The sequence below is a fragment of the Gordonia sp. NPDC003504 genome (assembly GCF_053587995.1).
On the sequence record NZ_JBSFPC010000006.1, the window covers coordinates 1 to 57,671 of the forward strand.

Consider the following 57,671-nt stretch of genomic DNA (forward strand, 5'->3'; position numbering starts at 1 on the left):
TCCTGAGCCAGGATCAAACTCTCCATGAAAAAACACTGAAACACAAAGTTTCAACACAATCTCAGCCAGAGAGACAAAAGAACCTGACCAAAAAAATCCAAAAAACTGGCAAAAAACAAACTCACAAACACCACCCCACAACACGCAGGGCAGCATCAAAAATAAGATTCGTTTCATACCATTCAAAAAAATGGCATCAAACAATCCACCAACACACTATCGAGTTCTCAAAGAACACACACCCACCCGAACTACTCCCAGAGGAAGCAGCCTCGGTGAAGGCTTGGTTCGTGCCCTGTCGGGCGGTTCCCGTCCATCTCCCTGGCACATGACTGTGCTCGAGAAATTTCTCGGGGGCGGTCTGCGCAGGCCCGGTTTCCTCTCCCCTGGTGAGTCCCTCTCGGGCCCTCCGGGGCGGCGCCGCGGCGCGCTGACTCGATATAAGTTACGCACCACCGTGCCGTTTTACAAATCGCCTGGTCAGACGCGTATTTTCAGCACTTCTGAGCCACCAGGACGACGTTCCCCGGCCCTTCGTTGGGAAGAACCGGGGAACCGTACGTGCCAGAGGGCGGCGGGACTAGTCAGCAGTTCCGGAGCATGATGCGGTTGCGGCGGGACCAGAGCTCGTATTGGTGCTGATCACCTTCTCGCCCTGCTTGATCGTGCAGGTGATCGAACCCGAAGCGTCGAAGTCATTGGTCGCTGTTAGGGAGACGAACTTGCCCAGACCACTGATCTGGACGTCCTTCGTCCACGGCAGCGCGGCGTTGGTGTCTTGCGACACGTTCACATCGTTGGTCGTGTAGGTGACGCTGGACGCCTGACCTTCGCCGGTGACCTCGTAGGTGACCGTCACGGTGCGATTCGATTCGTTGTCGATCGACTCAGCCGCTCCTCCGATGAGCGCGACGCATCCGCCGACGAACGCGATGATCACGATGACGACCGCCAGCAGAATCCACGGCCAGATCTTCCGCTTCTTCGGCGGCTGCGGCGGTGGATATCCCTGGCCGGCATAGGGCTGCTGGGGATACGGCTGTCCGCCGCCATACGGTTGGTTCGCGCCAAACGGCTGCCCACCCTGGTATGGCTGCCCCTGTCCATATGGCTCGCCGGCGCCGGGCTGTTGCGGATTGTTGGGATCGGTCACGGGAGTGTTCCTTTCACTCCGGGTCGCATCGTTGCGACTCCGAGGTTCTTACGGCTCATACCGCGCTTCGTGCGACGGCGATGCAACGGCTTCGACATCTGAGCCCGGCGCCCGATGTTCGACTCGACGCCCTCTGTCCAGCTCGAGCGAGTTCGTGGCAGCTCCTTGTGAGGCGGGTCGCTGACCACGACATGTGAGGTTGTCGCATAGTTCCGGTTTGCGTAACCCGCATCACGACAAGTGCATCGCCTTTGGCCTGCGATTTCGTTACTGAACCTCACAGATCTCTCTCGGTGGGTGCGCGCACTTTTCCGCCGGGCGCGGACGTCAGCGGCACAACATGCGGACCTGCCCCCGGTCGGATGATTACCGGCCACGACCAGCGCCAACGCCACAGTCACGTGGGATGATCCGTCCACCAGGACTCGGCCCGAGGAGCGGCGCATGACCGAGAGAAGTCCGAAGGTGACACCCGCACAGGGCGAGGCGTGGGCACGAGCCCTGGCTCCGGTGCTGTTCCCCGGTGAGATCGTCTGGGCCTTCGCGACCGCGAGTCGGTACAACCCGTTCTCCGTCGCCACGGCGATCACCAATGCGCGGGTCATCGGCTTCACCACCTCGGGCGATCCCCTTCAACGCGTCACCAGCGAGGTACGGGCGGATGACATCGTGGGCTTCGACCTGTCGGTCCGGCAGGGCCTGCTGCCATCTCTGGTGGTGACCGCCGGCTTCGGCGAGACCGACTTCGGGAAGTTCCAGCCCGGCGAAGCCGCGTACCTGCACCATGTCCTCACTGAACTAAATCGTCGGGGAACCGATCCGGTGGTGCCGCTGCCGCCGCGACACCGCGTCGACTCCTCAGCCGCCGAGCTCAGTCCTTCTGCGGGGAGTGATGTCGTCGAATCGCCGGACCGTCCAGCGGCGGCGTCGGCGCCTCAGTCCTCTCCCGCGGCCTCGGCGCCGAGTCTCGCGCAGGAGATCGCCCAGCTCGCCGAACTGCATCGGCAGGGAATTCTCGACGACGATGAGTTCCGCGCCGCCAAGCAGGCCGCGATCACCGCGATGGCGAGCCGCGGACGGTCGACGAGCCTGAAGAAGGGTGGATGAGCGCCGATCCGTCCGCGTGCGAGGATCGGCGTTTGATGGAGCAGCGTGAGGCGAGGGGAGCGTCGTGACCGAGTTGAGCCCGAAGGTGAAGCCCAAGCGGGCCGAGAAGTGGTCGGAGAAGCTCGCACCCGTCCTCGGTCCCGGCGAGTTGGTCTGGGCGTTCGTGACCGCCAGCCGCTTCAAGCCGATGTCCGAAGGCACGGCCATCACCAACACCCGAGTCGTCGGTTTCGTGACCTACGGAAAGCCCGACAAGCAGGTCATCTACGAGGTCTCGGCCGCGGACATCGCCTCATTCGAGCTGACCGGCAAGAAGGGCGGGATGCCCCAACTCGTCGTCACCACGCCGGAGGGCGAGGTGAACTTCGGCGGCTTCGACAGCGAGGAAGAGGCCTTCATCCGCCACTACCTCACCTATCTCCAGAGACAGGGAAGCCACCCGGCCGGCAGCGCGCCCGTCGTACGAACCATGCAGGCCCCGGCCATGCCTTCTTCGTTTGCCGTGCCCACAGCTCCGGACCCAACTCCCGCCGCGGACTCATCACACGTCGGTTCGGTTCCGGCTGGTGCGCAGCCGCCGGCAGAGACCGGCTCCGGCATCGCCGACGAGATCGAACGGCTTGCCGGCCTTTATGAGCGGGGTCTGCTCGACGCCGACGAGTTCCGCGCCGCCAAACAGATTGCGCTTGCACATCTTGCACGAGCGAATCGCAGCGTCAGCCTGCAGAAGGGGAGCTGACGCCGACGGCCCCGCGGCGGGCGATCGCCCTCGCATCACCAATGCCACGCATCCGACCCGACGTTGCGGGCGGTGCGTTGCAGCACGCGGATGGTGGTCTCGTAGTCGGCGTCGGAGATTCCTTTCCGCCGCTCGATCTCCAACTCGCCTTGCACCTCGGCCGCATGCCGGAAGCGTTCTGCGCCGGACTCGGTGAGTGTCAACCGCCCGTCGTCGTGTATCCAGCCCTTGGACCGGGCGTCGACGATGGCGTCGCGAATGGCCTGATCGGTGTCGTTGGGTCCGATGATCGTGATCACCTCGTCCACGCCGATCCCGCCGTCGTGCAGCGAGAGTTGGTGCAGAAGCCACCATTCGGGTTGCGACACACCCACCTCGGCGAGCCGGGAACGCGTACGGGTGCGGATCGCCGATCCCACCCGTGCGGACCAGAATCCGATGGGTTGACGACGGGCCGGTTGCATCTGTCGGGTCATACCCGACGACGGTAGGAGTTCAACTTCACTTGAAGTCAAGGTGTGGGCGGCACTACCTGAACCGCCGGTGCGCCGTCACACACGGTGACAGGATGGACCACCATGGACGACGCCACGCTCATGCGGTTGCCCAAGGCCGAGTTACACCTGCACATCGAGGGCGCACTCGAACCGGAGATGGCGTTCACGCTCGCCCATCGCAACGGGGTCACACTCCCCTACGCCGACGTCGACGAACTCCGGCGGGCGCACGCCTTCACCGACCTGCCTCACTTTCTCGACCTGTACTACGCCTGCATGGCGGTCCTGAGAACGGAGGAGGACTTCGCCGACCTGGCGTCGGCGTATCTGCGGACCGCCGCGACGCAGGGTGTCCGGCATGCCGAGATCTTCTTCGACACGCAGGCCCACACATCCCGGGGTGTCCCGTTGTCTGCGGTGATCACCGGGCTGCGCCGGGGCCTCGACGCGGCATCGGCCGAGACCGGCACACACGCCGAGCTGATCGCGTGCTTCCTGCGCGATCGACCGGTCGCCGACGCCCATGCCACCCTCGACGCGCTGGAACCCTACGTCGGCACCATCATCGGCGTCGGCCTGGATTCGGCCGAGGTCGGTTATCCGCCAGGACAATTCGCGGAGGTGTTCACCCGGGCACGGGAGGCCGGCCTGCATGTGGTGGCTCATGCCGGCGAGGAGGGACCGCCGAGTTACATCTGGGAAGCCCTCGACGTTCTCGGCGTCGAACGCGTCGATCACGGGATTCGGTGTATGGAGGACACCGCCCTGGTGCGACGATTGGCTGCCGATCGAACCCCGCTGACCGCGTGTCCGCTGTCGAATGTCCGGCTGCGTGCGGTCGACGATCTGCGCGCACATCCGCTGCCCGCGATGCTCGAGGCGGGACTGATGGTGACCCTCAACTCCGACGACCCGGCCTACTTCGGTGGCTACGTCGCCGACACGTACCGCGAGGTCCAGCATGCCCTCGGAATCGACGACGCGACCCTGATCGGATTGGCGCGCAATTCCTTTCGCGCGTCCTTCATCGAGGATCAGCGTGCGCAGGCCCTCCTCGCGGAGGTGGACGACCCGGGGTGAGATCCGCGGGCCGTCCACCATCGCAACGTGCTACTTGAAGACGTCGAGCTTGCCGAACTTCTCGGCCAGCAGGTAGTACACCGCCAGGCGCGGATTGGACTTGCCGTCCTTCATGCCGGCCAACACGTCGGCGATGGCCTTGTCGAGATCGGCGTCGCTGTCGGTGAGACCGAGCTTCTTCTTGAGGAAGTTCTCCCGCACGGTCTTCAGTTCTGCGGGATCACTCGCCGACACCAGCGCGGCATCTCGATTGCGAAGTGCGAGTGCATAGGTGGATGCCATCTTGTCGATGACGGCGGTATCGGCGTTCGGCGCGTAGGCGAGAACGGTGTCACGGGCATCGGACATCTCGGACCTCCAGTGGTTGAAGTCGAATTGTGTGGCCCCGTTCGCCCACACTACGCGGGTCCGGAGGAAGCTCGTGGCGATTCACCATCCACAGACCTGGTTTCATCCACAGGGTAGGGCCTCGATCGAGCTGCATCGACGCAGGTGAGGAGTGCGCGTCCGTACGCTCGGCGCACACCGATCTCGACCCGGGGGGAACACCATGAGCGACAACGAGTTCGACAGCAGCGAGTTCGACAGCAGCGAGTTCGACACGGCGATCGACGACGCCTGGCGCCGCTATCGCATCGACCTCGCCGACCGATTGCACGACGTGACACCCACGTCGGGTTTCGCGGTGAGCGCCGACCCCGAGGGGACCGCGGCGCAGATTCGCATCGAGATGTCGGCAACCGTGACGCGGCGTATCCAGCTCACGATCCACCCGCTTGACCTGTACCGGGACAGCGGACGATTCCCACGCCAGCTCGAGGCGATGAACTCGCTGGGCTGGCGCCACCAGTTCGACGGTGACTTCATCGCCGAGGGTGACACGCAACGCGCGGACGAACTGGCGGCCCTGATCGTCGTGACGCTGCGTGAAGTCGGCGATGTATTGCATCCGTCGATGCTGTCGCAGCCCGACGAGAAACCGCTCAGCCTGGCCGAACCCCTCATCGAGGTCGGGCAGCGCACCCGGAGTTCGGCCCACCTGCGCGGCCTGGTGGTCGATGCGCTGGAGGCGATCGCCGGGAACGCCCCCGACGTCGACGACCTGGGCGATGTCCATCTCCCGACGCTGCCCGTGCCGACATCGGTGAGCGTCCACGCCGATGCACCGCGCATCGAGCTGTGGGCGCCGCTGAACGATGCCGCCACCCATCCCGACGACGCCGCCACGCTGGTGGCAGCGCACCGGACGTCGAATCCGTACGTCTGTCTCGTCGCCCGCGGAACGCGGATCTACGCCCACCTCCTGCTCGAATCGACGATCTTCCATCGCGAGAATCTCGAATCAGCGCTGGGCAATTGGAATGAGTTCTTGCGCCACGACGCGCAGCGCCTGCTCGTTGCCCTGGATGATGCGGCGCGGCGGCCACCCGAGCGCCGTCGGGTGCGGCGTCACGGCGAGGCTGCGGCGTGATGGGTTGCCGAAGCGTGATGGGTTGCCGAGGGTGTCGGTGCGGTTGTGCACGGGTGCAGCTCGGCCACGCCACTCTGTCGGTGGCATCCCGTACCGTCTTCATCGAACACACGTTCTACGACGACACCTTGGGGGCACGATGACCACATCCGGTTACGACGCACTGGTCGAGCAGGCATGGGAGGAGTTCGCCGCCACGCTGCGTGTGCGTTTCGCCGAGTTGGAACGCGGGCAGTCCATCGAGTTCGCACTCTCCGACGCGACCAAGTGGCGCACCCTCATCGAGGTCACGGTCACCGGGTCGAAACGGGTGCGCGCCGGCATCGGCAGTCCCGCCTTTCAACCCACGCTCCCGATCAACGTCATCGCCAATCGCCTCCGCGAGACCGGTGCGGGCGAATGGAAGAAGATCCGGCACCAGGTCGTGTATGAGGTGGGTCGGCGAACAATCGATGACCTGATCGCGCAGATCATCGCCGCACTCCGCGGCCTGTGGGATTTTCCGCATCCGTCGTTCGTCACGGTCCACGATCCGTTCGGGCCGCGTGACGCACCGGCGTCCCCGCCGGCGGCGGGTACTCCGAAACGCCACCTGAGCAGCGTCCCCGATCTGCCGAGCGCGCAACCGGAACACGGCACGCCGACGCCCACGACAACGCCGGTCCCCTCGACGATGAATGTAGCTGTCCCACAACGACGGCCATCCGGATCACCACCCCGGATCAGCTGATCACCCTTGCCCGGGATGTGCTGTCGGCGTTGGTGCATCGGGAACTCCAGATCGATGACCACGAGATGATCGAACTGCCCTTGACGGACGAGATCGCGTCGCGTGTCGTGGTCTGCGAGGCAGGGCCGCGTCTGGAGTTCGTCGCCACTCTCGGTCACCGGATTCCACCTGCTGCGGTACTCGCGAAGTTGGTCACCGACTACAGCGCGCGGCTCTCGTACGTCACGTTGGTGATCGACAACGGACATCTGTTCGCCCGGTACTCCCTCGAGTGCGCGGTGTTCCACCCCGACAATCTCCGGGCCGCCTGGCAGCTGTGGATGGATCTCGTCAATTCCGTGGGGCGCGAGATCGTGTCGTTGCTGAACGGGGGTGGTCCCGGCACTCACGAGTGCGCCAGCAGCTCGGTGCCCGTCGGCATGCAGACGCTGCTCAGGATCTTCATCGAGGACGGGTTGTCCGCCGAACGCACCGCGCATCTGGTCAGCGGCAAGGTCGATCGGCTCCGCGAGTATGCGGCGGTGTGTGCGGAGATGATCGAGGAGTGGCGGAGGAGGGAGAACGAATCCCGGAATCGTCACGCACCGATGGAGGACGTGCAGTTGTGCGTCACGATGGCCGCCGATCTCACCATCTTCGCGACGGTGCTCGCCGAGGCGATCCTGCTGCTCGAGCGACCGACCGGCTGACCGACCGCCCTAGGCTGGGGTGCATGCATGTGGTCATCTATGGCGCCGGCGCGATCGGCGGGGTCATCGGCGCTCATCTGTTCGCGTCGGGCACGCCGACCACGCTGGTGGCCCGCGGTGCGCATCTGCAGGCGATCCGGGAGAAGGGGCTGATCCTCGACACCGACAGTGGTCTTCTGGTGCAGCCGATCCCGAGCGCGCGCAGTGCCGCCGAGGTCGACTGGACCGACAACGCCGTGGTCCTGGTGTGCGTCAAGAGTCAGCAGACCGCCGCGGCTCTCGACGACCTGCGAGCGCACGCGCCGTCGGATATTCCGATCGTGTCGGCCCAGAACGGGGTGGTCAACGAACCGGCCCTCCTGCGGGTGTTCCCGCGCGTGTACTCGGTGTGCGTCATGCTGCCGGCCTGGCACATGGATCCCGGTGTGGTGGTGCAGGGGTCGTCGGCGGCACCGGGCATCCTCGACGTGGGCTGCTTCCCGGGTGGCACCGACGCCGTCGCCGACGAACTGTCCGAGCGGTTTCGGGCGGCGTCGTTCCCCTCGCGGACCCGACGCGACATCACCGCGTGGAAGTACCGCAAACTGATCACCAATCTGGGCAACGGCGTCGACGCGTGCTACCGCGACGACGGGTACGCTCGTGCCGAACTGACGCGTCGGGCCCGCGCCGAAGGGGAGGCCGTCCTGGCCGCTGCCGGTATCGAGGCGGTCAGCGACGCCACCGACAAAGAGCGGCGCGCCAACCACATTCAGCGTCGTCGCAGCGGTGCCGAGGGCGGCGGCAACTCGACGTGGCAGAGCGTCGAGCGCGGCGACGGCACCAGTGAGATCGACTACCTGTCCGGTGAGATCGTGTTGCTCGGCCGCCTGCACGGGATGCCGACACCGGTCAACGCGCTGGTGCAATCCGAAACCGCTCGCGTGGTGCGCGAACACCTGGCGGCGGAAAGTCTCGATCCGGTCGAAGCGCTGCGCGGGCTCGACTCCGCCGGGTGAGGTGCTCCGTGAATCCGTGAGGATTCTGCTGCGGCAACACCGGATTCGTCGTCGGAGGCCGGTTCGGCGCAAGAGTACTGCCGCCGTTCACCCCACCCTCGACGTGGCGCTGCGCTGCGTTCACCGACGCCCGGCTCACTGGGCGGGTGCGCATCGTCCAACTGGCGAACTTCTACGGTGAGCGCTCGGGTGGGTTGCGCACGGCCGTGGACCGCTGGGGTGCGGGCTACCTCGCCGCCGGACACGAGGTCGTCCTCGTCGTCCCGGGCTCGGCATCCGACGAACAGGTAATGACCTCGGGTGTCGTGAAGATCTCGGTACCGGCACCACGAATCCCGTTCTTCGGCGGCTACCGGCTGGCCTCGGCGCGTCGGGTCGCGGATGTCCTCGAACATCTGCGTCCGGATGCCCTCGAGGTGTCGGATCGGTTGACGCTGCGCGGATTCGGCGCCTGGGCACGCCGCCGCGAGATCCACTCGACGATGGTCTCGCATGAGCGACTGGACCGCCTGCTGTCGCTGTTCCTTCCGTCCACGATCGCCCGATGTGTCGCCGACCGCGCCAACGCCGACACCGCCCGCTCCTACGATTCCGTGGTCTGCACAACCGGTTTCGCGGCCGCCGAGTTCGAGCGCATCGGCGCGGGCAACCTGGTGCGTGCTCCGCTCGGCGTCGACCTCGATCAGTTCGCGCCCCGTCACCTCGACCCGCAGCTCAGTGCCCGCTGGACCGACGGAACCGCGACGCTGCTCACCCATTGCGGACGCCTCTCGGTGGAAAAACGCGCCGACCGATCAGTCACCGCCGTGGGCCGCCTGCATCGCGCCGGGGTACCCGTTCACCTGGTGGTCGCCGGAGACGGACCGATGCGTGGCGCCCTCCAGCATGCGGCGCGGGGACTGCCGGTGACCTTCCTCGGTCACCTCGCCGACCGCGGGCAGGTCGCGGCGCTCCTGGCCAGCACCGATGTCTCGCTGGCACCCGGACCGCACGAGACGTTCTGCCTGTCGGCCCTAGAATCGTTGGCGTCGGGCACACCGGTCGTGGGGTCACGGTCGTCGGCGGTGGCCGGCATGGTCGACGAGTCGTGTGGTGCCCTCGCCGACAATTCCGGTAGCGGGTTCGCAGACGCCATCGAACGGGTCCTCACCATCCCCCGGCATGACCGGGAACGTGCCGCACGCGAACGTGCCACCCGATTCCAGTGGCCCGACTCGGTGACGCGGATGCTCGCGGTGCATGCGGGCGGGGTGTGATCGGCAACGGTCACAGGCCGACGATGCCGTACCCGTGGATCTTGCGGTAGATCGAACTGCGCGACATTCCCAGCGCCTGAGCCGCGCGGACCCGGTTCCCGCCCGCCTCACCGAGGGCCGCGATGATCGCGTCACGCTCGGTGACCTCGATGGGCGTGAGCACGCGACGCGCGGTGGTGCGGCAGAAGCCGGGGAGGTCCTCCGGCTGAATCTCTCCGACCGGGCGCACCCGCACCGCCCACTCGAGCGCGGTGCGCAGCTGAGTCAGGTTCTGCGGCCAGGAGAAGGCGGCCAGCACGCGCAGCGCCTGCGGACTGACCCTGGTGTTGCGTTGTGGTGCAATGCCTTTGAGTATGTCGTCGATCAGGACTTCCAGGTCCGGTCCGCGCAGCCGGAGCGGCGGCAGGTGCACGGCGCGAACGAAGCGGCCTAGCAGATCGGTGTACGGGCCGACCGCGTCGTCATGCAACGTGTCGATGGTCGCACCGACGACGGTCCCTGACCGATCCGCCGCCTCGAGTAGTGTGCGCACGCCGGGCAGCGCCTCGGTGGACAGCCGCTCGAGGTGACGGATCACCATCAGCCCACCCGGCGATGCCGTGACCGCGCGCGTGAGGGTCTCGATGTCATGCGGCGCCTCGGTGTCCACGACGACCACCGGATGTGTGGTGTCGGCGTTCTGGTAGGCCTCGATGAGAATGGACCGGCGCCCCGACCCGGGTTCGCCGATGACGATCGTCGCCTCGCCGTCGGCGAGCGCCCGGGCCACATCCCGATAGGCCGTCACCCACGCGGGACTACGCATCCGGTGTGGCCGCCCGGCACCGGCGTCCGACGGCGCCGCGGGTCCTGCGGTCACCGCACGGTCACCACGGGACGGCGTCACCGTGGTGCGCACCTCGTCGAGCAGCAGCACCACCCCCGCGGAGTCACCGGCGCCGACGTGGGATGCCCGCATCCGGATAAGCCGACCGTTGTCGAGGGTGACCGTGTGAATGGCGTTCTCCTGCTTGGTCATCAGGAACTGTGCGTACTGGCCGATGGTGTTCTGTTCCTCGGGACCGAGTAGTGCCCGGGCCGATTCGTTGACCATCACCGTCTCGCCGACCGCCATCACGGCCTGCCCGGATCGGGCACTCGCCCGCAGGTACAACTCGAACAACGCGCGCGTCGGCTGACTGCGATCGAGCAACAGGTTGCGGCCGATGTCGGCGGCAGCGGACCGTACGAGCGCCTCCACCAGACCGTTCCAGCTCTGCACCAGCGTGCTCACGTCCAGCACCCCGGCGACCCGGCCCGTCATCGGATCCAGGATCGGGGCGCCGGTGCACGCGAACTGCACCAGGGACTGATTGAAGTGCTCGGACCCCACGACGCTGACCGGCGCTCCCACCTCGAACACCGTGCCCACCCCGTTGGTCCCGACACCACTCTCCTCGAAGGAGAAACCCCGATCGAAATCGACGCGGTCGAGGACGCGGCCGACCGCGGCGGAACAGTCGCGGCGCTCCACGATCCGCGCACGCGCATCCGTCAACGCGATGGTCACCGGGACGTCGGACATGTCGTCGGCGAGCCGTTCCAGGACGGGGCGAGCACACCGCGAGAGCCGGGAATCGAAATCGATGTCGTCGTGGTACTTCACCCGATAGCGGTCGGCGTCCAGCCCCGCGGAGCGACTGCGCGCCCAGGAGGCCGCGACCACGTCGCCCACTCCGGCCGCGCCCTCGGGTCCGTACTCCAGGAAGTCTGCGCGAGCGGCTGCGATTCGCAGTTGCTGGTCTCGCGGGTCGGCCACTCGGCTCCTCTCGTCGCGGCCACACACCTCATGTGACACATGCCACACCCGATTATTCCCTCCCGCCGGCCGCTCGACCACCGCCGATCGGACAGGTTGAACGTCCCAATTTGGGACATGGCCGAGGTGTGAGACAGGTCAACCATCGGTGCTCACGTGATCGTTCTCACACTCACTGGAGGAAACAATGGCCGATACGACACTCGACGCGATGGTGATCGGAGCCGGCGTCGCCGGACTGTACGAACTGCATCAACTCCGCGAACAGGGCCTGCGGGTCCGCGCCTACGACACCGCATCCGGTGTGGGTGGCACCTGGTACTGGAACCGCTACCCCGGCGCGAAGTTCGACTCCGAGGCCTACATCTACCAGTACCTCTTCGACGAGGACCTCTACAACGGCTGGAGTTGGAGCCAGCGATTCCCCGGTCAGGCCGAGATCGAGCAGTGGCTCAACTATGTCGCCGACGCACTCGACCTCCGGCGAGACATCTCGTTCAACACCACGATCGAGCGCGCCGAGTTCGACGAGGACACCAACCGATGGACCGTGACCACCGACTCCGGTGAAACCATCGACACCCAGTACCTGATCACCTGCTGCGGGATGCTCTCGGCACCGATGTCCGACATGTTCCCGGGCCAGCAGGACTTCGCGGGACAGATCTTCCACACCGCGCGCTGGCCGCGCGACGGCGTCGACCTCGCCGGCAAACGCGTCGGCGTCATCGGTAACGGTGCCACCGGCATTCAGGTCATTCAGACCATCGCCGACGAGGTGGGGCACCTCGACGTCTTCATCCGCACTCCGCAGTACGCGTTGCCGATGAAGAATCCGAGCTACGGCCCCGACGAGGTCGCCTGGTACAAGTCGCGGTTGCCCGAGTTCCAGCAGAATCTGCCCAACACCTTCACCGGTTTCGAGTACGACTTCACCGACGCGTGGGACGACCTCACCCCCGAGCAGCGCCTGGCCCGGCTCGAGGACGACTACGAGAACGGCTCACTCAAGCTGTGGCTGGCATCGTTCGCCGAGATGTTCTCCGACGAGGAAGTCAGTGAGGAGATCTCGGAGTTCGTGCGGCAGAAGATGCGGGCCCGGCTGCAGGACCCGGAACTCGAGAAACTCCTGATCCCCACCGACTACGGTTTCGGCACCCACCGCGTTCCGCTGGAGACCAACTTCCTCGAGGTCTTCCACCGCGACAACGTCGACGCCGTCCCGGTCAAGAACAACCCGATCACACGGATCGCGCCCGAGGGCATCGTCCTGGCCGACGGCACCGTCTACGAACTCGACGTCATCGTCATGGCGACCGGCTTCGACGCCGGGACCGGCGCCCTGACCCGCATCGACATCCGTGGCCGCGGCGGCCGATCCCTCGCCGAGGACTGGGGCCGCGACATCCGCACCACGATGGGCCTGATGGTGCACGGCTACCCCAACATGCTGACCACCGCGGTGCCGCTCGCACCGTCGGCCGCCCTGTGCAACATGACCACCTGCCTGCAACAGCAGACCGAGTGGATCGCCGACGCCATCGCGTACATGCGCGCCCACGACAAGACCGTCATCGAGCCGACCGAGGAGGGCGAGGAGGCCTGGGTGACACACCACGACGAACTCGCCGACGCCAACCTCATCTCCAAGACCAACTCCTGGTACACCGGCTCCAACGTGCCCGGCAAGCCGCGGCGGGTGTTGTCCTACGTCGGCGGCGTGGGCGCCTACCGGGCCGCCACGCTCGAGGCCGCGGCCGCCGGCTACAAGGGCTTCGCACTGTCCTGATGACCGGCCACACTCCAGGAAACCCACGAAAGGTTCATTGATATGTCCACCACAGCAACAGCTTTCGACAAGGCAGTGTTTCAGCGCGCCGCCGACGGGGTACTCCGGTCCGCGGTCGACGCCGAGCAACCGGTCGCCGGCGTCGTGGCAATGGTCACCGACCGCGACGGCACCGTGTACGAGGGCGCCGCCGGACAGCGCCGGCTCGGCGGCGACGCGGAGATCACCACCGACGACGTGTTCGCGATCTTCTCCACCACCAAGGCCATCACGGCGACCGCCGCGCTCCAACTCGTCGAAGAAGGACTGCTCGACCTCGACCGTCCCGCATCGGATTACGCACCCGAGATCGGCGATCTGCAGGTGATCGAGGGTTTCGACGCCGACGGCGAACCGATCCTGCGGGCCCCGCGGTCCTACCCGACGACACGCCAACTCCTCACCCACACAGGAGGATTTGGCTACGACTTCTTCGACGAGAAGTACGCGCGACTCGCCGGGGAGAAGGGGCAGCCCAGCGTCATCACCGCGTCGAAGGCGGCGCTGACCACGCCTCTGCTGTTCGATCCGGGTGAGCGGTGGCAGTACGGCACCAACATCGACTGGGTCGGTCAGGTGGTGGAACGTCTTCGCGGGCAACGACTCGGCGACGTCTTCGCCGAGCGGATCTTCGGCCCACTCGGCATCGAGAACATGAGCTTCGTCCTGCGCGACGACTTCCGTTCCCGACTCGCCGAGATGCACGCCCGCAACGCCGACGGGTCGCTGACGCCGATGGACTTCGAGCTGCCGTCACCGCCGGAGATCGACTTCGGTGGTCACGGCCTCTACGGCACCGTCGGCGACTACATGAAGTTCATCCGCATGTGGCTCAATGACGGCGCCGGAGAGCACGGCCGGGTGCTGCGCAAGGACACCGTCGAGATGGCCGTGCGCAATCATCTCGGTGATCTGCCGGTGACGATGCTGCCCGGTGTCATCCCCTCACTGTCCAACGATGCCGAATTCTTTCCCGGACAGTCGAAGTCGTGGTCGTTGCCGTTCATGATCAACAACGAGGAGGCTCCGACCGGACGGCCGGCAGGCGCGCTCGGATGGGCGGGGTTGGCGAACCTCTTCTACTGGATCGACCGTGAGAACGGCTATGGCGGATACTGGGCCACCCAGATCCTGCCGTTCGGCGATCCGACGTCGTTCACCAAGTACATGGAGTTCGAGACGGCGTTCTACCGGGCGCTGAAGGGTTGACGCAGCTTCTGTGGTCGCATGATCTCGACGGCATGGGCTCGGACACCAGGTATCCGAGCCCATGCCGTCGCACGCGCGTTCACTCCTGCAGCTTCGCCAACCCCGCGTCGTACCGACCCGCCACCGCGGCGACGACCTCCGGGGTCGCCTGCAGCGCCGCGTTCCATACCACGATCGAGCCGGTGCCGTCGTGGTCGGGGCCCACGGTGATGGTGGACTCGTACGAATCGAGCGGGATGGGGCCGTCGAGGTAGCGGTGGGTGTAGGAGCGGCGCGCGTCGTCGTGCGCGACGATCAGTTCGTGCGCTTGACCTCCATCGTCGAAAGTCGCAGTTCGAACATCATTTTCGACTGCCGTTGCGGCCAGACCCGGAACCCACCGATGTACACCCGCGACGTCGCCGACGATCCCCCAGGCCGCTTCCGCGGGCAGCGGCACCCGGGCCGAGCGCAGGATCTGCGTCGTCGCCGGGCCGTCGCCGGCCATCAGTAGCCGATCGGCGAGCGAGTCGAGTGCGTCGTCGTCGACACCCACCGAATTGAGCCATGCGGCCGAACCGCCGTGGTCGATGTCCAGCCAGGCGAGGAATCGCAGCAGGGTCGCACCGTCCACCCGCAAGGCCTGCGGCGGGTACACCTTGACCGCCTCACCGTAGGTCTCCATCCGGGCCAGACGATCGACCATCAACGGAATGTCCTCGGCGCGAGCCGAGTAGTCGGTGACGATGTCGGTGCGCAGCACTCCGATTGCATCCAGGATCAGCGCCACGGCGACACCGGTGCGGTCCTTGCCCATGGTGCAGTGAATCAGTGCCGGGGTGCCCTCGTCTGCCAGGAGCGCGTCGACGATCCGCTTGAACGCGCCGGGCGCCGCCAGATAGCCGAGGTAGGCGCCGACCAGAGGATCCGGGTCGGTCATCGGGGCCACCGCCGAGCCCTCGGCGACCGGCTTGCGGATGGCGAACGGGACGTTGGTGATGGCGACATCGGTGGTGGTGAAGCCCCCGCTTCCCTCCCGTGCCGCCTCGTAGTCCAGCCGGAGGTCGATGATCTGCTTCAGGCCGGTGTCGGCGACGAGTGCCGCCGCTCCCGAATCGTCGACGAATTGTACTGTGGCACTGCGGAACAGTTGTCCGGGGCCACCACTCGCCCGTCTCCGGACCGGAGCCCGGACACCTCCCGGAATCCCAGAAGCCCTTCCGGTGGTACGGCTTTCGCCACGGCATCCGAGGATTGGGTGTCGGTCATTGCTCTCTCTTTCTCGACTGGGGCGTGTCTCCCAATTCTTCTGCGAAGGATTTGCGAGACAGGTCCTAGATGGACAGGATCGTGACGACGCAGGCGTTTCCGTCCATGCCGGCGGCGCCACCGCCCATGGTTTCGACCATTCCCACGGCGTGGCTGGACACCTGCCGAGGACCGGCGTCACCGCGCAACTGCCACACGACTTCGGCCAGCTGCGCGGTGCCGGTCGCCCCGAGTGGATGGCCCCGTGACAGCAGTCCCCCGCTGGGGTTGACCGGTTGACGACCATCACGGGGGGTATGCCCGGACACCGCGAGGTCACCACCTTTCCCGACGTCGGCCACCCCGAGTGCTTCCAGAGTGGTGATCTCACCGATCGTGAAGGCGTCGTGGATCTCGAAGACGTCGATCTCCTCGATCATGCGTCCGGCCTCCTCGAGGGCGGCCGCGCCGGCACGCTCGACGCTGCGGAAACCCCAGACATCCTCATGACGCTGATCCCACGGTTTGCCGGAGACCATCGCCGAGGATTCGACCGCCACATCACGATTGGTCCGACGCCCTGCCCCGATGATCAGCGCTCCGGCACCGTCGGTGATCGGGCAGCATTGCAGCATGGTCAGCGGATCGGCGATCGGCCGTGAGTCCAGCACCTTCTCCACGGTCGGTGGTTCGCGGCGCAGGTGCGCGCGTTCGTTGTCCATCCCGTTGGTCTTGTTCTTGACCGCGACCTGTGCGAGTTGTTCGAGGGTCAGCCCGTGCACGTCCACGTAGCGTGCGGCGGTCAGCGCGTACAACCCGGGCAGCGGTAGCCCGGTGGCCCCCTCGGGGTCGGATGCCTCGGGGACGATCGCACCGGTGAACAGTGTCGAGAGCTGGTCCACGCCGATCACCAGGACACACCTGAATCGGCCGTGACGGACGGCGGTCACCGCCTCGTGGAAGGCGGCTGTGCCACTGGCACAGGCATTTTCGATGGTTCACATCGGAGCGGCCCCGATGCCCAGACCTCGCTGGATGCGGGTGGCGACGCCGGGTGGGCCGAACACCGAACCCACGATGATCGCGTCGATCTGATCGGGGGTGATGCCGGCATCGGTGATCGCCTCGGCGACCGCCGTCCAGGCCAATGTCTCCACTCGCCGATCGGCGAACACACCGAAGTCAGAGGTGCCGACACCCCATACGGCCGCGTTGATCGTCACTTCTCGGACTCCTCGGGGTCGGTGGGGGCCGCCACACCCAGTTCGACGAGGTCGCCGCCGCGGCCGTCGAAGGACACCCGGCCGCCGGCATGTGGCGCAGGGTCGGCGGATACGTGCACCAGTACGCGTGCCCCGTCGTCGACGTCGACGTAGGCGAGCGCGAACGGCGGCGACCAGCGCCCCACCGGCATCCGCACCGTCGTCGCCGCCCAGACGGTTCCCGCGGGAGCGAATCCGGCGGGTTCGATCTCGCCGAAACACACCGGGCACCAGGGCACGTCAGTCTGCGGCAGGGCGTGCCGGCATCTCGTGCAGCGGGCGCCGCGCAGTATTCCGTCGACGAACTGCGGACGGGATTCGGCCACCGAGAGGCCGCCCGCGTCGGCCCCGGCACGCCGCTTGTTCGGGCGGTCGGTCAACTGGGACCGTGCCACCTGCGCCATCAGTGATCTCCGTGCAGGGTCAGTTCGAATCCTCCGGACTCGATGTGCAGGTACGCGCCCACGACGTACTGATGAGTTTCTTGATGTTGGCGACCTCGCGGCTGGTCAGTCCGTAATCGATGGTGCGTTGCGGTGTTGCGCGCATGACGTCGATGTCGTGTTCGGGCACCAGCAGACGCAGATCAGTTCGTCGTCGGAGATGTCCTTGCCGAACTTCTTTCGGAGTTCGGACAGTTCGGGTTGCGGCGGCTGCCAATCCTCGTAGGTCTTGGCCTTCGGACTGTCCATGATCCTGTCCAGGATGTTCGGATCGATCGGGGCGACCGAATCGCCGTAGAATCCGTTGACGTACAACAGAACTTCGTGGGGCACCACCGAATACCGTTTTCCGGTGACCACATTGAGCACCGCCTGGGTTCCGACGAGCTGGGAGAACGGGGTCGCCATCACCGGGTAGCCGAGTTCTTTGCGGATCAGCGACATCTCGTCGAGGACCTCCTCGAACCGGTTCTCCATTCCACGATCCTTGAGCTGCGCCTTGAAGGTTCCGGCCATTCCACCGGGTAACTGATGCCGGTACTGGAACAATGAGAACTCCGCGGGCGCTCCCACCGGGATCTCCTCCAGGCCTGCCACATTCACCAGGTGCTCCTCCACCGGGGCAAGATGGCCATGGTCGATGGCGACGTCAAAGCCCGCATAGCGCAGGTTGGCGATCGTGTTCTCGGTCGACGGCAACGACACACCCGCCGCCAACGGCCGGCTCGCGGTGTGCACGCGGTCGGCACCGGCGAGCACGGCCTCCAGATAGTTCAGTGGCGACAGAGCGTTGTTGGAGTGGAAGTGCGCTTCGACAGGGAGGTTTCCAGCCTCCTTCTTGATGGCGGCGATGAGCGTGCGGGTGCGTTCGGGGGTGAGCAGACCCGCCGCGTCCTCGAGTTCGATGCCGTCGGCGCCGAGTGCCACCAGCTCCCTCGTCCGTGCCGCGTAGTACTCATCGGTGTGGAAGGGACTGTCGGCGTAGAGGATGCACGGCAGTGCCTGCGCCCCGTTGGATTGCGCAACCTTGATCAGGCGACCGATCTTGTCGGTGTTGAACAGGCCGTCATAGATCCAGAAGCTCCCGATGCCGTGGGCGCACAGCCGTTCCACCCACAGATGCATCACCGAGTCGGCGGTTAGGCCGAAGGTGACGATGCCGTTGCTGCGGGTGCCGGCCCGAACGGTGGTGTTGGGCATTGCCTTCGACAGTGAGATCAGCTGATCCCACGGGTCTTCCTTGCAGTGGCGTACCAGCACCTCGAAGATCGAACTGCCCACCAGGTCGATGGTGTGAAATCCTGTGCGATCGAGTTCGCCGGCGATCGGCAGGCCGATCGACTTGGTCATCCGCATCCCCCACCAGCTCTGGGTCCGTCGCGCAGTGTCTGGTCGACGATGTCGATGGTTCGCCGACCACCGACCGAACGGTCGGCGCAATCGAGATAGGTACTCATGTCGTCTCCTCAAGAGTGGCGCGATACTCGTCGGCGCCGGTGGTGTCGATCCAGCGGGTGGTGATCTGTCCGTCTCGGAAGATGCTGGTGTCCAACAGGAATCGGGTTGAAGTCCACGGTGGTGGACACGCCGTCGACGCCGAGTTCGACCAGCGCTGCGAGTAGCTTGTCGATGGCGGCATCGCGGGTCGGCGCGTGGGCGATGATCTTGGCGATCATCGAGTCGTAGTACGGGCTGATCACCGTTCCCGCGCGACAGTGCGAGTCGACGCGTAGACCGTATCCACTCGGCGGCTCCCATCGGGTCACGGTGCCCGGCATCGGGATGAACCCGCGTTCCGGCGATTCGGCCATCACCCGGGCCTCCACTGCATGTCCGGATGCAGCGATCTGCTCCTGTGTGAAGGACAGCGGGAGCCCGGCGGCCACCCGAATCTGCTCGGCCACGAGATCGACACCGGATACCAGTTCGCTGACCGGGTGCTCCACCTGGATACGGGCATTGAACTCCAGGAATGCGAACTCCTGGGTGTCTGCGTCGTACACGAACTCGACGGTCCCGGCGCTGTCGAGTTCGACGGCACGCGAAAAGCTCACGGCTGCATCATGAATGGCATCACGTACGGCATCGGGGAGATTCGGTGCAGGCGACTCCTCGATCACCTTCTGATGGCGGCGCTGCGCACTGCAGTCCCGTTCACCGACGTGGGCGACGGCTCCGTGTTTGTCACCGACGACCTGTACCTCGATGTGACGTGCGCGGCCGATGAACTTCTCGACGTAGATGCGACCGTCACCGAAGGCCGTGGTCGCCTCGGCGATGGCGGTGGGCAGCATCCGCCGGAGTTCGGCGGCGTCACCGACCACCTTCATGCCGCGGCCACCGCCGCCGGCGACGGCCTTGATCAGTGCCGGAAAGCCGATCCGCTCGGCGGCCTCGACTGCGGCGTCGGGGCTGTCGGTGATGTCGGAGCCCGATAGCACCGGAACCCCGGCGTCGCGGGCGATTTCGCGCGCCGCCGCCTTGTCTCCGGTTCCGGCGACGATCTGCGGTGCCGGACCGATGAAGATCAGACCTTCGGCCACACAGCGCCGGGCGAACTCGGGATTCTCGGACAGGAAACCGTATCCCGGATGGACTGCGTCGCAGCCGGTTCCGAGCGCGGCGGAGAGAACGGCGTCCATGTTGAGGTAGCTCGCACCGGCGGCGGCCGGACCGATGCAGATACTGCGATCGGCAAGCATGGCCGCCATCGAGTCTCGGTCGGCCTCGGAGGTCACCGCGATGGCCTCGATGCCCAGGGCTCGGCAGGCACGGATCACCTGAACTGCGATCTCGCCCCGGTTGGCGACCAGGACCCGGCGGATCACCGACCCGACCGGGGTCCCGGCCGGCACCGTCACCGGCCGCTCATACAGTGCTTGCGGGGTACTCATGAGGGCCGGATCAGGAACAGGGTCTGGCCGAACTCCACCATCTCGGCGTTGTTCGCCTGTACCGCCACCACTTCACCGGCGACCTCGGAGACCACCGGACTCATCAGCTTCATCACCTCGACGATGGCCAGCTGATCGCTCTTGGCCACAGTGGATCCCACGGCGACAAAGGGCGCGGAGCCCGGGTCCGGGGCGACCCAGAACGAGCCGACCGTCGGAGCGGTGATCGCAACGAGGGTGGGATCACGCGTTGTTGGCGGTGTCCCACGCGACCCCGAGTCCCTCGGCGACACGGGCGACGGTGAGGTGTGCGACCACGATCCCTTCCAGCGCCCATCGCAGCCCGGTGCGCGAGAGCTTCGCGCTTGGCTCCGCCGCGGCGCTGGTGTCTTGGCGCCACACGTGTCCGCAGTCGGCACAGCGGTAGCGGCGCACTACAACTTCCAGCACGGTCGGTCGCCAGCCCAGCGGCTCGTGGGCCAACCGCCGGATCACGGTGTCACGAGCAGCGCCTTCGCTGCCGCACCGTCGGCACCACTGATCTGGTTCCACCACGCGGCACGCGAGGACCGCACGATCCGGTTCAAGTCGTTGTCCGGTCACGCTCAGACCGAGGCCGTCGAGTCGAGCGAAGGCTGTCAGGTCAGGGCGGCCGAAGCCGGGCCGGCGGGGTAGCGTCGGACACGTCGAGGTCTTTCGGATGGATGGCTTCGACGCCGCCGCAAGCTCCGGTGAAACGGTCGGTACTGGTCGGTCGTCGTCGGTCACCACCGGATGGCGGCGTCCCCCACGCTCGGCGTTTGCGCAGGTCAGTGGCTCGTTCGCCCAGTGCGCACATCAAGCGATAGACGCAAAGCCGACGTGATTAGGTCGTCGGTTCGATTCCGACAGGCGGCTCCGGCGAACAGCCCCTGACCTGCGGAAACGCAGGACAGGGGCGGTTCGGTTCTGGTGGTCGCGCGATGCGCTGGCCTCACGGCTCTGCCCGACACCGACGTCGCTCTCCTCTGCGACGGACCCCTCGCCGGCTGAGCGCTCGCGGCCGGCATCCTGTCCGTGTGCCGATAGGCCTCGCACCGCTCGGCAACGCAGCGTGGCGTTGCGTTGCGTCGCGACCTGGCGACGGCTCGGCGGGGCGCGGTCGTCTCGTGCGTTGGCGGACTACGGGAGCTTGGACGCGAGGACGTCGGCCGCCAGGATCTCGGGTGCTGCGCCGAGGAGGTGCTGGTTGGCCATCAGGGCTGCGACGATGGCGCCGTTGGCGTGGGCGTCGCGAGCGGCCTCGTCGGGGAATGCATCGAAGATCCAGAAGGTGTCGGCGTGGGTCCTGACCGCGAACCAGACAATCGTTCCTACTTCTTCGTTGGCGAGCGCGACAGCGCCGGCGAGCAGATCGGCGAGCGCGTCGTGCTGTCCATCGGCCGCGACGATCTTGGCGACGAAGGCATACGGAAGTGACGCGGGTGTGGACATGAGGGGTTCTCCAAAGTGTCGAGGTTTCTTGGTGAAGCGAGTTCAGCGTATGACGAGCAAGGGCATGTGAGAAGTGGCGTATACGGCAGTATTGCTATTGTTTGCGCCATGCGTATCGGACTGATCGCGATCGACGGCTGCTTCGGTTCGGCTGTCGCGTCGGTCATCGACATCGTGCGGGTGGCCGACGGAGCCCGCGGCGATGTCGACCCGCGGATCGACCCGATCGAACTCGCCATCCTCGGACCGAAACGGAGAGTGACCACGACGGCATCGATGACCCTGTCGGTGGACCACCCGCTGTCGGAGTCCGCAGAGTTCGACGTGGTCGTCGTCCCTGCGCTTGGAACCCTCACGGCCGCCGCTACCAACGACGCCCTCCAGAGCCGAGATGCTCGTTCGGTCATCGCCTCGCTCGGGCGCCTCGACGACGCGACCACCCGGATCGCCGCGGCGTGCACCGGCGTGTTCGCTGTCGCCGAGACCGGACGGATGCATCATCGGCGGGCGACGACCAGCTGGTTCCTGGGGCCGGAGTTCCTGAAGCGCTATCCGACCGTCGCCCTCGATCTCGACACCATGGTCGTGGTCGACGGGAACCTCGTCACCGCCGGCGCCGCGTTCGCCCACATCGACCTCGCGCTCTCACTCGTGCGATCGATCAGCCCCGACCTGGCCCAACATGTCGCCAAGCTCCTCATCATCGACGAGCGTCCGTCGCAGGCGGCCTTCGTCGCCTACGAACAGCTCCGGCACGAGGACCCGATCGTCGTCGAGTTCGAACGCTTCGTGCGCGCCCGCCTGGACGAACCGTTCAACGTCGCCTTCGTCGCGCAGTCGCTCGGCACCAGCCGGCGCACCCTCGAAAGACGAGTCCGTGCGGCGCTCAACCTCACTCCGCTCGGCTTCGTCCAACGGCTTCGCATCGAACGAGCTCGGCACCTCTCAGCAACCACGGACCTCACCTCCGCCGAGATCGCGCTACGGGTCGGCTACGCGAACGCCGAGACTCTGCGCTCCCTCCTGCGTAGGGAGCGACGCCCTTCCTGACCTATCGCCATGCCTGTAGCCGGTGTCCTAGTGCTCGACTGGAACCACCTCTCAGCACGTCGCGTCGACGCTCCTGCGTCGCCCCTGGACGACCCACTCGACACGCCCGCAGCACAGGCCATGTGACGTGTCCCGGCTTCCCGGACAGTCGGGGTTGGGTGGCTGTGATGTCGCTGCGTTCTCGTCGAGGGGGTCAGCAGACTCGATCAGGGTCGATTGGGATGAGACGCGAAGGCGGTCAGGTCAGGGCGGCCGAAGCCGGCCGGCGGGGTAGCGTCGGTCACGTCGAGGTCTTCCGGATGGATGGCGTAGGAACCTCCATCGTCGGGAGACCTCGACGTCCACCTGCGGACCGACGCGCCGCCGACCTACACCCTCATCTGGGAAGAGCCCGGAAAGCGTGCGTCGTCATTGTCACTCCCGTCGGGTCGGCCGGGGTCGCCCCGAGGTGCGGCCACGCGATGGACCGCGCGGCACGCCTCACCGTCCCCGAGTCGTACCGTGGAGCGGTGGCAGGAGCACGGCAGCCGCTTCGCGTGGGCCAGATCATCACCGGCGATACCGGTCACCGCTATCGCATCGACGGCGCGCTCGACGGCGGTGGTTTCGGCGTCGTGTACCGAGCTGCCCGACTGGCGCAGACCAGCGATCGGGTGATCCGGCACGTCTGCGTGAAAGTGTGTGCCAGTGCCGCGGACTGGCACGGCGAGGCACATATGGGAAACCTGCTCGCCGGACGCCGCGAGGTCGTCGAGATCGTCGACTCGTTCGCCTTCGGCACCGGCTCGCGCGGGGTGACCCGCTACGTGATCGTGTCCGAGCTGATGCGGGAGGGCACGGTCGGCGATCTCGTCGACGATCCCACGTGGAACGGCTGGCCGCCGGCGCGAGTGCGCCGCGAACTGCGCGATCTGCTCGGGGTGCTCAAACTGATGCATGCGGCGGGGGTGACCCACCGGGACATCAAGCCCACCAACGTATTCCTGCGCGACGGGCATCTGGCGCTCGGCGATTTCGGGATCGCCAAGCATTCGTTGACCCCCGGCGGATCGTCGCTGGACGCCTACACCCCCGCCTACATGCCGGCCGACGTCGACCAATACCGGCATTGGGGTACCTGGCTCGACATCTATCAGGTCGGGCTACTGGCCTGCACCCTGCTCACCGGGCGGGACTGGACCAACGATGACGTGTCCAGGATCCGTGATCTGCGCGCTCCCGACGACCTCACATGCTGGATCTGGCATGCGACGGCGGCACGGGGCCTGCGCTACGTCGACGGCACCGCCGCGCTCGAAGCCATCGGAACACTGCGCACCGTCGACATGGGCGGCACACGTGGCCCCGCGTCGCTCCGCGATCAGCGGGTGGTGGTCACCGGCCGATTCGAGACCGGCACCCAGGACGAACTCCGCGATCTCATCGAGGACGCCGGCGGCGTCGTGCAGTCGGCGGTCAGCGACGACACGTCGGTGTTGGTGCGGGCACATCACATCGACAGCGCAGTCGGCGGATTCGAGGGACGAAAACTGTTCTCGGTGCGTGAACGCAAACGCCGTGGCCAGACCATCCACGTGATCGATGAGCACCGCCTGTGCCGGTTGGTGGGTCTGAGCCCGGTCTGATCGACCGGCCGGCGCACACTCGACGGGGGACAGCGCAGACTCGACGAGAAACGTCGCCCACTCGACACGGCGAGGACCGATAATCCTCGACATGGCATCACTGTCGGGGCTCGCTCGACTCTTCCCGGGTCTGCACACCCTGCTGCATTACGAACGGTCGTGGCTTCGAGGTGACCTCGTCGCCGGGATCGTGGTGACCGCCCTGCTGATCCCGGCCGGCATGGGCTACGCCGAGGTCGCCGGGCTCCCACCGGTCACCGGCCTCTACGCGACGATCGTCCCGCTGCTGGTCTACGCGTTCGTCGGACCCTCCCGCATCCTGGTGTTGGGGCCCGACTCCTCGCTCGCCCCGATCATCGCCGCGGCCATCATCCCCCTCGCCGTCGTCGACGAGGACCGGATCGCCCTGGCCGGAGTGCTGGCAATCGAGGTCGGCCTGGTGCTGGTGGTCGCAGCGCTGCTGCGGCTCGGATTCGTCACCGACCTGCTGAGCAAACCCATCCGCATCGGCTACCTCAACGGCATCGCGCTCATCGTGCTGCTGAGCCAACTCCCCAAACTCCTCGGCTTCAGCATCGAGGGAGATTCGGCGATCGAGCAGGTCCGCGACATCGTGTACGCGGTGACGCATTCCGAGATCGAGTGGTTGCCCGCGGTCATCGGCATCGTCTGTCTGGCGGTGATCTTCGGCCTCAAACGCTGGCGCAAGTCCATTCCCGGAGTACTCGTCGCCGTCGTCGGCGCGATCATCGTCGTCGCGGCCTTCGGATGGCAGGACCGTCTGCCGGTGGCCGGTGCGATGCCCCGTGGACTACCGTCGCCGCACCTGGGTGGGGTGAGTTGGCACGACGCCCTGTCCCTGCTCGGACCGGCCGCCGGCATCGCGCTCATCGCCTTCGCCGACACGAGCGTGCTGTCGCGGACCTTCGCCGCCCGCGCCGGCACCGCGGTCAATCCCAATCAGGAGATGGGTGCGGTCGGCGCGGCGAACATCGCCGGTGGATTCCTCGGTGGTTTCGCCGTCTCCGCGTCGTCGTCTCGCACCCCGGTCGCCGAACAGGCAGGCGCGCGAACACAATTGGCATCCCTCGTCGGCGCGGTGCTGATCGTCGTCTTCATTCTGGTGGCCCCGAATGTCACCGCCTACCTGCCGTCAGCGGCACTGGCGGCGGTGGTCATCTCCGCGGCCGTCTCACTCGTCGACATCCGCGGCACCGCGGCGTTGTTCCGCATCAACCGGGTCGACGGGGCGCTGAGCGTCGTCGCCTTCCTCGGCGTGGCGCTGGTCGGCGTGCTCCAGGGCATCATCGTCGCCGTGGTGCTGTCGCTGGTGGCGTTCGTCAACCTGGCGTGGCGGCCGTATCGCACCGAACTCGGCCGCGTACCCGGCCTGCGGGGCTACCACGACCTCACCCGGCATCCGGACGCCGAACCCATCGACGGCGTCGTCATCATCCGCTTCGACGCCCCGCTGTTCTTCGCCAACGGCGGAATGTTCGACGACTACGTCCGGTCCCGGGTCGTCGCCGCGCTCGCCGACGGACGCAGCGTGCGCACCGTCATCATCGCCGCCGAACCGATCACCGAGATCGACTCGACCGCCGTCGACGAGTTGGTGGAACTCGACGACTTCCTCCGATCCCAGGACATGAAACTCGTCCTGGCGGAAATGAAGGACCCGGTGCGTGATCAGCTCACCCGCTATCAGCTCGAGGTCGACGGCCGGCCACGATTCGACGATTCGTCGTTCGCCCCCACCACCGGCGCCAAGATCGACGAGATCACCGGACACCTGCGCAGCGACATCGACCCGGCCGGGTGAGGTGCCATCCGGCCGGGTCGTCGAGTCTTCGACGGTTGACGCTCGCCGCGATGTCCCCGACGTAAGGGTCATACAAACAGTGGGATCCTGCGTCGCAACCCTCCAGGGTTCCCGGTCAGACCGTAGCCTCGCTTTAGCAACAGGTCCGAAGGGAAACGACATGGGCGATTTCGACGGCACCATCGGAGCGGCCTGGAGCGAGTACCGCGTCGAGCTCGCCGACCGCCTGGCCCACCTCGCGCCGGGTGCTTCGGTGCTCGCCGAACAGAACCACTCCATCCCCGAGGGCGCCCACGGCGTCGTCGAGTTCACCGTCACCGACGACGACCGGATCTGCGCGACCATCAACTCCGGGGACCTGCACTCGCATCCGGAGACACGGACCGAGCAGATCTGGGGTCTCGGGGTGCTCGGCTGGACTCGGACCGGCGACCACCACTTCCGATCCACCGCCACCCGCGACGATGCCGACGACCTCGCCGCCCGAGTGATCGCCACATTCCGCGAGGTCTGGGATGTCCTACATCCCACCTTCCTCGACGACCCGCACGCCGCTCCCCGCGAATGGGCCCGCGAGGTGGTCACCATCGCCCACAACCACAGCGACCTGCGCGCCATGGTGCACGAGGCACTGGAATCGATGTCGGGCCGTCCGGTGGTCGTCGACCCCGACGGTGACATCCCGATGCCGACGGGCGAGACCTCCTCGTGGCTGCGCATCCTCACCGATCGCCCCACGGTCGAGTTCTTCGGCACGGTCGTCGACTCCGCCGCCGACCTCGGGCGGGCCTACGAGTTCATCGCGACCAGCACCCTGCCGTTCACGGGGATCAAGCTGATCATGCATGACCGATGCATGGTCGCGGTGCTCACCGTCGAGGTCTCCGCCTTCTCCCGACAGAACCTGGCGGCCGGGATAGCTCAGTGGCTGAACTTCATGGACTTCGGCCGCGCCCAGATCCAGGCGGCGTTGGCCGGCGACGACACGATCCCCGCCGACACCGGGTCTTTGACGGGTGGGTCCGGGTCCGCCGACACCGACGGGACCCTGCTCGACGCCGACCTCCCCGAAGCGCTCATCAGGCTCATCGAACTCGACAGCGAACAATGCCCGCTCGAACCGGAACAGGTGGCCGCGATCTGCGACCACGACGCCACCGCCATCCTCGACCACCTCGGCATCGCCGAGGAGCAATACATGATCTGGACCCACGCCGCCGACGATGCCGCGATCGCCGGCGCCGACTCCCGCGAAGGTGAATGCCGCGCCGAATGGGAGGCGTGGGCGGCGACCGCACGCCAACTTCGTGCGGCGCTGCGGGTGATCGCCCTGACCGGTGATCACGTCGCCGAACGGGGCACCGACCAGCATCCGACGGCGCACTGACGTCGCCTCGTCCGAGCTGACGCCGCGGGTCTCACACCCGCGGCGTCGGTTCGTTCACTGGGTCAGTTCGTCGGCCACGCCAGCGTGCCGGCCCACTTGTGTGCCTCGGTCTCCGAGTAGGCACCGAGACCGTGAGTGGCGCCCTCGTATGTCCGGTAGTCGATGCGGGCACCGTTGGCGCGCGCCCGATCCACCCACGCCGAGGTCAACGGCGCCGGCGCGATCGGGTCGAGCAGTCCCTGCTGGATCAGCATCGGGGCCTCATACCCCGAGTCGGGAACGTTGGAGTTGGCGCGGACGGCGTCGAGCAGCGGTCCCTCCGAGAGCGGCCGGGACACCATCTGACCGACGTTGTATTGGCTTGTCGCCGCGCTGAACTCGGGGTAGCAGGCGGTGGCGGCCTCGTCGACGAGGCGCTTGCCCAGCGGCGTCAGGTAGGAGTCGACGTCGATGTCGGGACGCGACACCTTGAGGCCGGCCAGCACGTAGGAGACGTAGGTGACGTAGTCGGGGATGGCGACCGGCGGCACTCCGGGCGCCACCAGCGACAGCATCTCGGCGATGTCGACGGGCACCGACTGGGCGCTCACGCCCACGTTGCGCAGTTCCGGTGCGTAGGAGGGGGCGAGGTGACCGGCGAAGATGGCGCTCTGCCCGCCCTGCGAGCCGCCCGAGGTCAGGTATCCGGTGCCGGCGATGTTTCCGTCGCCGTACTGTTCGACGACGGTCCGCGCGGCGCGGACGGAGTCGATGACGTTCTTGCCCTGCATCTGCCCGTCGGAGTAGGCGTGCACACCGGGTCCGCCGACACCTGCGTACTCGGAGGCGACGATGACGTAGCCGTCACTCAACCACGGTCCCATCCAGTCGTGCCAGCGTTCCTTGCCGTTGATGCGCACACCCATCCGGTCGGTCACGGTGCACTCGTCGCCGAGTCCGGCGGTGCCGTGGGCCCACGCGAAGATGCGGTACCGGCCGTGCGGGTTGGTCTCGGGGATCGACACCGTGGCCTTCACCGGGACGAGGTCGCCCTGGGCGTTCTCGGAGAGGTAGGTGACGGCGATGACCTTCGTGGCGCCGGTCATGCGCGCATCGGGCTGGTCGGTGATGTCGGTGGAGCTGATCACCGTGCCGGCACCGGGCTTGGCGGTGATGGTCGGCTGCGGGGCGGCCGACGCGGTGGGCGTACCCACGAATGGGATCAACCCGATCAGCAACACACTCAAGACCACCACCCATTTGCGAAGCACGTGGCAGGTCCCCCCTTCGTCATCGTCGGCGCAAGGTCGAGGAGATCACTCGACGCACTGGCACTGGGTCCAACGAGTGCTTAGGTTAGCCTAAGGAGTTGCCGGTGAGGTATCCGGTGTGCCCGGCGTCGCGTCGAGGCAGGTCGGCGGGTGTTGTGTGAGGCATGCTGGAGGCGATGTCCGACGAACTGCTGATCGCGCACAACCCGGAGGAAGGCACCACGCTGCCCTACCTCGTGCGGCTGCCGCTCGGTGACGACGGAATCGTGCTGAAGACACGCGAGACCTGGCCGCGCACGTCCAAGGTGTATTGCCACCGCGTGGTCGGGTGGCCCGACGACGCCGAGATCATCGAACGGGTCGCCATCCGGTCCATCACGCGGCGTGGTGCCGCCATCGACCTCGTCCTCGATCGTGGCCGCGAGAACCGCTCCCAGTTCGTCCTCACCCGCGCGCGGGGACGCGAGATGGTGTTCTGGCAGTCCCGCCGCACCGCGAAGCAGGCGCGGCCCAACGTCACCACGCCGACCGCTCGGGCGCACGGCCTGGTACTCGACATCGTCGTCGACACCCGGGAACGCTATGCCTACAAATTCTCCGCGCAGCAGGCCCAGGTGGTTCGCCGCAGCCTGCCGGTGGGTGACTACGCCGTGTTCGACGACGACGCGCTGGTGGCCACCGCCGAACGCAAGAGCATCGACGATCTCGCGTCAAGCCTGTTGTCGGGCAAGCTCACCTACGTGCTCGCCGACCTCTCCGCACAACCCCGCGGGGCGGTGATCGTCGACTCCGGGTACTCGGCCCTGTTCAAACTCGAACACGTGTCGGCGTCCGCGGTGGCCGATGCGGTCGGCGAGGCGCAGGCCCGGTTTCCATCCGTACCCATCGTCTTCTGTGAGACGCGCGCGTTGGCGCAGGAGTGGTTGTACCGCTGGTTCGGTGCGTGCCTGAGCGAGTGGCGTCTGCACCGGACCGCGGAGTCGTCGGAGACGGCGTTGAGTGAGACGGCGCTGAGTGAGACGGCGCTGAGTGAGACGGCGGCTGCGTCCCTGGTTGACGCCTCCGGCGCGGATCGCCCGCCCGCTCCGGCCGTCGTGCGGTCGTGGGCACGGGCGGCGGGGATCGCCGTGTCCGATCGGGGCCGGATCTCCGCCGAGGTGGTTTCCGCCTTCCGCGCGGCGCAGGCGTCGCCCTGACCCGACGCACTCGCGGCCTTCCGTGGTGGGTCTTCCGTGGTGGGTCTTCCGAATGACCCTGGTGACACGACAATTCCGGCAGTTCCAGCGTCCGGGTTGAGTTCGACGCGCTGCGCGCTACATTGGGTCCACTGCGGGCCGGGTGCCGGGTCCGCGCTCGAGGTATCACACAGGAGCGGGGAACAACCGTGAACAGTCCGCAACCACCGCAGGGCCAGTCCCCGTATGGCCAGCCCCAGTACGGTCAACCCCAGTACGGTCAACCCCAGCAGGGACAACCGCAGTACGGGCCGCCGCCCCAGTACGGACAGCCTCAGTACGGTCAACCACAGCACGGACAGCCCCAGCACGGGCAACCCCAGTACAGGCAGCCCGGGCAGGAGTACGGACAGCCACCGGCATCCCCCGCATATGGCGCGGCGCCGGCCGGTTACGGCGCTCCCGCGCAACAGCCCGCGCAGCAGTCTTATCCGGCGGCCGGTCACGCCGCCCCGCCGGCCCATCCCGGACCCCAGGGAGTCGCGGGTCAGCAGCAAGGAATCGCGCTGACCACCAAGTACTTCCCGCTGTCGTGGATGCTGGCATTCTTCAAGCCGAAGATCGCCATCGACGGGCACGAGTTGCCGGTGACCTCGTGGGGCCGCAACGAGATCCCGCTACCACCCGGCCAGCATCACCTGCACGTGCATGTGCCCTACCTGCTGCCGCCGCGCATCGGGCCGGCGGATCTGCCGGTCATGGTCCATCCCGGTCAGCCGGTGGAACTCGAATACCGCGCGCCGGTGTGGGTGTTCAGCGGCGGATCGCTGGGCCCCGCACCGCAGAAGTACAACGGCATGGGCGCGACCATCGCGATCTTTGCGGTGAGCATGTTCCTGTTGCTGATCATATTCATTCTGATGATCGTGGCGGCCTCGGCCGGGTGAGGTTGCGCCTCTGAGCGTTTCGACGACGATGACCCCACCCGAGATCGGGTGGGGTCATCACATCGGGGTCATCACTTCGGGGTCATCACATCGGCGGGGTCCGGCGTCGGATCACACCCACATCCACAGCCATTGACGACTGCGCGGGTCGTAGCGACGAACGCGGCGACGACGCGTGGCGTGGGCTTGATTGGTGGTGCGGCGCGGTGCGGCCATGGGGAGCTCCTTCTCGGTACTCGGGGTGAGATCGGCTGTGTGCGTTTCTCTCTGACGTGCTCCACGATGACCGGCCGGTCTGCCCGCACGATGGCCGTGCGCTGTCAGACTGCTGTCGGGATTGCGCATGTGAGGGGGGTCACCGACCGATGAGTTTTGACGAACTCTTGTCGCGTCGAGGGCTTACGGCGAGGGGATTACCGGGGGTAGACCGGAACGGTGAGTCTGTTCGATCTACTGCCCTCGCTGAAAGGGGTTCTGGTGACCCGCTCGTTCGATCCCCTGACCTGGCCGCTCCCGATGACCTCGACGGGAGCCGACATTCGCGTCGGCGAACTCGACCTGCGCGAGGAGTCATGCCGCCGCAAGCTCGCGTTCTACCTTGACGACGACGGTCAGCCGGTGTGCCAATCACTATGTGCGCCAACACAGTGGTTCCCGGTGCTGGTGACCCGGGTGCGCTCCGCCCAGATCACCGGCGGCCGGGCGATCCTTCATGTCGACGCGGCCGTGCCGCTGCCCACCGCCGTCGCGGACCTGGCGTTTCCGGGCAATACGCTGGCGGGCGCGCGGATGATGGACGTGACCGTCGTCGACCTCAACGGTCACCGCCGCACGGTGCACGCCGAACTGCCGGCCAACGTGGTTGCCACCGGCACGATTTCCCTCGCGCTGCGATCGATTTCCGTGCCGGACCCGCTCACAGATACGTGCCCATCGGCAGAGACGAGGCGTACTCCTGCCGATCGATCACCGACAGCAGCGAGCCCGTCGTGACGGGCGCTCCGGCGAGCAGGATGGCGCGTCGGACCGTCTCGACGATGTCGGCTCCGTTGCGTCCGTCCGGAAATGCCGCGATCACCCGCTCGACGTCGACGTCGGAACCCGGCACCTTGTCGAGGAGCCCACGCACGATGGTGGCGGCAGCCGCATCCGACGGCGCATCGAGTTCGATGATGCTGTCGAAGCGTGCCGCTCGGGTGGCCGCGCCGTCCAGGGCGCGAGGATCGTTGGTCGTGGCCAAGGTGAGGACACGATCGGACTTGGCCGCACCGTCGAGGGCGGCGAGCAATGCACCGAGCCCGACGTCGTCGCCGTCACCGCGGCGGCGCACGTACAGGTCGATGTCGTCCAGAATGATCACCGACGGACCGAAAGTCGCTGCCTGTTCGTAGATCTCGGCGAGCACGTGTGATGCGGCCGAGGCCGTCGGGATCAGGATCGTGAAGTCACCGGCGAGTTCGGTTGCCACCACGCGTGAGACCGCGGTCTTGCCGACCCCCGGCCGCCCGGCGATCAGCACGCCATAGCTGGAGGAGAGGCCGGCGGCGCGCAGCGCGTCGCTGCGTTCGGTCACCGCGTCGACGGCCAGATCGATTTCTCGCCACACCGATTCGGGAACCGACACCTGCTCCCGGCCGACCGAGATGGATTCCAGAACACTGAATGTCAGGGCACCATACTGTTGTCCGACCGACAGCACCCGGCCGCGCAGCGGGTTGCGCTCAGCGATGCGACGCCGGATCTCCGACATCGCCGCGCGTGCCACATCGTCGTGCCCCGGAGCGACGAGCACGGTGAGGCTCGAGCTCGGACGGTCCGTGTTGACCGAGCAGGCGATCGCGAGTGGGGTGTCACCGAAGGGGTTGTCGCCGAGGAAGATCAAGGTGGCGTCGGCCGGCGCCGAGTACTCCGACGGCCCGACCCGATGATGAGCCCAGCTCGGTGGACCGTCGTCCTCGTCCGGACCGATCCGAGGCCGGCCCTCCTCGATCAGGTCGGCGAGCACCAGGCCGGCGGCCACCACGGTGGCCGACGCCAGCGGAAGCATATGCGCCACCAGTTCGTGCCGACGATGACCCAGATGCTCGGCGAGGAACTCCGAGAATCCCTGCGCCCGAGTATCGCTCGTCTCCGACAGGAGCCGGCCGAGGAACGTCACGGTCTTGCGTACCCAGTAGTCCTCTGCGGCAAGCAGATCCGCCAGCGTCGCGCCGCGGGCGGCGGGGGCGGCCGCGGGCACGTCGGCGTCGGACATCGGGCCGTCCGGGATCATCGGAGTCTCCAGTGGGTCAGTCCTCCTTGCGGGAGCGAGGTTTTCGGGGCGACTCACTGTGACATGTCCGGGCGGGCGGACACAACGGATTATCGGAGACAACGGATGACTCTGCGGGCTGACGGACTTCCCCGTCTGCCGAGTGAAGGACGGATTGCCCGTTGCCGCCGGCCGGGCCGCGGGTCGAGGCAGGCGGTGGGAAGCGTCAGACCGCGGAGTCGGGGAACGCGATGACCGACAGGAAGCGCACCGGGAGTTCGATGAGCGCGACCGGACCGTGCGGGGCCTCGCCGTCGAGTTGCATCGAATCACCCGGCGACAGGCGATACACCGACCGACTGTGGGCGTACTCCATGACGCCTTCGATCATGTACAGGAATTCGGTGCCCGGATGCTGGAAGAGCGGCTGGGTGACGGAGTCCTCGTTGAGGGTGACCATCAGGCATTCCAGGCGTTTGTGCTCGCCGCGGAGTGACCCCAGCAGTTCGTAGTCGTGGCCTTCGCGTGACCCGGCGCGCACGATTCGCGAACCCTCCCCCGACTTCACGAATACGGCCGAGCGTTCGACATCGGCGCCACGGAACAGTGAGGTCACCGAGATGTCGAAGGCCGTCGCCAGTCGGGCCAGTGTGGCCAGGCTGCAGGAGGTCTGCGCGTTCTCGATCTTCGACAACATCGCCTTGGAGATGCCGACGCGAATGGCCATCTCCCCCACCGTGAGCCCCAGCTGCTGACGCAACCGGCGGACGTTCGTAGCGATCGCGGTCTCGAGTTCGAGTTCCTCGACGGACTGATCCGGAGTGCGATCACGCGCGGTTCCCGACTGGTTGCGGATCAGCGCAGCTGCCGATGACCCCGAGTCGGCGTCGGTGGTCTCCGGATCGACGGTGATCGCGTCGTCGCTCTGATCCATCCCGACAGCATATCGGGAAACGTCGTCCACTGACGGTGACCCTGACGAGTCGGCCACAAGGAACCGCGGGAGCTCGGCGACCACACCGTCGCCGCGCTCACCGCGGCTCAGTGCGCACACGCACTCACCTCATCTCGCCCGCCCCGACATACGGGAAACAGGTCTTGAGCAGGTCGTTCTCCGCGAACCGCGTGAACCGGAAATCGGCTTCGGGAATCCGCGGGTCGCTGCTGCGGCCGTCGACGACGAGGTCGGCGACGAGACGACCCACGGCCGGCGAGATCTTGAACCCGTGGCCGCTGAACCCGGCGGCGATCACGAGTCCGTCGAGCGGACCGCGGGAGATGATCGGGTTCCAGTCCGGGGTGACGTCGTAGCAACCGGCGTAGCTGGAGGTGATGGCCGCCTCGGTGAAGTCCGGGAAGCGGGTGCCCACCTTATCGACGGTCAGATCGAGGAAGGTCTCGTCGGCGCGGTTGAGGTAGCCGTCCGGGTCGGCGATCTCCAACTCCTGCAGATCGCTGTTTCCGAACAGGATCTCACCACGTACGTCGGGGCGAACGTACTGCAGCGACACGAGGTCGGAGAACACCGGGACGTCGCCGATCTCGACGCCGGGGTGGATCATCACGATCTGCTCGCGATGCACCTCGATCGGCACGTCGATGCCGTAGGCCTGCAGGAATGGGCGGGTCCACACACCGGTCGCGACGACGACGGTGTCGGCGGAAATGGTGTCGCCGTCGGCCAGGGTCACCCCGGTGACCCGATCACCGTCGACGAGCAGCCCGGACACGCTGGTGCCCTGACGAATTCGGACACCGCCGGCGCGCGCGGACGCGGCGAAGGCCTGCGCGGTCTGATAGGCGTCGCCGTATCCGCCCCGTTCCTCCCAGCCGAACGCCGCGAACGGTTCGAGATCGGCGGCCGGCCACATCGTGGCCACCTCGTCGCGACCGATCTCCTCGGTCTGCACCCCGACCTCACGTTGCGCGGCCATGCTCTTACGGAGGTTCTCGACGTTGGGTTCGCCCACGCCGACGACGTAGCCGGTCTGCCGGAACCCGATGTCGGTGCCGAAGATCTCGTCGGCCTTCTCGAACACCTCGAGGCCGACGGCGGCCATCGCGGCCAGCGAGCTGACCCCGTAGTGGCAGCGGACGATGCCCGACGACTTGCCGGTCATGCCGCCGCCGACAGTATCACGTTCGCACACAACGACATCGGAGATGCCTCGCTGCGCCAGGGCCCATGCGGTGGCGGCCCCTTCCAGGCCGCCACCGATGATGACGACGGATGCGCTCTGACTCACAGTCCTGCTCCCGCTCCGGGAATCCAGGAGGTTCCGGCGAGGGGAACGCGCGCCATAGCGGCGGCCTCCATGGTGATGGCGACGAGGTCCTCGGGCTCGAGGTGCTGCAGGTGTGCCTTGCCACAGGCGCGGGCGATGGTCTGGGCCTCCATGGTCATGACGCGCAGGAAGTTGGCCAGGCGACGACCACCCTCGATCGGATCGAAGCGTGCCGACAGCTCCGGGTCCTGCGTGGAGATGCCCGCCGGATCCTTGCCATCCTGGAAGTCGTCGTAGAAGCCGGCGGCCGAACCGAGCGCCTCGTACTCCGCCGACCAGCGAGGATCGTTGTCGCCGAGTGCGATCAGGGCGGCGGTGCCGATCGCGACGGCGTCGGCGCCGAGTGCCATCGCCTTGGCGACGTCGGCACCGTTACGGATGCCGCCGGAGACGATGAGCTGCACTCCACCGTCCCCCGCCGCTCCACTCGCCCCCTTGCGATGCACCCCGAGCTCCTGAAGTGCCTGCACCGCTTGCGGAATGGCGGCCAGCGTCGGGATGCCGACGTGCTCGATGAACACGTCCTGGGTGGCGGCGGTGCCGCCCTGCATGCCGTCGACCACCACGACGTCGGCGCCGGCGTGCACCGCGAGTTTCACGTCGTAGTAGGTGCGGGTGGCGCCCACCTTGATGTAGATGGGCTTCTCCCAGTCGGTGATCTCGCGCAGCTCGTTGATCTTGATGGCGAGGTCATCGGGGCCGGTCCAGTCCGGGTGGCGCGAGGCGCTGCGCTGATCGATGCCCTGGGGCAGCGTCCGCATGGCGGCCACACGCTCGGAGATCTTCTGCCCCAGCAGCATTCCGCCGCCACCCGGCTTGGCGCCCTGACCCAGCACGACCTCGATCGCGTCGGCCTTGCGGAGATCGTCGGGGTTCATCCCGTAGCGCGATGGGAGGTACTGGTAGACGAGGTTCTTCGACTGCCCGCGTTCTTCAGGGGTCATCCCGCCGTCACCGGTGGTGGTGGAGGTACCCACCTCGGAGGCACCGCGGCCCAGTGCCTCCTTGGCACCGGCGGACAGTGCACCGAAGCTCATACCCGCGATGGTGACCGGGGTGTCGAGATGCAAGGGGTACTTGGCGTTACGCGATCCGAGGACGACATCGGTGTCGCAGCGCTCGCGGTAGCCCTCGAGCGGGTAGCGCGACATCGACGCGCCGAGAAACAGCAGGTCGTCGAAGTGGGGAAGTTTGCGCTTGGCGCCCCAGCCGCGGATGTCGTAGATGCCGGTGTCGGCGGCACGCTGGATGGCGGCGATGGTGGTGCGGTCGAACGTCGCGGACTCACGCAGTCCGCGTTGCTCGTTGGTGAGTTCGGTCATGGCGGGCTCCTGGTGGAGGTGGATGAGGCGGTGGTGGGGGCGCCGTGGCGTCGTGCGGTTCCGTAGGCCGGTCGCGGTACGTCGGGCTCGGAACGTCGGGCTCGGAACGTCGGGCTCGGAACGCCGGGCTCAGTACGCCGACGAGTGGTCGCTGTGGAAGTGGTACAGCTTGCGTGCCGAGCCGTAGCGGGTGTACGTCTTCGGGTCGTCATCCTTGAAGCCGGCGGCCTTGAGCAGACCGGCGAGCTCCTCGAGATGCTCGGCCTCCATCGGCTTGGCGATGCAGTCCGCGCCCAGGCCTTCGACGGTGCCGCGCACGTACATCCGGGTCTCGTAGATCGAATCTCCCAGTCCGGCACCGGCGTTGCCGCGCACGACCATCCGGCCGGCCTGCGCCATGAATGCACTGTTGTGGCCGACGTTTCCGCCGACGACGATGTCGACGCCCTTCATCGAGATGCCGCAGCGTGCGGCCGCGTCGCCCTCGATGACGAGCAGTCCGCCGTGCGCGGTGGCACCGGCCGACTGCGAGGCGTTGCCCTTGACGACGACCGTGCCGCTCATCATGTTCTCGGCGACACCGGTGCCGGCGTTACCGTTGATGACGATCTCGGCCTGCTGGTTCATGCCGGCCGCGTAGTAGCCGACATGGCCGTTGACGGTGATTTTGACGGGGGCGTTGACACCGGCTGCCACGCTGTGTGCGCCGGCCGGGTTGTTGATCTCGAACTCTCCCGAGATCTCTTTGTGCAGAGTCGAATTGACCTCACGCAGCGCGGTGGTGGCCAGGTCGAAGACCTGCGTGTCGGTGTTCAGCGTGTCCATGCGTACACGACCTCCGGTTCCGGTTCCCAGATTCGAGCGTTCTCGACGCCCGGCAGGTCTGCCAGGGCGCGGTATTCACTGGCCATGGCTACCCAGTCGTCGGTCTCGGCGATGACGGCGGGCTTGCAGGCGATGGCGTCGCGCACCACCGCGAACGAGTCGCGGTTGGAGACGACCAGGGTGTAGAAGCCGTCGAAGGTGGCGCACACCTCTTTGAGGGCGGTCTCGACGTCCTTGCCCTGCGCGAGCTGGTGTGCGACGAATCGGGCGCCGACCTCGGTGTCGTTCTCGCTGTCGAATTCGACTCCGGCGGCGCGGAGTTCGCGACGGATGGTCGCGTGGTTGGAGAACGATCCGTTGTGCACCAGGCACTGTTCGGGTCCGACGGCGTAGGGGTGGGCGCCGGCGGGGGTGACGGCCGACTCGGTGGCCATGCGGGTGTGTCCGACACCCTGCCAACCCCGGGCCGAGGCGAGATCCCAGCGCGTGGTCAGATCTCGGGGTGCGCCAACGCCTTTCAGCACGGTGAGGTCGGAACCGAAGCCGGCGACGAGGGCTTCCGGGTAGGCGGCGCGGGCGGCGGCCAAGAGCTCTTCGGACTGCAGTTCGGCGCTGATCACCAGGGTGTTGTCGACGTGGCGGGCCGAGACCGGGCTGCCCAGCGACTCGCTCAGTGCCGCAGCGGCATCGGCGGCGTCGACATCGAGATCGAGCAGGCTGACGCAGCCGTGGCCGGCCGGTGCCCAGTCGTTGTTGCCGTAGACGGCGATACCGGCCGAATCGGCTCCGCGGTCCTGCATTTCGCCGAGCATGGTGGCGAGCAGCTCGCCGAGTCGGGGATACAGATCCGGGTTGCGCAGATGCAACCCGACGATTCCGCACATGGTGTGGTCCTTTCTGGTGGGTGATGACGGTGGTGGGGAGGCGAGGTCAGAACGCGGTGAGGTATTGATCGATCTCCCAGGGGGAGACCGCCGAATGCCAGGCGAAGAACTCCTCGCGCTTGAGCTTGCTGAAGTAGGTTGAGACGCTGAGCTTGTCGGCAGGCCACTCCTCGGGCATGGCGGCGTCGAGCGACGCGGTCACGACGGGATCGGCTTCGAGTGCCTCGACCGCGTGCAGGAGGGTCAGGGGAAGCGGACTCATGTGATCGGGTCCGGAGCCCAGCGCGCCCGGGTCGAGGCTCCGCTTGATCCCGTCGAGTCCGGCGCCGAGGGCCGAGGCGATCGCGAGGTACGGATTGGCCGAACCGTCGCCGCCGCGCAACTCGACCCGCTGGTCGTCGGGGATGCGGATGTAGTGGGTACGGTCATTGCCGCCGTAGGTCGGGACGCGAGGTGCCCACGATGCTCCCGATCGGGTGGCGGTCGCGCCGGTTCGCTTGTAGGAGTTGACCGTCGGGGCCATCACCGATTGCAGCGCGGAGGCGTGCTCGAGGACTCCGGCGACGAAGCCGTAGGCGGTATCGGAGATTCCGAGGCCGCGCTCGTCGTCGAACTCCGTCGGGAAGACCGGCCGGCCGTTGGCGGTCAGCGACAGATGCAGGTGCAAGCCGGAACCGGTGCGTTCGGCGAACGGCTTGGGCATGAACGTGGCGACCATCCCGCTTTCGGCGGCGATGACCGACAGCAGGTAGCGCAGCGTGATGACGCGGTCGGCGGTGGTCAGGGCGTCGGAGTAGGCGAAGTTCTGCTCGAACTGTCCGTTGCCGTCCTCGTGGTCGTTGGCGTAGTTGCCCCAGCCGAGTTGGTTCATCGCGGTGGACACCGCGGTGAGATGTTCGTACATCCGGGTGAGGCCGCGCACGTCGTAGCAGGGCTGATCGGAGTCGTCGGCGTCGTCGGCGGTGACCAGCGAGCCGTCGGCGGCACGCTTGAGCAGGAAGTACTCGACCTCGGCGCCGACCCACGGCTCGAAGCCGGCGTCGTCGGCCTGCGCGATCAGGGCCTTGAGGATGTTGCGCGGCGCGAACGGCCACGGCTTGCCCTCGACGTGCGGGTCGCAGTGGACGAGCGCGAGGCCTTCCTTGATGAACGGGATCGGCAGGAATGAGCTCGGATCCGGAACGGCGATCAGGTCCGGATCGCGCGGCTCCTGACCGATGGCGCCGACCGCGTAGCCCGCGAATCCCACTCCGTCGGTGGCCAGTTCGTCGATGGCCTCGACCGGCACCAGCTTGGCGCAGGGCTTGCCGCGCAGGTCGACGAACATCGCGAGGATGAACTTGGTTCCGCTGGCCTGGCAGAGGGCGGCGAGATCGTGGTTGGTATCAGTCATTGCGATGCTCCGGTCGGGTGGGGTGTTACCAGAATGTCTACTCGGATGAACTTTTGTCTACTTGTAGTAGACCTCCGGTTTGTTGCGATCGTGTTTCGCGGTTGTGAGAGGCGGGTATCGGGGCGGACAAGGGACGCCGAGCACTGCGCGAATGCCCCAACGCGTAGGGGATGGACACGAAGGGGCGAGCATGAGAAATCGTTGTCTGCCGGAGCGCGCCGGCCACGGGCGCCGGAATAGGCAGTGCGACAGCTGACCCCAGTATTCAGCTGCCCGGCGTCGAGGACGGCGTCGCCAGTGCGCGGTGCTCGCACCACGTGCATTCGCCGGCTACATCGGAACCAATGATCCGCAGCCGGCACGCAAGATGGACGAGAGGTTCGCGACGCCACCGCCCGACTGGTGCAACACCTCGGTCGGTTACGCAGCCGTCGGAGCCCGGAATGCTCTCGGCACAAGAGGTCTCGAGACTCGTCACCAGCGCTCCTCGCACCTCAGACCAGTGGAAAGGATGGCCTCGACCAGCGGGAAGGAAGCGCTCCCCGCACCCCGACCGGCGGGATGCGAGGAGCGCTGTCCGTGATTATCAGGCGCGGGAGTCGGCGAGGTCGTCGTCGACCGATTCGGCGAGCTTCTTCTCGACCGATCGTGACGCCTGGACGGTTGACATGCCCGACAGTCCACCGTGTCCGACGCTGGCCGCGGGGATCTCGTAGGCGGATTCGGCGTGGATGGTCGAGTCCAGGCCCTGCGTCTCGGTCTCCGGGTCGACGCGCAGACCGATCGTCTTGTCGAGAGCCTTGGCAATCAGCCAGGTCATCACGAAGGAGAAGCTGCAGGTGATGACGATGCCGGCGAGCTCACGCCAGACGATGTCCGCGTCGCCGCCGAACAGGATGCCGGTGATGCCGGCCGGGGCGCTGCCCGCGGCGAACAACACGATGCACACGGTGCCGACGATGCCGCCGATGCCGTGCACGACGAAGGCGTCCAGGCTGTCATCGACCTTGAACTTCGGCTTGAAACTGAGGAAGAACGCGACCACACCGGCGGCGATGAGACCGACGAGGAGGGCTCCGATCGGTGTCATCGTGTTGGCCGACGGGGTGATACCGACGAGCCCGGCAATGGCACCGGTGATGGAACCCAGACCGGTCACGTGACCTTCCCGCCACTTCTCGATGGCCCAGAAGCCGAGCATTCCGGCGCCGCCCGCGAGCAGGGTGTTGAGGACGACGTACTGGGTCAGAAAGTTCGCACCACCCGCGCAGCTGCCGTTGAACCCGAACCAGCCGAACCAGAGCAGACCACCGCCGAGCAGGACCAACGGAACATTGTGGGGGCGTTCGGCGCGACGACGTCGCGCTCCCAGGACCATGGCCAGAGCGAGCGCCGCCACTCCGGAGTTCATATGCACCGCGGTGCCGCCCGCGAAATCGTGGATGTGGATCTTGTTCAGCAGGAAGCCACCGGCGCCCGCGTCGGAGTCCGCGGCGAACACCCAGTGCGCCACCGGGAAGTACACCAGGGTCAGCCAGATCGGGACGAACACCAGCCAGGCACTGAACTTCATTCGGCCGGCGGCACCACTGGCGACGATGGCCACGGTGATCGCGGCGAACATGATGAACCAGGCCGCGATGTAGAGCACCTGGATGCCGCCAGAGCCATCGTCGGTGAGGTGATTGCCCAGACCGATGTAGTCGGCGGGGTTGCCGATGATTCCCCATCCCTTCACCGACGGCCCGGACACCAGGCCGTAACCGTAGAGGACGTAGATGACGCAGGTGATGCCGAGGGTCGCGAACACCATCGACATCATGTTGAGGACGTTGCGTCCGCCCAGCATGCCGCCGTAGTAGAGCCCGAGTCCGGGGATCATCAGGACTAGAAATGCGAATGCGGCGAGCATCCAGGCGAGATCCGCGTGCGCGGCGAGGACATCCATGACTTTCCTTGCAGTAGAAGTGGTACGCAGTTGCGCTGATGGGTGGTTTACCCGCGTAGGTAGGCGACGACGTCGTCGCGGTAGTCCAGAAATCCCTTGTAGGCGGCGATGTCGTCGTCGAGGTTCTCGATGACCGTGGCCAGCTGTGTGGCCCACTCCGGGATGCGCCGGACGTCGGCGAGCGACGCCATGAACGTGCGGATGTTGAAGGTCACCGCGCCGGAGGTGGGCAGCCGCACGAAGTGTTCGAGTTCGATGCGCAGGCGGGCGCGGGAGTAGTCGCCGTCGGCGACCATCTGCGGGATATCACGACCCCACGCCGGCAGCTTTTCGAGACTGACGTCGAGAAGGTGTGAATCCGATGCCGACAACGTCCAGTTGACGCGCCGATACACCTGGTCGGCGGGGAGTCGGCGGAGGAATTGCTCGGCACGCGCGACGATGCCCTTGCGGATCAGACCCGGTACCGGAGCGTGGATCTCATCCATGTCCATGCCGACGTCGAAGGCCACCGACCAGGCGGCGGCGAAGGTGACAATGCCCGCGTCGAAGTACAGTCGGCCGTCGCGTTCGACGATCAGCAGCAGATCGTCGGGTACCTCACGGGCCAGAAACTCCATCGGGTGATATGGCAGCGTCGTGAGGTCGCCGAGCACGAACTCCTGATCGGTGCCCAGAAGGTCGTTACGCCAATGGAATCGGCGGCCGGGCAGCTCCTCGAGGTGCATCACGCCCGGGTGGACGGCCGCGAGGTCGCGCAGGTAGTAGAGCAGCAGATCCCAGCACGCCACATCCATGCCCGGGCGGATGCGCACCCGGGACGGGTCGTCGTCGAGAATCCGCCGACGCTCGGTCATGTACGTGAGGTATTCCGCCCCGCCGAGATCCACCAGGTTGCGGCCCCACTCGCCGCCGCGGGTGCGTCGTGGAACGCGTGCGGGTTCGACGTTGACGGTGTAGGAGAACTCCTCGAGTTCGTCGGGGAAGGGCCACGGGATGTTGGCGAGATGATCGACGGGTTGGGACAGATAATGTTGCGCCGCCGGGGTCAGCTCTTTGGCGGTGCGGGCGGGTGTCGTCAGTGTCATAGGTCCACCTCGAGATCGCAGTCGGTCGTGGTGTCGGTGGTGGGAACGGCGCGCGACACACAGCTCATCATCGCGTCGCCGCAGGCCTTCTCCTCGTCGGTGAGGACGAAGTCGCGGTGCAGGATCGGTCCGGAGCGGACCGTGATGCGGCACTCGCCGCACACGCCCTGCCGGCACAGATTGGGGACGGCCACGTCGTGTTCGAGCAGCCTCTCCAGCAGTGAGACACCCGACGGAACGTCGATCCGCTCGCCGGTGGAGGCCACACGCACGGAGAACGGGTCGCCGGGATCCTGTTCAGGTGCGGTGAATCGCTCCAGATGCACGCGGGCCGCGGGCCATCCGGCCTCGGTGGCGAGGAGTTGATAGGTCTCCAGCAGGGCCGCCGGACCGCAGGCGTAGGCGTGGGTGCCCAGGGGCTGCACGGCAAGTCGTGCACGCAGGGTGGCGATCGTCTCCTCGACGCCGGTCGCCTCGTGGAGGGTGATCGCCTCGTGTGCGGCCAGTGTGCGCAGGTCCTCGAGGTGGGCGGCCGCGCCCGGCCGATACGAGTAGATGATCTCGGCGCCGACGCCGGTGATCGCCGCATCGCGGGCGATGGCCCGTGCGTGCGACAGGATCGGGGTGATCCCGATGCCGCCGGCCACCAATAGGGCGTGACGCTGATCGAGGATCGGTGCGAACATCGCACGGGGACCTTCGATCTCGACGATGTCACCCTCGGAGATGGTGTCGTGCAACCAGTCCGAGCCACCGCCGGCTCCTCGTCGGAGCACCGAGATGCCGTAGTCGGTGGGATAGAGTCCGTCGTCGACGAGAGAGTAGGCGTTGCGGTGTCCGTCTCCGGTGGAGACGATGACGTGACTTCCCGGCTGGAACGGCGTCAGCATCGGCGAGACCGCGCCGGTCGACGGATCGTCGGTCGGCACGAACCGGAAGTGCGTGATATCCGCTGTCAGCGAGCGTTTCTCGATGACACGCATCGGACGGACATCGGTGCGATAGCCAGGATGCCGATGCCCGCTGAGCAGTTCGGCGGACGGGCCGGGCTCGTCGATGATGGTCATGACAGTTCCCGGGCTTCGGCGGCGGAGGCCAGAAAGCTTCCGCGGGAGGAGGAATGATGCTCGTGGATCTCGACCGTGGTTCCGCAACCCGGGCAGGTGACGACCTGGCCGGGACGACCCTCGACGCGCGCCGTGGTGGTGCAGTGGGCGCAGTACATCGGCAGATCGTCGGTGTGGGTGACGAAGGCGGTGAGTTCGTCGGCGATCGCACCGGCCCCGCGGGCGATGGCCAGAGCCGTCATCACGTCGAACTGCCCACCGGTCACCATGATCCGGGTTCCGGTGACAGCCTGCCCCAACGCCTGCCGAAGGGTGTCGGCGTCGGCGGTGTCGGTGAGGGAATCGAGCACGAGCATGCGGGTCGGGCCGACCTCGGATGCCTGGTTGATCCAGGTGCGGGCCACGTGCGACGCGTGATCGTCGTGTCCGACGGCGACGATCAGGAACTCCGCGGCATCGGTGTCGACGGCGGGCGGTGTGGCGGGCCAGTCCGGCAGACCCTGGGCGGCGGGGACGGTCGGCTCGGCGGTGCGCAGCCATGCCGCGGCACGCTCCCGGTACTTGATGATGCCCTTGTAATCGGCCATGTCGTCCGGCAATTCGGCGATCACCTCGGCGGCGCGACGCCGCCACGGTTCGATGGTGGCGAGATCCTCCAGGGCAAGCATGTAGGTGCGGATCAGGAACATCAGCGCACCCGAATCGGGTAGCCGGATGAGGTGCTGAACCTCCACCCGCAGGTGGACGAGCTTGCCGAACTCGGCGTCATCGACGTGCTGGATGCGTTCGCGATCCGGGCCCCACTCGGGATAGATCTCGGTGGACACGTCGAGTCGGCGTCCGATGGTCAACGTCCAGTTGGTACGACGGTACGGTTCGTGCGGCTGGAGTCGCTTGAGGAATTCGTGGGCGCGGGTGACGACGCCGAGCTTCTTCACCCGCGGCACCGGGCCGTGGATCTCCAGGAAGCTCATCCCGACGTCGAAGCCGAAGCTCCAGTCGGCGGCGAAGGTGATCACGCCGGCGTCGACGAACAGCTGTCCGTCGCGCTGGTCGAGCAGCGCGATGTCTTCCTGCACCTGGGAGGCGATGTAGCGCAACGGTTCGTCCGGCAGGGTGACGGGGTCGCCGTAGGTGAAGTCGAGGTCGATGCCGAGCAGATCGTTGCACCAGTGCCACGTGTCGGGACCGGTGGCGTCCAGATGCATCTCGGCCGGGTAGGCCGTCGACAGCTCCCGCATCAACGTCAGCATCGCGTCCCAGGCGGCGGGCACCATATGCGGCAGGATCGCGTGACGAGTCGGATCGGAGGCGAGAACCTCAGCGCGCGAACGGAGTTCGTGGTGGTACTCGGAGTCGATGTCGACGAGGGTGGCGCCCCACTGACCGGCCGGGGTGGTGGTCGGCGCACCGGCGGGTTCCACATTGGTGCTGTAGCGGTAGCGGTCCTCGGGAAAGGGAAAGGGGAACCCGGCGATGAGTTCCGCGGTGGCGGCTGAGGGTGTCACGAGTTCGGTGGTCACAGGGGGATCTCCAGGATGGCGCCGGCATCGGCACGGGAGACGCATGGCATCACGCAGTCTCCCGCGGTCTTCTCCTCGTCGGTGAGGTACAGGTCGCGGTGGATCGGGGTGCCGCCGGACAGCGGGATGCGGCATTCGCCGCACACACCCTGACGGCATCGATTGGGAACGGCCACACCGGCGTTCTCGATCGCGGTGAGCATGCTGGTGCCGGACGGCACATCGACGGTGGTGTCGCTGCCCGACAGGTGCACGCGGAACGGGTCACCGGCATCGAGGGCGTCGATACCGAAGCGCTCGAAGTGGATTCGCGAGTCGGGCCAGCCGGCCGCGGTGGCCGCGTCGACGACGGCGTCGATCATCGGGCCCGGGCCGCAGACGTAGAGGTGGGTGCCGATCGGCTGATCGCGGAGAACCTCGTCAAGTCGGGTGATGAAAGTGTCTCGGGCGGTGAAGAGTTCGCAGGTATCGTCGGTCAGCGCGGTGATGTCGTCGAGGTGGGCGGCATTGTCGGCGCGGTGGGTGTAGAGCACCTGGGTGGTGCGATGCCACCGCCGGGCGGCCCGCAGGTGCGACACCATCGGGGTGACGCCGATACCGCCGGCGATCAGCAGATGTTTGGCGGCGCGGGCGATCGGCGCGAAGGCGTTGCGCGGCAGATGAACCGCGATGTCATCGCCCTCGGTGAGGACGTCGTGCATCCAGCGTGATCCGCCGTTGCCGTCGGCGACCCGCAGTACCGAGATGGCGTATTCGGTGGGTGCGGTGCCGTCGGAGACGAGGCTGTAGGCGTTGGCGTGCTCGCCGGCCTGCACCACCAGATGGCTGCCGGGGACAAAGCCCGGCAGCGTCGCGCCCTCCGAGGCGGCGAAGGTGAACGTCCGAATGTCACTCGCGGACTGCGTGATCGAGGTGACGGTCAGCGTCATGGTGCCGTCGTCTGCCATGCGGGACGGGCTGTCCACGGCAGGTTCTGCGGCGGTGGTCATACCGGTAGCTCCTGGGAGGTCGGTGTGGTGGGGTCCGGAATCGATTCGGCGTCGGCCATGAAACCGAGGAAGGCACCCTTACGCCGGGACACGTGGTAGTAGACGAGGAGTTCTCGGCCACATCCGGCGCAGTCGACGAGGTCATCCATTCCGGCGTCGGCGGTGGTGACGGTGCGGCAGTGGGAGCAGAACACGTCGATCGGCCCGGATCCGACCACGTCGACACTGATCTCGTCGTCCTCGAGTCCCGCCGCCACCGCCGCGGCACGCACCTTGAGGCACGCGCCGACCGGTCCGGCGATGAGCACCCGCACCCCGACGGTTGCGGTCGCCAGCGCCTGCTGCAGGCGCTCGGCGGCGTCTGCGGCATCCTCGGCTCGGATCCGGCTGATCGATGTCCGGGCAGGCAACGCCGGAACCCGGCGATCCTGCGCGTCGTGGGCGGCATCGCCCACTCCCACGAGCACGTAGGACGTGCCGGTGACGGTCGGCCCCGTGGTCGTCGCCCGCTGCGGGTCATCCGGGGCGGGCCGCGCCCACACCGGCAGGCTGGTGAACGGGAGTTGCGCGGCGGTGCCGGCGGAGAGCTCGGAGGTCATGGTTCAGAGCAGGGTGGAGTCGCGGTGTCCGGCGTAGAAGGCCAGCGCGTAGCTCGGGGTGGAGAAGTAGATCTTGGAGCCCTTGGGGAAGAAGATGGCGTCCTTGGCCTTGGCGACGGTCTTCTGACCGGTTTCCTTGTTCTCCAGCAGGAACTCACCCTCGAGCACGACCTTCATCTCGTCGTACTTGTATTCGTAGTAGAGGGGGGCGTCGGTGTGGCGCAGTTCGAAGTAGCCCGAGCACATCTCGCTGCCGTCGGGATTCTCGTACACGTCGCCGATGAAGCCCTCGGTACCGGGGTAGTCTGCGTCGGGCATCTTCGGCAGGTTCGTCCAGGCGTCGCTGGTGACCCGGAAGGCCAGTGCACTCGTGGCGTCGACGGTCATGGGTGTTCTCCTTTTCATCGGTCTGCGACCCGGTTTGGATCACTAGAGGAAACTTGTTGCCTGTTAGTAGACCCGCGGACTGTTACGCAAGCATTACCGCGGTGTTGATTCATACGAAACATGTTTCCTGAGGTGAGATCTGCACCTCTTTCCGGTGCTCGGCTTGTCGCCCAGGGTCTTCCCAGAAACCTGACCTACCGTGGACATATGAGTGTCCTGGCCGCGCCGCCCGAGGCGGAACCCCGTCACGACGACGCCAGGCCGTCGCGGTTGTGGGGTGCCGTCGTCGTCGCGGTGGTGGCGCTCGCCCTCGCGGGGGCCGTCTACTGGGTGGCGGTGTGGACGTCGTGGGGACAGATCGTCGACCAGTACGTCCTCGACGCGGTGCGGCGGTTGTCGGCGGTGGCGCACGTGCCCTATCCGGTGACGGTGGCCGTGGTGACCGACGTCCGGGTGTGGTTCGCCGCTGCCGTGCTGGTGATCGTCGGCTCGTCGCTACCGACGCTCACCGGGCGGGTGCGCTGGGGCCGGTCGATCGCGACAACCGCGACGCTTCTGCTCTTTCCCCTGCTCATCGCCGTGATCGCACGCGTGTTGCGCGACGTCGTGCTGATCCGCCCACAATTGCATGACTGGATCCTCGAGACGTCGAACTCCGCACCCAGCGGCCACGCCGCCGCGGTGACCTCGTGTGTGGTCGTGTTGATCGCTGCGTCACCGAAGTGGCTGCGGCCGTTCGTGATCGCGCTCGGCGGAACGTGGGCGTCGGTGATCACCTTCGGCCTGATCGCCGACGGCTGGCATCGTCCCAGCGACATCGTCATCTCGGTGCTCATCGTGATCGGGCTCGGTGCCCTGCTGCCCGATCCGTACGCGGCGACTCCCGCGCCGCGCGGTGCGATCGCGTTGCGCGCGCTGGCGTGGGTGTTCACCGTCATCAGCAGCGCGATCCTGGTCGGGACCTCCTACCCGGAGCCGCGGCAGATCATGACGGCGGTGGGGATCGCCGCGGTGATCGGGCTGGCTCTCGGCACCTACCGGCCGCTGACCGTCGGCCGCCGATAGCCGGGGGAAGACCGGATCATTCTTCGCCATTGACCAATGGCACGGTAGGTGGTGTCATTGTGGCATGACTGTCACTCCCACGTCCCGAGTGGACATCGGTCCCGACGAGGTCTCCGCCCGGCTCCTGGACTCGGCCGCGCGGTTGTCACGCAACGCGATGACCGAAATCGACTGGTCGGAGCCGATGGACCCCACCAAGTACGGCTGCAGCCCGGAATGGTCCACGCTCTACGGCACGCCCTACTGGGACGAATTGAGCGAGGACCAACGCGTCACGCTCACCCGCCACGAGTTCGCGTCCATCATGTCCATCGGCATCTGGTTCGAGATGATGCTGCAGGCCGTGGTGATCCGCGATCAGTACCTCGGCGACTATCACACGCCCGAGTTCCAGTTCGCACTCACCGAGATCGCCGACGAGTGCCGACATTCGATCATGTTCGCCAGGGCGAGCGAGAAGATGGTCGGAACGTCCTACAAACCGCATCCACGCTTGGGTAGGTTCGGGAAACTGTTCATGGCGACGGTGTCCGACGAGGTCGCCTACACCGGAATCCTGGTGGCCGAGGAGATCCTGGACGTGTTCCAGCGGGGCTGCATGCGCGACGAACGCGTGCTGCCGTTCATCCGCACGGTCAACGAGATCCATGTGCTCGAGGAGTCACGGCACATGAAGTTCGCGCGTGAACAGGTGCGCGCGGCGATGCGAGACGTCGGTCCGGTCCGCCGACGGTGGAGCGCCTTCTACATCGCGCTGTCCGCGTCGTACATCTTCACCAGTCTCGTTCGGCCGCAGGCCTACAAGGATGCCGGCCTCGACCATCACCGGGCGATCGCCGAGATGCGGCGCAATCATCACTTCCAGTCGATGGTGCGCACAGGGTGTGCCCACCTGATGGAGTTCCTCGACGAGGTGGGGCTGCTCACCCCCGCGGCGGCGAAGATCTACCGCAAGGTGCACATGTTGTGAGCTCGCCTGTCACCGGTGCACTGCCGGTCCAGGGCCCGATCAGGGATGGGCGGCGATCGGATGCCGCGGCTCGTAGAGTCCGACCGTCCCACCGCCGGGCAGCGGGATGCCGGTGAGCAACCCCCACCCCTGATCGCTGACCGGACCGCAGGTGATGCCCTGACCGGCGAGATCGGCGATCGTGGCCTCGACGTCGTCGCACATCAGATAGAGCTCGTGGGCGGCCGACTCGGCGGGATGCACCGCGACCTCGGCCGGTGGCAGCGCGAAGATCAGCCATCCGCCGCCGGCGTCGACGTGAGACCAGCCGAGGACGTCACGCAGGAACGCGCGATCGGCCTCGGCGTCGGTGCTGGAGATGACGACGTGGGCGCCGGTGATCATCACCCCAGGTTATGTCGGCGTGCTGTGCAACGGAGCATTCTTCAATTCGCGCAACGCCGTTCGCAGTCCGCGCCGCTTTCCGGTGTCCGGATCGACACCGAAGTGCAGTTTCATCCCGTCGAGTACGGCGAAACGCAACTCCGACGCGGTTTCCGGGGCATCGTCGGACGTCGCCTTCAGCAATGCATTGGGCAGGGCGAGTTTGAGGATCGTGCGGAACGACTGGCCGTACTGATGCAGCAGACTTCCGGTGGTGTAGGGCAGGTCGTACTTGTCGCACAGTTCCCGCACCCGCACACCGATCTCCTCGTACCGATTGCTCGGCAGATCCGGAAACAGGTGATGCTCGATCTGATGACTGAGGTTGCCGCTCATGAACCGCATCATGGTGCCGGCCCGAAAGTTGGCCGATCCCAACATCTGTCGTAGATACCAGCGCGGCTGATCCTCTTCCTCGTACTCGGCGACGGTGAACTTCTCGGCGCCGTCGGGGAAGTGACCACAGAAGATCACCATGTACGACCAGTAGTTGCGGATGATGTTGGCGGTGAAGTTCGCGGTGATCGTGGTACGCCAGTTCGGCCCGGACAGTGCGGGGAAGATCAGGTAGTCCTTGGCCGCCTGCTTGCCGACCTTGCGTCCGATGATGCGCAGGTCCTTGGCCGCCTGCCGCCAGCTCTTCTCCTTGCTGCGGAGCTTCTCCGTCTCCAGATGATGCAGTGCGACACCGTATTCGAAGAAGGTACCGAGGGTCAGGTTGTAGACCGGGTTGCCGATGTTCCACCATTCCCACGGTTGATCGCGGGTGACGCGCAGGATGCCGTAGCCCACGTCGTCGTCCATGCCGACCACGTTGGTGTACTTGTGGTGCACGAAGTTGTGCGAGTGTTTCCACTGCACGCTCGGGCAGGTGGTGTCCCATTCCCACGACGACGAGTGGATCTCGGGGTCGTTCATCCAATCCCATTGGCCGTGCATGACGTTGTGGCCGAGTTCCATGTTCTCGACGATCTTGGCGACGCCGAGCATCGCGGTGCCCAGCAGCCAGGCCGGTTTCCGGTTGCTGAACAGCAGGGCGACACGCCCGCCGGCGGCGAGGGATCGTTGAATGGTGATGATGCGCTTGATGTATCGTGCGTCGGCATCTCCGCGGGACTCCTCGATGTCGCGGCGGATGGCGTCGAGTTCGGCGCCGAGTGCTTCCACGTCGGCCTCGGTGAGGTGGGCGTATTCGTCGATGTCGGTGATCGCCATGTGACTCCTCGGGTCTGGTTCGGTGGACGATGAGGCGCGACGGCCGTGGGCTGGACCGTCACCTCGGTGAGGTCTACAGGTCGAGGGTGCACTCACCCGACACAGAGCTGACGCAGGTCTGCACGCGCTCCCCTTCGCGGCGTTCCTCGCCGTTGCGCAGGTCGCGGGCATAGCCTTGCACCAGCGGTACCACGCAGGTCTGGCAGATGCCCATCCGGCAACCGAACGGCATCTGGATCCCCAGGTTCTCCCCCGCTACCAGAAGGGTTGTGGCGCCGTCGATCTCGGCAGTCTTGCCGGACTTCGAGAAGGTGACGGTGCCACCTTCGCCGCCGACGTCGGTGCGGGCAATGGCGAATCGTTCGACGTGCAGTTGCTTGCGCAGTCCGGCGTCCTCGTAGGTGGATTCGACGTCGTCGAGGAAGGCCACCGGGCCGCACGCCCAGCAGGTCCGTTCCCGCCAGTCGGGAACCTGGGCGTCGAGGTCGGCGAGCGAGAACTTGCCATCCTCGCGGGTGAGTTGGAGTTGGAGTTCGTAGGTGGGCACCTGCTCGTGCAGATCGGTGAGTTCGTCGAGGAAGATCACCTCGTCGCGGGTGGGTGCGGAGTGGATGTGCACGGTGTCGGGGCTTTGGCTGTGGGCGCGCATCGCGCGCAACATGCCCATCACCGGGGTGATGCCGCTGCCTGCGGTGAGGAACAGGATCGAGTCGGGCACCGGGTCCGGAAGGTGGAAGTCACCCTTCGGAGCTGCCAGCCGGATGACGGTGCCGGGTGCGACGCCGTCGACGAGGTGGGTGGACAAGAAGCCGTCGGGGTTGGCCTTGACCGTGATGGAGATGGTGTTGTCGGTGTTGGTCCCGAACGAGGTCAGCGAGTACGAGCGCCAGTGCCAGCGGCCGTCGACCTCCAGTCCGATACCGACATACTGCCCGGCCTTGTAGTCGGCGGGGAAACCCCAGCCCGTCTTGATGGTGACGGTGGCCGAGACGTCGGTTTCCTTGCGGACGTCGACGATGCGCCCCCGCAGCTCACGCGCCGACCACAGCGGGTTGATCAGGTGCAGATAGTCGTCCGGCAGCAGCGGCGTGGTGGCGCGTGCCACCAGCCCCCGCACGATGTTGACCTGCGGTTTCTTGGCACTGACATCTGCCGCGGGCCGCTTGCTCCAGCGGAGAAGGTTCATCGGGCTCCCCTCGGCGTGGCTTGTGTGCACGACTGTACACCCACGTGGTGGGCATCACAGTTCTGTTTCCAGGGCCTGCCGAGTGCTCGTGCGGTGTGTGTTTGGTGGCGGCTGAGTTCAGCTCTCGATGTGGACGCGCAGGACATGCGCTGCCCAGGGGGCGAGCATGACGAAGATGTTCTGATCGGGATCGGCGGGACGGTCGAATGACTCTTCGTGGATCGGGTCGACCAGTGTGGCCGCGGTCCCGGCGAGATCGGGCCACGCGGTGTGCACACGACCCACTCCGGGTGCGTCGTCGAGGTTCACCACGAACAGCCGGCGGGTGCCCGGTCCGGTCCACGACCAGGCGGCCAACCCCGGACCGGGGGGATCGTCGGGCCAGCCCAGAACCTGCAGCGCGGTGAAATCTCCTGTGTGCAGCGTTGTTTCGGACAGGATCATGAGAAGTCGCCGGTAGAACTCCCGGAGTTCGGTGTCGGGGGTGTGGTCGGGTTCGCGGCGTAGCTGGACGGGCAGGCGGATGGTGCGGCCGTCGGCCTGACCGTCGTAGACCAGGCGCGCGCCGGGTTGGGTGAGCGCGGTGATCGCCGCGGTCCGGTGACGTTGGCCGAATACCGCCTGCGCTCGGGGTTCGTCGTGATTCTCGATGAAGTGCACCTTGCCGTCACGGTCGGACGCGTCGGCGATCATTCGGGGAATGTCACGCGGGTGGTGTTCGAGGGCGTCGGTGAACGCCTTGTCATAGCACTGGTCGAAGCCCTGCTCGCGAAGTAATCCCTCTGTGCCCCAATATGCTTCGGCGATGAACCGAAACTCCGGATGGTCGGCACGGATGGTGGGGATGAGCTCGGCCCAATACTCGGTGGCGGGGGCCTCGCCTGCCCGGCCCGACCACGTCCGCGCGAAGATGTCGGTGCACATCAGCATGGCCATGTCGCAGCGCACGCCGTCGCACTGATCGGCGACACGGCGCAGGATGTCGATGGCTCCGTGCCGCGCAGCGGGGTGAAAGGCATTGATCTGCACCACGTCTCGCCACGGCGCGAAGTAGGGATCGCGGCCGTTGGCCAGCACGTGGGTGCCGACGCGGACAAATTTTGTCGGATGTGCGTCGATGTCGGCATCGGTTCCGGCGATGAAGCGTTCCGGGTGATCGACGGTCCAGTGATGGTCGGTGGCGAGGTGGTTGGGGACGAAGTCCAGGAGCAGCGCGATGCCCCTGTCGGCGAGGGCTCGGCGGGCGGCGGCGAGACCGTCGGGGCCACCGAGGTGGGCGTCGACGGTGTAATCCCGGATGCAGTAGGGAGATCCGACGACGTCGGCGTCGGTGAGGTCGGGCAGGGCGGCGCGGAAGGACTGCATGAGCGGTTCGTCGGCGAGGGCGATCGCAACACCCGCCGGACTGCGCTGCCACACTCCCATGAACCACACGACGTCGACCGGCCCGGCAGCGAGGGAATCCCAGACGGTTTCCGGCACGGTGGCGAGGGTGACCGGCCGGCCCAGTGTCGCGGCCAGTCCGGTCAGCCACGGCCAGGTGTTGATCTCGAAGATCACCGGGTTGTCGGGGATGGGCACGTGCGGGGGCATGCGAGTCAGCGTGCCAGATGCTGAGGTGAATACGCTGGCCGTGTGGTGGACATCAAATGGCGGTACTGGCAGATTCTGGATCGGGACGACGAGTCGGTGCACTGGCTGGCGATCTCCCGCCCGGATGCCCGTCCACGGATCGACCGGATCAAGTTGTGGACACTCCTGCCGGATTCTGCAGTGCTGGTGGCGAATTGGTTCGTGTCCGAGGATCATCAACGCGCCGCGGACGACCGGACCTGGGTACACGACAGCATCACCGGCTGGGACTTCTGCGAAGCCGCCGCCGACGTGCAACAGCCGTCGCCGGCGGACCTGTCCCGAATCGGGCGACCCGAGTCGGTCCTGACGGTCGACCAGATCGACCGGATCCCGCTGGCCAAGGTGATCGGGAAGCGGGAGGCCGAGCGGGTGTGGGACGCGCGGCGGGCGTGAACTCCGCCGGTCAACGCGACCCACCCCGCCTGACGAATCGGTCCATCCGACGAAGCACCCCATCCGCCGGTCGCCTCGTGCGAGCTTGCGGCGTGTCCGCCGGCCGAGCTTGTCGAGGTCGAGGCATCGCAACCGCAGTCATCGAGTCCGCATTCGCACGCCAGGTGCGTGCCGGGCAGGCCCTGGATCTCGGCGAACGGCCCGACCCCCTGCTGACCGCGGCGCGACCCCCTGCTGACCGCGGCGACGCGGATCCCGAGCACAGATGCGGGCGTTGACCACCTTCGCGGTGCGGGCCGCGAGGTGCTGTCGGGTGGCGGAGGTCTCCCTCAACGGGAGCGGCGCGGCGGGCCGCTCAGGTTGTCACGTCGGTGAGTTTCCAGCGTGTGGCGGCGGCCTGGTGTTCGGCGAAGCGAGCGAAAAGCCTACCGGCGGCGAGGAGTTCGGTGGGGGTACCGTCTTCGATGATGCGGCCGCGGTCGAGGACGACCACCCGGTCGGCGTGGCGGATTCCGGCTTGTCGGTGGGCGACGATCACGCGCGTGCGGGGACGGTCCTCCGCCGACAGTGCGTCGACGACGGCTCGTTCGTTCTCGTTGTCGAGTGCGCTTGTGGCCTCGTCGATGAGCAGGACCGGCGCCGGCTTCAGCAACGCACGAGCGATGCTGATGCGTTGACGCTCACCGCCCGAGAGCACCGAACCACCCTCCCCCACTGCCGATTCCGCACCGTCGGGTAGGCGTCCGATGATCTCGTCAACCCGTGCGAGTCGCGCCGCGGCGTCCACCGCGTTGCCATCCGCGGTGGGATCGCCGGCGTTGATGTTCGCCGAGATACTGCCCTCGATCAGATAGGGGCGTTGGAAGACCACGCTGGAGAGTGCCTGACGCGCATCTTGATCGAGGTCGGCGGCGTCGACGTCGTCGAACAGGATGCGGCCTGAGGTCGGCTGATACAGGCCGGCGATCAGGCCGAGGATCGTCGACTTACCGGAACCGGACGGTCCGACGATGGCCGTCGTGGAGCCGGGTTCGATCATTAGGTCGAGGTTGTCGATGACCGGCTGCTCGGGGTCGCCGTAGTGAAAACCGACGCCCTCGAGGGTGATTCGTGGTGCGGTGCTCGGTGTCGGATGGCTCTGTGCGCCCTCGGCGTTGGTCGGGGCGTCGAGGACCGTGCGGATCCGGTTCAGGGTGAGCCGGATCGTCTCCAGTCCGCCGGCGAGTTCGCCGAGCGCGGTGAACGGTTCGAGGTATCGCACCGCGACGACGATGAGCGCGACCGCCTCGGCCGCCGACAACGTTCTGTTCACGGTCAGCCATGCGGCGGTTCCGGCCAACGCGAACAGTGACACCTGCGCGGCGATGCTGAACAGCACCTGCCCGGGAATCTGCATGAGCAACAAGCGCAGGGTGGCGCCGTGCTGCTCGGCGACGGCGGCACCGGCCAGACCGCGAGCCGGATCGGCACGACGGGCGGCACGCAATGCGGTTTGGGTGCGGGCGAATTCGACGACCCGCTCGGTCACCGCGACATTCGCCGCGTCGGCCGCCCGGTCGGCGCGGCGACTGATCGCCTCACTACCCCACAGCGCCGCCAACAGCAGCGGCACACCGGCCAGCGCCACCAGACCCAGCTGCCAGGCGATCGGCAGCAGGGCGAGCCCGATGACGATCGGCAGCAGGATCACCCCGATGAGCGGCACCACCATGTAGACGACCACACCGACCAGGTCGGGGCCGGTGGCGGCGATGGCCTGCCGGGCGTCGGCGGTGCGGTCGGCACTGAACCAGGTCAGCTGCGTGCGCGAGAGCCGATGCGCGACGGTGCGTTGCCCGCGGTCGAGCAGGGTGAAGCCGAGGTCGTAGGACACCCGGGATCCGGCCCAGTCGATGACCCATCCGAGGATCGTCGCCACCGTCAACGCCCCTACCCAGGCCAGGGCGGCGCCGTGGCGGCCGTCGATCAGTGCGGTCACCAGTGGCACCAGGATCACCACACCGACCGCACGCACGATCACCGACAGAATCGTCAGCAGCGTGAAAAGTCGCACCCGCGAACGTGACCCCGGTGGAAGCAGCAAGATGACGGTGCGGATCATCGGATTGCCCCTGCCTGTGATGACGCGTCGACGAGCGCTCGGTAGCGGCCCGCCGATCCCATCAGTTCGTCGTGGGTACCGGACTCGGCGATGCGACCACCGTCGAGGACGACGATGCGGTCGGCGTCGGAGATGGTGTGCAGCCGGTGGGCGATGACGAGCACGGTGCGTCCGACGGCGAGCCTGCTCAATGATTGCTGCACGAGGTACTCCGACTCGGGGTCGGCGAAGGCGGTGGCCTCGTCGAGGATGAGGACCGGCGGGTCGGCGAGCAACGCGCGGGCGATGGTAAGTCGTTGACGTTCACCACCGGACAGTGCGGCGTCCGGTCCGAGCAGAGTGTCATATCCGTTGGGCATGGCGCGGATGCGGTCGTCGATGTTGGCGGCGCGCGCGGCCCGTTCGATCTGTTCGCGGGTCGCGTCGGGTTCGGCGAGTGCGATGTTCTCGGCGACGGTGCCGGCCACCAGCTGGGTGTCCTGGAAGACGAACCCCAGCAGGCGGTACAGCTCGTCGGCGTCCATCGTCCGGATGTCGCGCCCACCGATCGTGATGGTGCCGTCGTCGATGTCGTGGAACCTCGCGAGCAGCGCGGCGAGTGTCGATTTGCCGGACCCGGACGGGCCGACCAGCGCCGTCACCGTGCCCGGCGCGAGGGTGAGGGAGATGTCGGTGAGGACCGGGATGCCGGGGCGATAGGAGAAGTCGACACCGTCGAAGACGACGTCGTGATCGGCGGCGGACTCTGCCGTCGGTGGGATCTGATCGAGCGTGGCGAGCTCGGGCTCGTCGAGCGCGTTCTGGATGTCGCGGGCGGCGATCACGCCGCTGCGCAGCCCGGCGACACCGTAGCTGATGCCGAGTAGGCGCGCCCCGAAGGTGGTGCCCAGCAACAGGAATGGGATGAGGTCAATCGGGGTGATCCAGCCCCAGATGACGAATCCGGTTCCGACGGCGGCGATGAGCCACAGGAAGGTGGTGGGACGGGTGATGAGGTCCATCACCGTCTTGG

51 protein-coding genes and 2 pseudogenes (1 of these 53 running past the window's edge) are annotated in these 57,671 nt (G+C 66.8%); 20 read left to right on the plus strand and 33 right to left on the minus strand.

Annotation, left to right across the window (positions count from 1 at the left end):
• Positions 1-580: 580 nt before the first annotated feature.
• Entirely contained in the window at positions 581-1,153 is a 573-nt protein-coding gene (locus ACWDPV_RS12920; protein ID WP_348808929.1) for a hypothetical protein, read from the minus strand.
• Between the two features lie 444 nt (positions 1,154-1,597).
• On the opposite strand from ACWDPV_RS12920, the gene ACWDPV_RS12925 reads away from it, so the two are divergent.
• Together ACWDPV_RS12925 and ACWDPV_RS12930 are read left to right on the plus strand one after the other, a co-directional pair.
• Positions 1,598-2,260: an SHOCT domain-containing protein gene (locus ACWDPV_RS12925; protein ID WP_449743285.1), complete on the plus strand. Its 663-nt coding sequence runs from the start codon at positions 1,598-1,600 to the stop codon at positions 2,258-2,260.
• Between the two features lie 64 nt (positions 2,261-2,324).
• Positions 2,325-2,999, plus strand: a complete 675-nt coding sequence (locus ACWDPV_RS12930; RefSeq protein WP_449743286.1) for a hypothetical protein — start codon at positions 2,325-2,327, stop codon at positions 2,997-2,999.
• Between the two features lie 35 nt (positions 3,000-3,034).
• Here ACWDPV_RS12930 and ACWDPV_RS12935 read toward each other — a convergent pair whose 3' ends face one another.
• Positions 3,035-3,475 (minus strand): MarR family winged helix-turn-helix transcriptional regulator, encoded by a 441-nt coding sequence (locus ACWDPV_RS12935; protein WP_449743287.1) that lies wholly within the window; start codon positions 3,473-3,475, stop codon positions 3,035-3,037.
• A 102-nt stretch (positions 3,476-3,577) separates the two neighbouring features.
• On the opposite strand from ACWDPV_RS12935, the gene ACWDPV_RS12940 reads away from it, so the two are divergent.
• Positions 3,578-4,576, plus strand: coding sequence for an adenosine deaminase (locus ACWDPV_RS12940; RefSeq protein ID WP_449743288.1), 999 nt, complete (start codon positions 3,578-3,580; stop codon positions 4,574-4,576).
• 30 nt (positions 4,577-4,606) lie between these two features.
• On the opposite strand, the gene ACWDPV_RS12945 is transcribed toward ACWDPV_RS12940, so the two are convergent.
• Positions 4,607-4,924, minus strand: a complete 318-nt coding sequence (locus ACWDPV_RS12945) for a DUF2853 family protein (RefSeq protein ID WP_348807631.1) — start codon at positions 4,922-4,924, stop codon at positions 4,607-4,609.
• Positions 4,925-5,126: 202 nt separating this feature from the next.
• On the opposite strand from ACWDPV_RS12945, the gene ACWDPV_RS12950 reads away from it, so the two are divergent.
• From ACWDPV_RS12950 to ACWDPV_RS12970, 5 genes are all read left to right on the plus strand, one after another.
• The gene (locus ACWDPV_RS12950; protein WP_449743289.1) at positions 5,127-6,047 is read left to right on the plus strand and encodes a TY-Chap domain-containing protein; all 921 of its coding nucleotides are present in this window, start codon (positions 5,127-5,129) and stop codon (positions 6,045-6,047) included.
• A gap of 139 nt (positions 6,048-6,186) precedes the next feature.
• On the plus strand, positions 6,187-6,777 hold the full coding sequence (locus tag ACWDPV_RS12955; protein ID WP_449743290.1) for a TY-Chap domain-containing protein: 591 nt from the start codon (positions 6,187-6,189) through the stop codon (positions 6,775-6,777).
• 17 nt (positions 6,778-6,794) lie between these two features.
• Positions 6,795-7,466 carry a T3SS (YopN, CesT) and YbjN peptide-binding chaperone 1 gene (locus tag ACWDPV_RS12960; RefSeq protein WP_449743291.1) on the plus strand — a complete coding sequence of 224 codons (672 nt, stop codon included), beginning with the start codon at positions 6,795-6,797 and terminating at the stop codon, positions 7,464-7,466.
• Positions 7,467-7,489: 23 nt separating this feature from the next.
• Positions 7,490-8,464: a ketopantoate reductase family protein gene (locus tag ACWDPV_RS12965; RefSeq protein ID WP_449743292.1), complete on the plus strand. Its 975-nt coding sequence runs from the start codon at positions 7,490-7,492 to the stop codon at positions 8,462-8,464.
• 146 nt (positions 8,465-8,610) lie between these two features.
• Entirely contained in the window at positions 8,611-9,720 is a 1,110-nt protein-coding gene (locus ACWDPV_RS12970) for a glycosyltransferase (protein WP_449743293.1), read from the plus strand.
• A 10-nt stretch (positions 9,721-9,730) separates the two neighbouring features.
• On the opposite strand, the gene ACWDPV_RS12975 is transcribed toward ACWDPV_RS12970, so the two are convergent.
• A complete protein-coding gene (locus ACWDPV_RS12975; protein ID WP_348807626.1) occupies positions 9,731-11,518 on the minus strand; it encodes a sigma-54-dependent Fis family transcriptional regulator in 1,788 nt (595 codons plus the stop codon).
• A 187-nt stretch (positions 11,519-11,705) separates the two neighbouring features.
• Here ACWDPV_RS12975 and ACWDPV_RS12980 point away from each other — a divergent pair, with 187 nt between their 5' ends.
• Together ACWDPV_RS12980 and ACWDPV_RS12985 are read left to right on the plus strand one after the other, a co-directional pair.
• Positions 11,706-13,307: a flavin-containing monooxygenase gene (locus ACWDPV_RS12980; RefSeq protein ID WP_348807625.1), complete on the plus strand. Its 1,602-nt coding sequence runs from the start codon at positions 11,706-11,708 to the stop codon at positions 13,305-13,307.
• Positions 13,308-13,349: 42 nt separating this feature from the next.
• Positions 13,350-14,555, plus strand: a complete 1,206-nt coding sequence (locus tag ACWDPV_RS12985; RefSeq protein WP_449743294.1) for a serine hydrolase domain-containing protein — start codon at positions 13,350-13,352, stop codon at positions 14,553-14,555.
• A gap of 79 nt (positions 14,556-14,634) precedes the next feature.
• Here the strand turns inward: ACWDPV_RS12985 and ACWDPV_RS12990 are convergent, their stop codons facing one another.
• The 8 genes and pseudogenes from ACWDPV_RS12990 to ACWDPV_RS13025 all read right to left on the minus strand — a co-directional run bounded on the left by ACWDPV_RS12990 (position 14,635) and on the right by ACWDPV_RS13025 (position 21,854).
• Positions 14,635-15,984: a tyrosine-protein phosphatase gene (locus ACWDPV_RS12990; protein ID WP_449743295.1), complete on the minus strand. Its 1,350-nt coding sequence runs from the start codon at positions 15,982-15,984 to the stop codon at positions 14,635-14,637.
• Positions 15,869-17,005 (minus strand): annotated as a pseudogene (locus ACWDPV_RS12995) (thiolase family protein). Before ACWDPV_RS12995 ends, ACWDPV_RS12990 begins: the two are co-directional and overlap by 116 nt.
• Complete coding sequence (locus ACWDPV_RS13000) at positions 17,002-17,448, minus strand: Zn-ribbon domain-containing OB-fold protein (protein ID WP_449743296.1); 447 nt, start codon at positions 17,446-17,448, stop codon at positions 17,002-17,004. Before ACWDPV_RS13000 ends, ACWDPV_RS12995 begins: the two are co-directional and overlap by 4 nt.
• Positions 17,449-17,553: 105 nt before the next feature.
• The gene (locus tag ACWDPV_RS13005) at positions 17,554-18,837 is read right to left on the minus strand and encodes a carboxyltransferase (protein WP_449743297.1); all 1,284 of its coding nucleotides are present in this window, start codon (positions 18,835-18,837) and stop codon (positions 17,554-17,556) included.
• A 116-nt stretch (positions 18,838-18,953) separates the two neighbouring features.
• Positions 18,954-20,381, minus strand: a complete 1,428-nt coding sequence (locus ACWDPV_RS13010) for an acetyl-CoA carboxylase biotin carboxylase subunit (RefSeq protein ID WP_449743298.1) — start codon at positions 20,379-20,381, stop codon at positions 18,954-18,956.
• Entirely contained in the window at positions 20,378-20,674 is a 297-nt protein-coding gene (locus tag ACWDPV_RS13015; RefSeq protein WP_449743299.1) for an acetyl-CoA carboxylase biotin carboxyl carrier protein, read from the minus strand. Before ACWDPV_RS13015 ends, ACWDPV_RS13010 begins: the two co-directional genes overlap by 4 nt.
• Positions 20,628-21,066: pseudogene (locus tag ACWDPV_RS13020) on the minus strand (ISL3 family transposase); the annotation flags it as partial. The pseudogene ACWDPV_RS13020 and the gene ACWDPV_RS13015, both read right to left, overlap by 47 nt.
• A 476-nt stretch (positions 21,067-21,542) precedes the next feature.
• Complete coding sequence (locus ACWDPV_RS13025; protein WP_003941073.1) at positions 21,543-21,854, minus strand: putative quinol monooxygenase; 312 nt, start codon at positions 21,852-21,854, stop codon at positions 21,543-21,545.
• Between the two features lie 108 nt (positions 21,855-21,962).
• Between ACWDPV_RS13025 and ACWDPV_RS13030 the strand changes: the two genes are divergently transcribed.
• The 4 genes from ACWDPV_RS13030 to ACWDPV_RS13045 all read left to right on the plus strand — a co-directional run bounded on the left by ACWDPV_RS13030 (position 21,963) and on the right by ACWDPV_RS13045 (position 27,738).
• Complete coding sequence (locus tag ACWDPV_RS13030; protein WP_449743300.1) at positions 21,963-22,904, plus strand: GlxA family transcriptional regulator; 942 nt, start codon at positions 21,963-21,965, stop codon at positions 22,902-22,904.
• 509 nt (positions 22,905-23,413) lie between these two features.
• Positions 23,414-24,529, plus strand: a complete 1,116-nt coding sequence (locus ACWDPV_RS13035; protein ID WP_449743301.1) for a protein kinase domain-containing protein — start codon at positions 23,414-23,416, stop codon at positions 24,527-24,529.
• Between the two features lie 91 nt (positions 24,530-24,620).
• Positions 24,621-26,351: a SulP family inorganic anion transporter gene (locus ACWDPV_RS13040; protein ID WP_348807622.1), complete on the plus strand. Its 1,731-nt coding sequence runs from the start codon at positions 24,621-24,623 to the stop codon at positions 26,349-26,351.
• 160 nt (positions 26,352-26,511) lie between these two features.
• Positions 26,512-27,738 (plus strand): TY-Chap domain-containing protein, encoded by a 1,227-nt coding sequence (locus ACWDPV_RS13045; RefSeq protein ID WP_449743302.1) that lies wholly within the window; start codon positions 26,512-26,514, stop codon positions 27,736-27,738.
• 62 nt (positions 27,739-27,800) lie between these two features.
• Here ACWDPV_RS13045 and ACWDPV_RS13050 read toward each other — a convergent pair whose 3' ends face one another.
• Positions 27,801-28,988 (minus strand): lipase family protein, encoded by a 1,188-nt coding sequence (locus ACWDPV_RS13050; RefSeq protein WP_449743303.1) that lies wholly within the window; start codon positions 28,986-28,988, stop codon positions 27,801-27,803.
• A 176-nt stretch (positions 28,989-29,164) separates the two neighbouring features.
• Between ACWDPV_RS13050 and ACWDPV_RS13055 the strand changes: the two genes are divergently transcribed.
• The 3 genes from ACWDPV_RS13055 (at position 29,165) to ACWDPV_RS13065 (ending at position 32,103) form a co-directional block, all read left to right on the plus strand.
• Positions 29,165-30,184, plus strand: a complete 1,020-nt coding sequence (locus tag ACWDPV_RS13055) for an ERCC4 domain-containing protein (protein WP_449743304.1) — start codon at positions 29,165-29,167, stop codon at positions 30,182-30,184.
• Positions 30,185-30,372: 188 nt separating this feature from the next.
• The gene (locus ACWDPV_RS13060; protein WP_449743305.1) at positions 30,373-31,110 is read left to right on the plus strand and encodes a hypothetical protein; all 738 of its coding nucleotides are present in this window, start codon (positions 30,373-30,375) and stop codon (positions 31,108-31,110) included.
• A gap of 435 nt (positions 31,111-31,545) precedes the next feature.
• Complete coding sequence (locus tag ACWDPV_RS13065) at positions 31,546-32,103, plus strand: hypothetical protein (protein WP_449743306.1); 558 nt, start codon at positions 31,546-31,548, stop codon at positions 32,101-32,103.
• On the opposite strand, the gene ACWDPV_RS13070 is transcribed toward ACWDPV_RS13065, so the two are convergent.
• The 14 genes from ACWDPV_RS13070 to ACWDPV_RS13135 form a co-directional block, all read right to left on the minus strand.
• Positions 32,027-33,382 carry an AAA family ATPase gene (locus tag ACWDPV_RS13070; RefSeq protein WP_449743307.1) on the minus strand — a complete coding sequence of 452 codons (1,356 nt, stop codon included), beginning with the start codon at positions 33,380-33,382 and terminating at the stop codon, positions 32,027-32,029. The two genes, ACWDPV_RS13065 and ACWDPV_RS13070, sit on opposite strands and share 77 nt — an antisense overlap.
• Before the next feature lie 205 nt (positions 33,383-33,587).
• Positions 33,588-34,295 (minus strand): helix-turn-helix domain-containing protein, encoded by a 708-nt coding sequence (locus ACWDPV_RS13075; protein ID WP_449743308.1) that lies wholly within the window; start codon positions 34,293-34,295, stop codon positions 33,588-33,590.
• Between the two features lie 124 nt (positions 34,296-34,419).
• Positions 34,420-35,607 (minus strand): NAD(P)/FAD-dependent oxidoreductase, encoded by a 1,188-nt coding sequence (locus tag ACWDPV_RS13080; RefSeq protein WP_449743309.1) that lies wholly within the window; start codon positions 35,605-35,607, stop codon positions 34,420-34,422.
• Complete coding sequence (locus tag ACWDPV_RS13085; RefSeq protein WP_449743310.1) at positions 35,604-36,968, minus strand: FMN-binding glutamate synthase family protein; 1,365 nt, start codon at positions 36,966-36,968, stop codon at positions 35,604-35,606. The genes ACWDPV_RS13080 and ACWDPV_RS13085 overlap by 4 nt, the downstream gene beginning before the upstream one ends.
• 129 nt (positions 36,969-37,097) lie before the next feature.
• The gene (locus ACWDPV_RS13090; protein WP_449743311.1) at positions 37,098-37,793 is read right to left on the minus strand and encodes a GltB/FmdC/FwdC-like GXGXG domain-containing protein; all 696 of its coding nucleotides are present in this window, start codon (positions 37,791-37,793) and stop codon (positions 37,098-37,100) included.
• Positions 37,781-38,677 (minus strand): glutamine amidotransferase, encoded by an 897-nt coding sequence (locus ACWDPV_RS13095; RefSeq protein ID WP_449743312.1) that lies wholly within the window; start codon positions 38,675-38,677, stop codon positions 37,781-37,783. The genes ACWDPV_RS13090 and ACWDPV_RS13095 overlap by 13 nt, the downstream gene beginning before the upstream one ends.
• Positions 38,678-38,723: 46 nt before the next feature.
• Complete coding sequence (glnT, locus tag ACWDPV_RS13100) at positions 38,724-40,070, minus strand: type III glutamate--ammonia ligase (protein WP_449743313.1); 1,347 nt, start codon at positions 40,068-40,070, stop codon at positions 38,724-38,726.
• Between the two features lie 586 nt (positions 40,071-40,656).
• A complete protein-coding gene (locus ACWDPV_RS13105) occupies positions 40,657-42,018 on the minus strand; it encodes an ammonium transporter (RefSeq protein WP_449743314.1) in 1,362 nt (453 codons plus the stop codon).
• Between the two features lie 47 nt (positions 42,019-42,065).
• Positions 42,066-43,106 (minus strand): heme-dependent oxidative N-demethylase family protein, encoded by a 1,041-nt coding sequence (locus ACWDPV_RS13110; protein ID WP_449743315.1) that lies wholly within the window; start codon positions 43,104-43,106, stop codon positions 42,066-42,068.
• Positions 43,103-44,173 carry a PDR/VanB family oxidoreductase gene (locus tag ACWDPV_RS13115; RefSeq protein ID WP_449743316.1) on the minus strand — a complete coding sequence of 357 codons (1,071 nt, stop codon included), beginning with the start codon at positions 44,171-44,173 and terminating at the stop codon, positions 43,103-43,105. The genes ACWDPV_RS13110 and ACWDPV_RS13115 overlap by 4 nt, the downstream gene beginning before the upstream one ends.
• Positions 44,170-45,696, minus strand: a complete 1,527-nt coding sequence (locus ACWDPV_RS13120; protein ID WP_449743317.1) for a heme-dependent oxidative N-demethylase subunit alpha family protein — start codon at positions 45,694-45,696, stop codon at positions 44,170-44,172. The genes ACWDPV_RS13115 and ACWDPV_RS13120 overlap by 4 nt, the downstream gene beginning before the upstream one ends.
• Complete coding sequence (locus tag ACWDPV_RS13125) at positions 45,693-46,685, minus strand: PDR/VanB family oxidoreductase (RefSeq protein WP_449743318.1); 993 nt, start codon at positions 46,683-46,685, stop codon at positions 45,693-45,695. The genes ACWDPV_RS13120 and ACWDPV_RS13125 overlap by 4 nt, the downstream gene beginning before the upstream one ends.
• A complete protein-coding gene (locus tag ACWDPV_RS13130) occupies positions 46,682-47,284 on the minus strand; it encodes a dimethylamine monooxygenase subunit DmmA family protein (RefSeq protein ID WP_449743319.1) in 603 nt (200 codons plus the stop codon). Before ACWDPV_RS13130 ends, ACWDPV_RS13125 begins: the two co-directional genes overlap by 4 nt.
• Positions 47,285-47,287: 3 nt before the next feature.
• Positions 47,288-47,671 carry an ethanolamine utilization protein gene (locus tag ACWDPV_RS13135; protein ID WP_449743320.1) on the minus strand — a complete coding sequence of 128 codons (384 nt, stop codon included), beginning with the start codon at positions 47,669-47,671 and terminating at the stop codon, positions 47,288-47,290.
• Positions 47,672-47,878: 207 nt separating this feature from the next.
• Between ACWDPV_RS13135 and ACWDPV_RS13140 the strand changes: the two genes are divergently transcribed.
• On the plus strand, positions 47,879-48,736 hold the full coding sequence (locus tag ACWDPV_RS13140) for a phosphatase PAP2 family protein (protein ID WP_449743321.1): 858 nt from the start codon (positions 47,879-47,881) through the stop codon (positions 48,734-48,736).
• A 64-nt stretch (positions 48,737-48,800) separates the two neighbouring features.
• Positions 48,801-49,706 carry an AurF N-oxygenase family protein gene (locus tag ACWDPV_RS13145; protein WP_449743322.1) on the plus strand — a complete coding sequence of 302 codons (906 nt, stop codon included), beginning with the start codon at positions 48,801-48,803 and terminating at the stop codon, positions 49,704-49,706.
• 39 nt (positions 49,707-49,745) lie between these two features.
• Here ACWDPV_RS13145 and ACWDPV_RS13150 read toward each other — a convergent pair whose 3' ends face one another.
• From ACWDPV_RS13150 to ACWDPV_RS13165, 4 genes are all read right to left on the minus strand, one after another.
• A complete protein-coding gene (locus ACWDPV_RS13150; protein ID WP_449743323.1) occupies positions 49,746-50,090 on the minus strand; it encodes a VOC family protein in 345 nt (114 codons plus the stop codon).
• A gap of 9 nt (positions 50,091-50,099) precedes the next feature.
• Complete coding sequence (locus tag ACWDPV_RS13155; protein ID WP_449743324.1) at positions 50,100-51,344, minus strand: fatty acid desaturase family protein; 1,245 nt, start codon at positions 51,342-51,344, stop codon at positions 50,100-50,102.
• A 73-nt stretch (positions 51,345-51,417) separates the two neighbouring features.
• Positions 51,418-52,530, minus strand: coding sequence for a ferredoxin reductase (locus ACWDPV_RS13160; RefSeq protein WP_449743325.1), 1,113 nt, complete (start codon positions 52,528-52,530; stop codon positions 51,418-51,420).
• A 117-nt stretch (positions 52,531-52,647) separates the two neighbouring features.
• Positions 52,648-54,123, minus strand: a complete 1,476-nt coding sequence (locus ACWDPV_RS13165) for an alpha-amylase family glycosyl hydrolase (RefSeq protein ID WP_449743326.1) — start codon at positions 54,121-54,123, stop codon at positions 52,648-52,650.
• Positions 54,124-54,165: 42 nt separating this feature from the next.
• On the opposite strand from ACWDPV_RS13165, the gene ACWDPV_RS13170 reads away from it, so the two are divergent.
• Positions 54,166-54,558: a hypothetical protein gene (locus tag ACWDPV_RS13170; protein ID WP_449743327.1), complete on the plus strand. Its 393-nt coding sequence runs from the start codon at positions 54,166-54,168 to the stop codon at positions 54,556-54,558.
• A gap of 355 nt (positions 54,559-54,913) precedes the next feature.
• On the opposite strand, the gene ACWDPV_RS13175 is transcribed toward ACWDPV_RS13170, so the two are convergent.
• Positions 54,914-56,659 (minus strand): ABC transporter ATP-binding protein, encoded by a 1,746-nt coding sequence (locus ACWDPV_RS13175; RefSeq protein ID WP_449743328.1) that lies wholly within the window; start codon positions 56,657-56,659, stop codon positions 54,914-54,916.
• Positions 56,656-57,671, minus strand: partial view of an ABC transporter ATP-binding protein/permease gene (locus ACWDPV_RS13180; protein WP_449743329.1) — the 3' portion only. It continues 1,618 nt past the right edge of the window; the window shows 1,016 of its 2,634 coding nt (coding positions 1,619-2,634); its start codon lies beyond the right edge, outside the window; it ends in the stop codon at positions 56,656-56,658. Before ACWDPV_RS13180 ends, ACWDPV_RS13175 begins: the two co-directional genes overlap by 4 nt.

Excerpts from the sequence above, each read along its gene's own strand:
- ACWDPV_RS12925 (WP_449743285.1), top strand. The coding sequence starts at position 1,598 with ATGACCGAGAGAAGTCCGAAGGTGACACCCGCACAGGGCGAGGCGTGG.
- ACWDPV_RS12935 (WP_449743287.1), bottom strand. The coding sequence starts at position 3,475 with ATGACCCGACAGATGCAACCGGCCCGTCGTCAACCCATCGGATTCTGG.
- ACWDPV_RS12940 (WP_449743288.1), top strand. The coding sequence starts at position 3,578 with ATGGACGACGCCACGCTCATGCGGTTGCCCAAGGCCGAGTTACACCTG.
- ACWDPV_RS12945 (WP_348807631.1), bottom strand. The coding sequence starts at position 4,924 with ATGTCCGATGCCCGTGACACCGTTCTCGCCTACGCGCCGAACGCCGAT.
- ACWDPV_RS12950 (WP_449743289.1), top strand. The coding sequence starts at position 5,127 with ATGAGCGACAACGAGTTCGACAGCAGCGAGTTCGACAGCAGCGAGTTC.
- ACWDPV_RS12955 (WP_449743290.1), top strand. The coding sequence starts at position 6,187 with ATGACCACATCCGGTTACGACGCACTGGTCGAGCAGGCATGGGAGGAG.
- ACWDPV_RS12965 (WP_449743292.1), top strand. The coding sequence starts at position 7,490 with ATGCATGTGGTCATCTATGGCGCCGGCGCGATCGGCGGGGTCATCGGC.
- ACWDPV_RS12980 (WP_348807625.1), top strand. The coding sequence starts at position 11,706 with ATGGCCGATACGACACTCGACGCGATGGTGATCGGAGCCGGCGTCGCC.
- ACWDPV_RS12985 (WP_449743294.1), top strand. The coding sequence starts at position 13,350 with ATGTCCACCACAGCAACAGCTTTCGACAAGGCAGTGTTTCAGCGCGCC.
- ACWDPV_RS13000 (WP_449743296.1), bottom strand. The coding sequence starts at position 17,448 with ATGGCGCAGGTGGCACGGTCCCAGTTGACCGACCGCCCGAACAAGCGG.
- ACWDPV_RS13005 (WP_449743297.1), bottom strand. The coding sequence starts at position 18,837 with ATGACCAAGTCGATCGGCCTGCCGATCGCCGGCGAACTCGATCGCACA.
- ACWDPV_RS13010 (WP_449743298.1), bottom strand. The coding sequence starts at position 20,381 with ATGAGTACCCCGCAAGCACTGTATGAGCGGCCGGTGACGGTGCCGGCC.
- ACWDPV_RS13025 (WP_003941073.1), bottom strand. The coding sequence starts at position 21,854 with ATGTCCACACCCGCGTCACTTCCGTATGCCTTCGTCGCCAAGATCGTC.
- ACWDPV_RS13030 (WP_449743300.1), top strand. The coding sequence starts at position 21,963 with ATGCGTATCGGACTGATCGCGATCGACGGCTGCTTCGGTTCGGCTGTC.
- ACWDPV_RS13040 (WP_348807622.1), top strand. The coding sequence starts at position 24,621 with ATGGCATCACTGTCGGGGCTCGCTCGACTCTTCCCGGGTCTGCACACC.
- ACWDPV_RS13045 (WP_449743302.1), top strand. The coding sequence starts at position 26,512 with ATGGGCGATTTCGACGGCACCATCGGAGCGGCCTGGAGCGAGTACCGC.
- ACWDPV_RS13055 (WP_449743304.1), top strand. The coding sequence starts at position 29,165 with ATGTCCGACGAACTGCTGATCGCGCACAACCCGGAGGAAGGCACCACG.
- ACWDPV_RS13070 (WP_449743307.1), bottom strand. The coding sequence starts at position 33,382 with ATGATCCCGGACGGCCCGATGTCCGACGCCGACGTGCCCGCGGCCGCC.
- ACWDPV_RS13075 (WP_449743308.1), bottom strand. The coding sequence starts at position 34,295 with ATGGATCAGAGCGACGACGCGATCACCGTCGATCCGGAGACCACCGAC.
- ACWDPV_RS13085 (WP_449743310.1), bottom strand. The coding sequence starts at position 36,968 with ATGACCGAACTCACCAACGAGCAACGCGGACTGCGTGAGTCCGCGACG.
- ACWDPV_RS13090 (WP_449743311.1), bottom strand. The coding sequence starts at position 37,793 with ATGGACACGCTGAACACCGACACGCAGGTCTTCGACCTGGCCACCACC.
- ACWDPV_RS13095 (WP_449743312.1), bottom strand. The coding sequence starts at position 38,677 with ATGTGCGGAATCGTCGGGTTGCATCTGCGCAACCCGGATCTGTATCCC.
- glnT (WP_449743313.1), bottom strand. The coding sequence starts at position 40,070 with ATGACTGATACCAACCACGATCTCGCCGCCCTCTGCCAGGCCAGCGGA.
- ACWDPV_RS13105 (WP_449743314.1), bottom strand. The coding sequence starts at position 42,018 with ATGGATGTCCTCGCCGCGCACGCGGATCTCGCCTGGATGCTCGCCGCA.
- ACWDPV_RS13110 (WP_449743315.1), bottom strand. The coding sequence starts at position 43,106 with ATGACACTGACGACACCCGCCCGCACCGCCAAAGAGCTGACCCCGGCG.
- ACWDPV_RS13115 (WP_449743316.1), bottom strand. The coding sequence starts at position 44,173 with ATGACCATCATCGACGAGCCCGGCCCGTCCGCCGAACTGCTCAGCGGG.
- ACWDPV_RS13125 (WP_449743318.1), bottom strand. The coding sequence starts at position 46,685 with ATGACCACCGCCGCAGAACCTGCCGTGGACAGCCCGTCCCGCATGGCA.
- ACWDPV_RS13130 (WP_449743319.1), bottom strand. The coding sequence starts at position 47,284 with ATGACCTCCGAGCTCTCCGCCGGCACCGCCGCGCAACTCCCGTTCACC.
- ACWDPV_RS13135 (WP_449743320.1), bottom strand. The coding sequence starts at position 47,671 with ATGACCGTCGACGCCACGAGTGCACTGGCCTTCCGGGTCACCAGCGAC.
- ACWDPV_RS13140 (WP_449743321.1), top strand. The coding sequence starts at position 47,879 with ATGAGTGTCCTGGCCGCGCCGCCCGAGGCGGAACCCCGTCACGACGAC.
- ACWDPV_RS13145 (WP_449743322.1), top strand. The coding sequence starts at position 48,801 with ATGACTGTCACTCCCACGTCCCGAGTGGACATCGGTCCCGACGAGGTC.
- ACWDPV_RS13150 (WP_449743323.1), bottom strand. The coding sequence starts at position 50,090 with ATGATCACCGGCGCCCACGTCGTCATCTCCAGCACCGACGCCGAGGCC.
- ACWDPV_RS13155 (WP_449743324.1), bottom strand. The coding sequence starts at position 51,344 with ATGGCGATCACCGACATCGACGAATACGCCCACCTCACCGAGGCCGAC.
- ACWDPV_RS13160 (WP_449743325.1), bottom strand. The coding sequence starts at position 52,530 with ATGAACCTTCTCCGCTGGAGCAAGCGGCCCGCGGCAGATGTCAGTGCC.
- ACWDPV_RS13165 (WP_449743326.1), bottom strand. The coding sequence starts at position 54,123 with ATGCCCCCGCACGTGCCCATCCCCGACAACCCGGTGATCTTCGAGATC.
- ACWDPV_RS13175 (WP_449743328.1), bottom strand. The coding sequence starts at position 56,659 with ATGATCCGCACCGTCATCTTGCTGCTTCCACCGGGGTCACGTTCGCGG.